At 37.6% G+C, this 57,671-nt stretch carries 45 protein-coding genes, 1 tRNA gene and 2 other annotated features (2 of these 48 cut by a window edge); of the genes, 9 read left to right on the forward strand and 37 right to left on the reverse strand.

What is annotated here, in order from left to right; genetic code table 11:
• From comGA to IGJ20_RS08680, 9 genes are all read right to left on the reverse strand, one after another.
• Positions 1 to 366, reverse strand: the beginning of a protein-coding gene (comGA, locus tag IGJ20_RS08640) for a competence type IV pilus ATPase ComGA (protein ID WP_002364362.1). Its footprint begins 603 nt before the window's first position; only the first 366 of its 969 coding nucleotides appear in the window; the start codon lies at positions 364 to 366; its stop codon lies beyond the left edge, outside the window.
• Between the two features lie 240 nt (positions 367 to 606).
• The gene (locus tag IGJ20_RS08645; RefSeq protein WP_002362058.1) at positions 607 to 1,935 is read right to left on the reverse strand and encodes an APC family permease; all 1,329 of its coding nucleotides are present in this window, start codon (positions 1,933 to 1,935) and stop codon (positions 607 to 609) included.
• Between the two features lie 289 nt (positions 1,936 to 2,224).
• Positions 2,225 to 3,298, reverse strand: a complete 1,074-nt coding sequence (gene rlmN, locus IGJ20_RS08650) for a 23S rRNA (adenine(2503)-C(2))-methyltransferase RlmN (RefSeq protein ID WP_002356987.1) — start codon at positions 3,296 to 3,298, stop codon at positions 2,225 to 2,227.
• A 123-nt stretch (positions 3,299 to 3,421) separates the two neighbouring features.
• A complete protein-coding gene (locus tag IGJ20_RS08655; RefSeq protein WP_002395793.1) occupies positions 3,422 to 5,251 on the reverse strand; it encodes an ABC transporter permease in 1,830 nt (609 codons plus the stop codon).
• Positions 5,241 to 5,990, reverse strand: a complete 750-nt coding sequence (locus IGJ20_RS08660; RefSeq protein WP_202522591.1) for an ABC transporter ATP-binding protein — start codon at positions 5,988 to 5,990, stop codon at positions 5,241 to 5,243. Before IGJ20_RS08660 ends, IGJ20_RS08655 begins: the two co-directional genes overlap by 11 nt.
• A gap of 117 nt (positions 5,991 to 6,107) precedes the next feature.
• A complete protein-coding gene (locus IGJ20_RS08665) occupies positions 6,108 to 6,809 on the reverse strand; it encodes a GntR family transcriptional regulator (protein WP_202250951.1) in 702 nt (233 codons plus the stop codon).
• 130 nt (positions 6,810 to 6,939) lie between these two features.
• On the reverse strand, positions 6,940 to 9,363 hold the full coding sequence (locus IGJ20_RS08670; RefSeq protein WP_202522592.1) for a DNA translocase FtsK: 2,424 nt from the start codon (positions 9,361 to 9,363) through the stop codon (positions 6,940 to 6,942).
• Positions 9,364 to 9,676: 313 nt separating this feature from the next.
• Positions 9,677 to 10,888, reverse strand: coding sequence for an NAD(P)/FAD-dependent oxidoreductase (locus IGJ20_RS08675; protein WP_002360017.1), 1,212 nt, complete (start codon positions 10,886 to 10,888; stop codon positions 9,677 to 9,679).
• 28 nt (positions 10,889 to 10,916) lie between these two features.
• Positions 10,917 to 11,822, reverse strand: coding sequence for a prenyltransferase (locus IGJ20_RS08680; protein ID WP_002360016.1), 906 nt, complete (start codon positions 11,820 to 11,822; stop codon positions 10,917 to 10,919).
• Positions 11,823 to 11,943: 121 nt separating this feature from the next.
• On the opposite strand from IGJ20_RS08680, the gene IGJ20_RS08685 reads away from it, so the two are divergent.
• On the forward strand, positions 11,944 to 12,924 hold the full coding sequence (locus IGJ20_RS08685) for a polyprenyl synthetase family protein (protein WP_002360015.1): 981 nt from the start codon (positions 11,944 to 11,946) through the stop codon (positions 12,922 to 12,924).
• 79 nt (positions 12,925 to 13,003) lie between these two features.
• Here the strand turns inward: IGJ20_RS08685 and cydC are convergent, their stop codons facing one another.
• The 8 genes from cydC to IGJ20_RS08725 form a co-directional block, all read right to left on the reverse strand.
• A complete protein-coding gene (gene cydC / locus IGJ20_RS08690; RefSeq protein WP_016627602.1) occupies positions 13,004 to 14,770 on the reverse strand; it encodes a thiol reductant ABC exporter subunit CydC in 1,767 nt (588 codons plus the stop codon).
• Positions 14,767 to 16,500: a thiol reductant ABC exporter subunit CydD gene (gene cydD, locus IGJ20_RS08695; RefSeq protein WP_202522593.1), complete on the reverse strand. Its 1,734-nt coding sequence runs from the start codon at positions 16,498 to 16,500 to the stop codon at positions 14,767 to 14,769. The genes cydC and cydD overlap by 4 nt, the downstream gene beginning before the upstream one ends.
• A gap of 4 nt (positions 16,501 to 16,504) precedes the next feature.
• A complete protein-coding gene (gene cydB, locus IGJ20_RS08700) occupies positions 16,505 to 17,518 on the reverse strand; it encodes a cytochrome d ubiquinol oxidase subunit II (protein ID WP_002356976.1) in 1,014 nt (337 codons plus the stop codon).
• A complete protein-coding gene (locus IGJ20_RS08705) occupies positions 17,515 to 18,933 on the reverse strand; it encodes a cytochrome ubiquinol oxidase subunit I (RefSeq protein ID WP_033594301.1) in 1,419 nt (472 codons plus the stop codon). The genes cydB and IGJ20_RS08705 overlap by 4 nt, the downstream gene beginning before the upstream one ends.
• Positions 18,934 to 19,665: 732 nt before the next feature.
• Positions 19,666 to 20,529: an AraC family transcriptional regulator gene (locus tag IGJ20_RS08710; RefSeq protein WP_002384334.1), complete on the reverse strand. Its 864-nt coding sequence runs from the start codon at positions 20,527 to 20,529 to the stop codon at positions 19,666 to 19,668.
• Between the two features lie 84 nt (positions 20,530 to 20,613).
• Entirely contained in the window at positions 20,614 to 22,695 is a 2,082-nt protein-coding gene (locus IGJ20_RS08715) for a DNA topoisomerase III (protein ID WP_002378482.1), read from the reverse strand.
• Between the two features lie 130 nt (positions 22,696 to 22,825).
• Positions 22,826 to 23,191 (reverse strand): DUF1033 family protein, encoded by a 366-nt coding sequence (locus tag IGJ20_RS08720; protein WP_002356966.1) that lies wholly within the window; start codon positions 23,189 to 23,191, stop codon positions 22,826 to 22,828.
• 97 nt (positions 23,192 to 23,288) lie between these two features.
• Positions 23,289 to 23,858, reverse strand: a complete 570-nt coding sequence (locus IGJ20_RS08725) for a TetR/AcrR family transcriptional regulator (protein ID WP_033594298.1) — start codon at positions 23,856 to 23,858, stop codon at positions 23,289 to 23,291.
• Positions 23,859 to 23,990: 132 nt separating this feature from the next.
• Between IGJ20_RS08725 and IGJ20_RS08730 the strand changes: the two genes are divergently transcribed.
• Both IGJ20_RS08730 and IGJ20_RS08735 read left to right on the forward strand, forming a co-directional pair.
• Entirely contained in the window at positions 23,991 to 24,506 is a 516-nt protein-coding gene (locus IGJ20_RS08730; protein ID WP_202522594.1) for a YbhB/YbcL family Raf kinase inhibitor-like protein, read from the forward strand.
• Between the two features lie 16 nt (positions 24,507 to 24,522).
• Positions 24,523 to 25,755, forward strand: coding sequence for a multidrug efflux MFS transporter (locus IGJ20_RS08735; protein WP_202522595.1), 1,233 nt, complete (start codon positions 24,523 to 24,525; stop codon positions 25,753 to 25,755).
• A 186-nt stretch (positions 25,756 to 25,941) separates the two neighbouring features.
• Here IGJ20_RS08735 and mnmA read toward each other — a convergent pair whose 3' ends face one another.
• From mnmA to IGJ20_RS08755, 4 genes are all read right to left on the reverse strand, one after another.
• On the reverse strand, positions 25,942 to 27,066 hold the full coding sequence (mnmA, locus tag IGJ20_RS08740; protein WP_002362075.1) for a tRNA 2-thiouridine(34) synthase MnmA: 1,125 nt from the start codon (positions 27,064 to 27,066) through the stop codon (positions 25,942 to 25,944).
• A 225-nt stretch (positions 27,067 to 27,291) separates the two neighbouring features.
• Positions 27,292 to 27,636, reverse strand: a complete 345-nt coding sequence (locus tag IGJ20_RS08745; protein WP_002356959.1) for a DUF1831 domain-containing protein — start codon at positions 27,634 to 27,636, stop codon at positions 27,292 to 27,294.
• Positions 27,637 to 27,703: 67 nt separating this feature from the next.
• Complete coding sequence (locus IGJ20_RS08750; protein WP_033594295.1) at positions 27,704 to 28,849, reverse strand: cysteine desulfurase family protein; 1,146 nt, start codon at positions 28,847 to 28,849, stop codon at positions 27,704 to 27,706.
• A gap of 156 nt (positions 28,850 to 29,005) precedes the next feature.
• Positions 29,006 to 29,980 carry a ribose-phosphate diphosphokinase gene (locus IGJ20_RS08755; protein WP_202522596.1) on the reverse strand — a complete coding sequence of 325 codons (975 nt, stop codon included), beginning with the start codon at positions 29,978 to 29,980 and terminating at the stop codon, positions 29,006 to 29,008.
• Between the two features lie 212 nt (positions 29,981 to 30,192).
• Between IGJ20_RS08755 and IGJ20_RS08760 the strand changes: the two genes are divergently transcribed.
• Genes IGJ20_RS08760 through IGJ20_RS08770 form a run of 3 tightly spaced genes read left to right on the forward strand, consistent with a single transcriptional unit; the run spans position 30,193 to position 32,721 of the window.
• On the forward strand, positions 30,193 to 30,942 hold the full coding sequence (locus IGJ20_RS08760; RefSeq protein ID WP_002360005.1) for a metal ABC transporter ATP-binding protein: 750 nt from the start codon (positions 30,193 to 30,195) through the stop codon (positions 30,940 to 30,942).
• Positions 30,939 to 31,808 (forward strand): metal ABC transporter permease, encoded by an 870-nt coding sequence (locus IGJ20_RS08765; protein WP_002377030.1) that lies wholly within the window; start codon positions 30,939 to 30,941, stop codon positions 31,806 to 31,808. The genes IGJ20_RS08760 and IGJ20_RS08765 overlap by 4 nt, the downstream gene beginning before the upstream one ends.
• Positions 31,795 to 32,721 (forward strand): metal ABC transporter substrate-binding protein, encoded by a 927-nt coding sequence (locus IGJ20_RS08770; protein WP_002356954.1) that lies wholly within the window; start codon positions 31,795 to 31,797, stop codon positions 32,719 to 32,721. Before IGJ20_RS08765 ends, IGJ20_RS08770 begins: the two co-directional genes overlap by 14 nt.
• A gap of 54 nt (positions 32,722 to 32,775) precedes the next feature.
• Here IGJ20_RS08770 and IGJ20_RS08775 read toward each other — a convergent pair whose 3' ends face one another.
• The 5 genes from IGJ20_RS08775 to IGJ20_RS08795 all read right to left on the reverse strand — a co-directional run bounded on the left by IGJ20_RS08775 (position 32,776) and on the right by IGJ20_RS08795 (position 38,514).
• Positions 32,776 to 34,314 carry an ABC-F family ATP-binding cassette domain-containing protein gene (locus IGJ20_RS08775; protein WP_033594293.1) on the reverse strand — a complete coding sequence of 513 codons (1,539 nt, stop codon included), beginning with the start codon at positions 34,312 to 34,314 and terminating at the stop codon, positions 32,776 to 32,778.
• A 369-nt stretch (positions 34,315 to 34,683) separates the two neighbouring features.
• Complete coding sequence (locus IGJ20_RS08780) at positions 34,684 to 35,877, reverse strand: amidohydrolase (protein ID WP_010816628.1); 1,194 nt, start codon at positions 35,875 to 35,877, stop codon at positions 34,684 to 34,686.
• Between the two features lie 14 nt (positions 35,878 to 35,891).
• A complete protein-coding gene (locus IGJ20_RS08785) occupies positions 35,892 to 36,725 on the reverse strand; it encodes a MetQ/NlpA family ABC transporter substrate-binding protein (protein ID WP_202522597.1) in 834 nt (277 codons plus the stop codon).
• A 19-nt stretch (positions 36,726 to 36,744) separates the two neighbouring features.
• Entirely contained in the window at positions 36,745 to 37,425 is a 681-nt protein-coding gene (locus IGJ20_RS08790) for a methionine ABC transporter permease (RefSeq protein ID WP_002359998.1), read from the reverse strand.
• Positions 37,426 to 37,443: 18 nt separating this feature from the next.
• Positions 37,444 to 38,514, reverse strand: coding sequence for a methionine ABC transporter ATP-binding protein (locus tag IGJ20_RS08795; protein ID WP_010777802.1), 1,071 nt, complete (start codon positions 38,512 to 38,514; stop codon positions 37,444 to 37,446).
• An 85-nt stretch (positions 38,515 to 38,599) separates the two neighbouring features.
• Positions 38,600 to 38,850 (reverse strand) — a binding site (T-box leader).
• Between the two features lie 199 nt (positions 38,851 to 39,049).
• Positions 39,050 to 39,295, reverse strand: a binding site (T-box leader).
• A 263-nt stretch (positions 39,296 to 39,558) separates the two neighbouring features.
• Here IGJ20_RS08795 and IGJ20_RS08800 point away from each other — a divergent pair.
• The 3 genes from IGJ20_RS08800 to IGJ20_RS08810 all read left to right on the forward strand — a co-directional run bounded on the left by IGJ20_RS08800 (position 39,559) and on the right by IGJ20_RS08810 (position 41,671).
• Positions 39,559 to 39,631, forward strand: a tRNA-Thr gene (locus tag IGJ20_RS08800).
• 156 nt (positions 39,632 to 39,787) lie between these two features.
• A complete protein-coding gene (locus IGJ20_RS08805) occupies positions 39,788 to 41,278 on the forward strand; it encodes a glucosyltransferase domain-containing protein (protein WP_202522598.1) in 1,491 nt (496 codons plus the stop codon).
• 213 nt (positions 41,279 to 41,491) lie between these two features.
• The gene (locus IGJ20_RS08810; RefSeq protein ID WP_002383739.1) at positions 41,492 to 41,671 is read left to right on the forward strand and encodes a hypothetical protein; all 180 of its coding nucleotides are present in this window, start codon (positions 41,492 to 41,494) and stop codon (positions 41,669 to 41,671) included.
• A gap of 87 nt (positions 41,672 to 41,758) precedes the next feature.
• On the opposite strand, the gene IGJ20_RS08815 is transcribed toward IGJ20_RS08810, so the two are convergent.
• From IGJ20_RS08815 to nifJ, 11 genes are all read right to left on the reverse strand, one after another.
• On the reverse strand, positions 41,759 to 42,724 hold the full coding sequence (locus IGJ20_RS08815; protein ID WP_202522599.1) for a hypothetical protein: 966 nt from the start codon (positions 42,722 to 42,724) through the stop codon (positions 41,759 to 41,761).
• A gap of 175 nt (positions 42,725 to 42,899) precedes the next feature.
• Positions 42,900 to 43,190, reverse strand: a complete 291-nt coding sequence (locus IGJ20_RS08820) for a hypothetical protein (RefSeq protein WP_002359936.1) — start codon at positions 43,188 to 43,190, stop codon at positions 42,900 to 42,902.
• A 48-nt stretch (positions 43,191 to 43,238) separates the two neighbouring features.
• Positions 43,239 to 44,477, reverse strand: a complete 1,239-nt coding sequence (locus IGJ20_RS08825; protein ID WP_002362084.1) for an aminoacyltransferase — start codon at positions 44,475 to 44,477, stop codon at positions 43,239 to 43,241.
• Between the two features lie 310 nt (positions 44,478 to 44,787).
• A complete protein-coding gene (gene glmS / locus IGJ20_RS08830) occupies positions 44,788 to 46,596 on the reverse strand; it encodes a glutamine--fructose-6-phosphate transaminase (isomerizing) (RefSeq protein ID WP_033594288.1) in 1,809 nt (602 codons plus the stop codon).
• 443 nt (positions 46,597 to 47,039) lie between these two features.
• On the reverse strand, positions 47,040 to 47,873 hold the full coding sequence (locus tag IGJ20_RS08835; RefSeq protein ID WP_002356939.1) for an energy-coupling factor transporter transmembrane component T family protein: 834 nt from the start codon (positions 47,871 to 47,873) through the stop codon (positions 47,040 to 47,042).
• A complete protein-coding gene (locus tag IGJ20_RS08840; protein ID WP_202522600.1) occupies positions 47,870 to 49,576 on the reverse strand; it encodes an ABC transporter ATP-binding protein in 1,707 nt (568 codons plus the stop codon). The genes IGJ20_RS08835 and IGJ20_RS08840 overlap by 4 nt, the downstream gene beginning before the upstream one ends.
• Before the next feature lie 100 nt (positions 49,577 to 49,676).
• Positions 49,677 to 50,228, reverse strand: a complete 552-nt coding sequence (locus IGJ20_RS08845) for an ECF-type riboflavin transporter substrate-binding protein (protein WP_002356937.1) — start codon at positions 50,226 to 50,228, stop codon at positions 49,677 to 49,679.
• A 229-nt stretch (positions 50,229 to 50,457) separates the two neighbouring features.
• Positions 50,458 to 51,813, reverse strand: a complete 1,356-nt coding sequence (gene glmM / locus IGJ20_RS08850; RefSeq protein ID WP_002356936.1) for a phosphoglucosamine mutase — start codon at positions 51,811 to 51,813, stop codon at positions 50,458 to 50,460.
• Positions 51,806 to 52,969, reverse strand: a complete 1,164-nt coding sequence (locus IGJ20_RS08855) for a CdaR family protein (protein WP_002374494.1) — start codon at positions 52,967 to 52,969, stop codon at positions 51,806 to 51,808. Before IGJ20_RS08855 ends, glmM begins: the two co-directional genes overlap by 8 nt.
• Positions 52,966 to 53,850, reverse strand: coding sequence for a diadenylate cyclase CdaA (cdaA, locus tag IGJ20_RS08860; RefSeq protein ID WP_002389035.1), 885 nt, complete (start codon positions 53,848 to 53,850; stop codon positions 52,966 to 52,968). The genes IGJ20_RS08855 and cdaA overlap by 4 nt, the downstream gene beginning before the upstream one ends.
• Positions 53,851 to 54,046: 196 nt before the next feature.
• A protein-coding gene (gene nifJ / locus IGJ20_RS08865; protein WP_202522601.1) for a pyruvate:ferredoxin (flavodoxin) oxidoreductase crosses the window boundary here: on the reverse strand, positions 54,047 to 57,671 show its 3' portion. 107 nt of this gene lie beyond the right edge of the window; only the last 3,625 of its 3,732 coding nucleotides appear in the window; the start codon falls outside the window, past its right edge — the gene reads right to left on this strand; the stop codon is at positions 54,047 to 54,049.

Raw genomic sequence — 57,671 nt, forward strand, 5'->3', positions numbered from 1 at the left:
AAAGAAAAAATGTTCAGCTTGTTCACCAAATCGGTGCAAAAAACGAATTACCAAGCTCTCTCGATTCTGAAAATCTCCCACAGATGATAAACGCAAGCGTTGCTTCGTCTCGCCAATTAGATAAGTTGTCGCGCCTAATTGTGCTTTTCGTCTTTCTCCGACATCCATGCCGCCTATAAATTTAAAGTGGAAAATTAACTTTTCGCCTATTTCTGCGGAAACTTGTGTGTAAAGTGTCCGTTGCATCCCTGTCCGAAAAGAGATGGCTATTTCGGTATCATTGGGTAAAAAATAAACGTCTTGCGCCCCATGAAGGACGCCCCATTCAATTAATTGATGAGCCAATTTTTTTACATTTTCAGTCATTCATTTCCTCCTCTCACTAATAAACTACGCATTTATTTTATGATTTCAGCAAAAAAAAGAACCTTCACCATTAAGATGAAGGTTCTTTTTTTGAAGTTTGCGCTGTCCATCTATCTTCCCCAAAATAGTGGAACTCCTAGACACTTAGTATTATACTAAAAAAATCTTGCGTTTAGTTTTCAAAAATTTCTCTGAATCACAAAATTTTTGAGAAAAACTATGATAATCCGATTGGATCGTTTACGTTTTTGGCTTCGTTTTTTGTTTATTAACTAAATAAACTGGAATTCCTAGAAGCGTAATCCCTATACCAATCAATGCTAGAATAGGCTGTGTAATACTCGTTGTAACCAAGATGAAGATACCACCTAGACTTGCGATAATTGGAATAATTGGATAGCCAGGAACTTTATACGGTCGTTTTAATTCAGGTTCTCGTTTTCTTAAAATAAAAACGGCTAAGAAAATTAATAGATTAAACAACCACATAACAAAAACTAACATATCCGTCAATAAATCGAAGGTCCCGAAAAACATCATGATAATGGCTACAGCTAACTGAAAAATTCCAGCAACGTAAGGAACAACAAAGCGTTTAGACAACTTTTGAAACTGACGACTAAAAGGCATCAGATTATCTAAGGCTAAGGCATAAGGAATCCGAATCCCTGTCATTGTGTAGCCGTTTAACGCACCATATACAGAGATTAAAATCCCAATAGTTACGATTTTGCCGCCAATTGGTCCAAAAATAGCCACAGAAGCATCCGAAGCTGCATTCAAATTCCCAGCGATTTGCTCAATTGGTAATGTTTTTAGAAATACAAAATTAATTAAAGCATAAATTAAAGTAATCAATAACAAACCAAAAATAATGGCTTTAGGCAAGTCTCTTTCTGGTCGCTTCATTTCACCAGCCACGTTACCCACACCTAGCCAGCCATCATAAGCAAACATGGTGGCGACTAAGGCGCCACTAAAAGCAACTAAAAAGCCAGTATTCGCTGTTGTTTCAACAGGAAAAAGTGAAACAGCTACCTGTCCTGGAGTAAATAATCCTACTAAAGAAATCAAGGCAATTGGAATCAGTTTTACCACCAATGTCGTTGATTGGACCAAAGAAGCAATTTTTGTTCCTAATAAATTAATTATCGTGATACTGGTTCCCGCAAGAATGGCAATTGGAATCAATAAATTTGCCGATAGATGAAACAAATTGATTAGTTGTGTACTAAAAATAATGGATAACGCCGAAATGTTGGCAGGATAATAAATGATACTTTGTGCCCACCCTAAAAGAAAACCAGCTAATTTACCATATGTATATTCAATATACTTCACTGCGCCACCTGTTTCAGGGATTGCTGTAGCAAGTTCGGCGCTGGTTAATCCTGCACAAATGGTTAAGGCACCACCTAATACCCAAGCAAAGATAGCTAAACTAGCTGACTGTGCGTGTCCAACGACACTCGCAGCTTTAAAGAAAACACCAGCGCCAATCACCGTACCCATTACCGTGGATAACGCACCAAACGTTGTGATCTCTCTTTTTAATTGCTTTTTCTCCATAGACTCCCTCATTTCATTTAAACTAAAAAAGCGTAACAAAATTTCACTTTCTTGAAAAGATAACGAAAATAATAGCTGTTTTCATGAAAAATTCTGTGACGATCTCTTTTCAGTATAGCTATTTCTTTTAGAATTTCAAGTTTGAAAACCACAAAAAGAAAATTTGTCATAAAAGTTTTAGAGCATTCATCTTTTGTTTATAAGCAAGAATGGAAAAACCGACGATTTTTTATTAAATAAACGAAAAATCGAATCAAAAAGAAACCTTTCTGATCCGATTTTAACTACGTTATTGGTTTTTGACTTTTTCTTTTTTCATTTGTTTGCTGCGTAATTGTCCGCAAGCCGCATCAATATCTGTTCCGTGTTCTTTACGAATAACACAATTGATGCCATTCTTTTTGAGTACATCATAAAATTTTAAAACCGCTTCTTTAGAGCTTCTGCTATATTGATCGTGTTCACTCACTGGGTTATACGGAATCAGATTAACATAAGAAAGTTTTTTCTTATTCCGTAGTAAATCTGCTAATTGTTGAGCATGTTCTGGTCGGTCGTTCACTTGACTCAACATAATATATTCAAATGTAACACGTCGGTTGGTTTTTTCAATGTATTCATCAATTGCTGCCATTAATTTTTCAATTGGAAAACTACGATTAATCCGCATAATTGATGTACGAACTTCGTTGTTAGGAGCATGTAATGAGATTGCTAAGTTTACTTGTAGTCCACTGTCTGCAAATTCACGAATTTTTGGCACTAAACCACTTGTTGAAACTGTAATATGACGGGCACCAATAGCCAAGCCTTTATCATCATTAATCGTTCGTAAAAAGTTCATGACATTGGCATAATTATCAAATGGTTCACCAATTCCCATCACAACGACATGGCTAACACGTTCATCCAACCCACGTTCATCGAAATAATGTTGCACCCACATAATTTGGGCAACAATCTCGCCAGCAGTTAAATCTCTTTGTTTTTTTAATAGCCCACTAGCACAAAATGTACACCCAATATTGCAGCCAACTTGAGTGGTCACACAAACAGATAATCCATATTCTTGACGCATCAAGACTGTTTCAATCATATTTTTATCTGGTAATTCAAATAAATATTTTACGGTACCATCTTGTGCTTCTTGCACAATGACTTGTTTTAATGGATTTAATGAAAAATTTTCTTCTAATAAAGTCATCAACGATTTAGAAATGTTCGACATTTCACTAAATGAAGCAACACGTTTTGTATACAACCATTCCCACACTTGTGTTGCGCGAAATTTCTTCTCGCCATGGGCTAAAAACCAGTCCACAAGCTGTTCTCTCGTCAGTCCATAAATGGATTCTTTCTGCATTTCTTTTCCTCATTTCTGCTATTACATTCGCTTCATAACTATAACGTATTCTCACTTTGAATGCAATATCACGAAGAGTCTCAAAAAAATCGTTAAGCGTGCATGCTTAACGATTTTTTATAATTAATCTTTCACTAAGTGATAAACTTTTTTGAAGTAGAACGTTCTGGCAATTAAATAGTAAACGACCTGAATCAATAAGAAAACGCCTAAAACTTCCCAGCCAGCTAATTGCATTGGCTGATCTAAGACAGCATACATTGCTTTCAAAGCAACAGCTCCATGAATAAATGAAACAACAATTGGGGTAAAGAATAAAATACCTACTTGTTGGTAAATCATTTTCTTCAATTCTTTTTTCGTCAAACCAAGTTTGTAAATCATCTTGAATTTTTCAACGTCCGTATTCATATCACTGTATAAACGGAAGTATAAGAAACTACCCGCCGAAACAAAGAACACGATACCGATAAATAGTCCGACAAATAGAACTGGCGTATAATATTGCGTAATGGCTGCCGACATTGCAGCTGTTCCTACTAACATGGGATACTTGTCACCAATAATATTTTCTGCTTTTATCAATTCTTCACGATTGGTTCCTGCTTTGGGCTGCCAAATTGTTTCTGTTTCCGCTTTGATTCCATCTGTTGAGGTACTATCTGGGATAACAACCACACCGCCAAAAGTCGGTAATACATTGGTTTCTTCTGTTTTATCAATGTTTAAAACTTGATCATTTCCCAATTGAACAGATTTGACATCTACTGATGCAGCAGAAGGAGCATCTTTTTGTGATAAATTAACTACTTTCTCACCTGTTAAAGTTGGTTCATCTATAAATTTTGCGAGTTTATTATATTCAGATGTTTTGATTAATTGGATACCGGCACTTGTTTTGTACATTGTGTAATCAATCTGATCAAACTGAATATTTTTTTCTTGGAATGTTTTTGTCGCAAATTGTTTCATTTCTTGATTTTCTGGGTTGGTCGAATCAGACAATGTCAGTTCGTACGGTACAGAACTTATTCCTTTAAAAATCATCTCGTTCACGCCGTATAACGTTCCAATGGCAGCAAAAGCAACCGTTGATATCACCGAAACCAAGAAGAACGAACGTGCATTATCTTTCATGCGGAATGCTAAATCTGATAAAACGACCATATTGGTTTTTTTCCAAAAGATTTTTGGTTTCCGTTTTAAACGTTCAATGACAGAAACACTCAATTGGTCAAATAAGAATTTTGTCCCTAAAATAACTAAGAAAATTACTGGGAACATCACCATTAAAACTAACTGTCCCTTAGCAACTAAAGCAATTCCGTAACCGACAACTAAAAGCAACACGGCTAAGAAAGATTTAACTTTAGAGCTTTTGATTTCACCTTTACCCATTTCCCCTGCTTTTAATAGCTCTTGAAGTGTCGCTTTTGGCAAGCGGAATTGAATAAAGAAAGAAATTACTAAGAACAAGACCGCAAATGAAATGACAGTAATGATAAACGGCATCACTGGCAAATAAAAACCTAAACCTAGATGCATCAATAAATTGCTAATCCATAAAATAAACTGTGAAAATCCAACACCTAAAATGCTACCAAAAATTGTAGCAAAGAAACCAATCACTAAGTTTTCAATAAAAATCATTTTCTTTAACTGTTTTGGACTCATCCCTTGAATCATCAAGGTTCCAAACTCTTTTTTTCGAGATTGGATAAAGACATCCATCGAGTATAAAACAAATAAGAAAGAGAAACCATAGATTATAATTGCCGCAGCCGTCATTCCCATTTGTGCTTTAGGATTTAAACCATTAGCTAAGGCTGGGTGAAAGACAAAACCAGTGAACGTAAAAAAGATCATCACAGAAAACATTGTACTTAGGAAATAAGCCAAGTATAAATGCTTATTTCGAATCGTGTTTCTTATAACAAACTGATTAAAATTCATTATCGACACCTTCAATCTCAGCCAGTTTCACCATGATTAAATCGTAGAACTCTTTTTGGTTGCCGTTTTGGATAATTTCATCAATTAATTCACCATCTTTAATAAAGACAATGCGCTTGCAATAACTTGCGGCTAGCGGATCATGGGTCACCATTAAAATAGTCGCCGCTTCTTCTTCGTTTAATTGTTGTAACAAGCCCATCACATCCTTAGATGATTTCGTATCTAAGTTTCCTGTTGGTTCATCAGCCAATAATAATTGTGGATGATGAATCATTGCCCGAGCAACGGCGACCCGTTGTGCTTGTCCACCAGAAATTTCTGCAATTCGTTTTTTCAACAGATGATTGATACCTAAACGCTCACTTAATTCTGCTAATTGTCGTTTCATTACAGAGACTTTTTCTCCATCAAGTGTCAATGGCAAAATAATATTTTCTTCAACAGTTAATGTTGGCATTAAATTAAAGCTTTGAAAAACAAATCCTAATTCTGTACGACGGAATTTAGCAATTTGTTCTTGATTCAAATTGTTTGGATTTTTTCCATTTAAAAGTATTTCACCGTCTGTTGGACTATCGATTGTTGCCAATAAATTTAAAAGTGTACTTTTCCCACTTCCAGAAGGTCCCATAATACCAATAAATTCACCCTCTTGGACAGTTAAATTAATCCCTTTTAAAGCTTCATATTTAATTTCGTTTCCGTAAACTTTTTTTAAATTTTGTACTTCTAACATATTTTCCACTCCTATTCTTCTCACTCATTTAGTGTATCGAAAACGAAAAAAAACGACAATAGAAAAGAATAACAATGAACTTACATTACTGTAAGTGCACTGTTATTCTTTTAAAAGTTATGCTTCATATTCAATCACATAAGGATGAATCTTCGTATTATAAATAGCTTCTGAATATTCTACGCAACGACCTGTTGGGCTTAACGAACGCCGAATTCTTTTTAAGCCCGTTGTTTCAGTTGTTTGCAACATCTTTTGCTCTTCTTCTGTCAAAGTTGCAACTTCAAAACGGTCTTCAAATTTATAAATTTCAATGGCATGTCGATCCATCAAACGATACAAGGATTCTTCTTTGTATTCAGTCAATGATACGTCTTTCATGGCAGCTGGCAAATAGTAATTAAAATAAATATAGGGTTGTTCATCGATTAGATATAACCGTGAAAGGTGAACCACTTCTTCTCCTAAAAATTGATAAGCCGGCATCTCTTTTGACAACGTCAAGTTTTCAACTTGTAAAACTTTTTTAGTTACTTTCTGACCTGATTCATTCAAAAATTCAGTGAATGTCCCTGCTTTTGATAGTTTATTATAGGGACGATTGCTTAACACAGTTGTGCCTCGGCCACTTTTTTTCTCAACAAATTCTTCCGTTGCTAACATTTCGATTGCCCGCCGAATCGTAATTTTACTAACGTTAAACATCTCTTCCAATTCTGTTTCTGTTGGTAAAAACGTTCCTACTGGATACTTGCCACTCAAAATATCTTCTTTAATCTGATCTGCTACTTCTAAATAAAGCACGCTCTTTCTTCTCATGATACGCTCCCTCCCAACCGCACTATTCCTTTCTATTTTACCAGAAAATGATGATTATAACATGATGCTTTGCTGAAATTATAAAAAAAGAACAAAAATAGATAAATTTATCTATTTTTGTTCTTTTTGTTTATTGTTCTGGCGTCTCGGTTGCTGCCTCTTCTGATTCCGCTTGTAGAAAGACTTTTCTTGGTTTGCTACCTTCTGATGGTCCAATAACTCCGTGTGCTTCCAATTCATCTACTAAGCGAGCCGCACGATTATAGCCAATTCTAAAACGTCTTTGTAGCAATGAAATACTAGCTGTTTGCATTTCAACCACCAAGTTTTTCGCTTCTTCAAACAACTCATCTTGAGGAGCTTCGCCACCGCCTGAAGTGGTCGGTTCATCTGTTGGCATCATGCTTTCTTGATATTCAGCTTCTTGTTGGTCCGTTACAAACGCAACCACTCGTTCGACTTCTTGATCAGAGATAAAGGCCCCTTGGATACGAATTGGTTTATTTTCTCCCATTGGTAAGAAGAGCATATCGCCTCGACCTAATAGTTTCTCCGCCCCGTTGGTATCAATAATGGTACGCGAGTCTGTCCCACTTGAGACCGCAAAAGCCATTCGAGAAGGGACATTTGCTTTGATGATTCCTGTAATGACATCCACACTTGGCCGTTGTGTCGCTAAAATCATATGAATGCCCGCTGCCCGTGCCATTTGGGCTAAGCGGATAATCGCATCTTCTACTTCATTACTTGCCACCATCATTAAATCAGCTAACTCATCAACAATGACAACAATAAATGGCAGAATTGGACGATTTTCGCCATCTTCCGCATTTTTCTGTTGAATTAGTTGATTGTAACCAGTGATATTTCGGACGCCTGTTGCTGCAAATTTTTCATAACGAAATTCCATTTCTTGAACTACTTTTTGCAGGGCTTGTGCCGCTTTTCTCGGATTAGTAACCACTGGCGTTAATAAATGAGGAATCCCGTTATACACATTCAATTCCACCATTTTCGGGTCAATCATCATTAATTTTACTTCATGGGGTTTCGCTTGCATCAAAATACCTGTGATGATGCCATTGATAGCAACCGATTTCCCACTCCCTGTCGATCCCGCAATTAATAAATGCGGCATTTTTGATAGATCCGCAGTTTGAACCATCCCTGAAATATCTCGACCTAAAGGTACTTCTAATAGTTTATCTGGATGACTTGGTTGTGCCTCAACAATATCTCTAAAGGATACTGTACTAATTGCACTATTAGGAACTTCAATCCCGATTAGTGATTTCCCAGGGATTGGGGCCTCCATACGAACGTCTTTGGCCGCAAGCGCTAAAGCAATGTCATCCGTCAAGTTAACAATTTTGCTAACTTTTACCCCAACAGCGGGTTGAACTTCAAATTTTGTGACAGATGGTCCTAAACTAGCTTTGACTACTTTAGCATCAACACCAAAACTCTTGAAGGTTTGTTCTAAGACGCCAATATTTTTTTCGATTTTTTCATATTCACCACTTTGATCCGTTGCTTGAATTGTATCTAACAAATCAGTTGGTGGTAGTTGATAATCACGGTCTTCCGCTTCTTCAGAAATTTCAAATTCGAGAACACCAGCTTCATCTGCCGCCTCTTCTTCTTGCTCTCGTTGCGGTTTTGTTGCTGCGATTGGAGGTACAGGCATCGCCTGATTTTGCTGTTGAAACGAATCAATTTGAACAGGCGTTGGTGCAGCCGGTTCTTCCACCATTGGTTGGTGGGTTTCAACTGGTGTTTTTGTTAAGCGCTCGGCTGCCGCTTGTTCCATACGTTCCCGCTCTTGTAATTTTTGTTGGGCAGCGGCTTCAATTTTTGCTTGGCGTTCTGCAGCCTTAGCTTCTTTCTTCGCTGCTCGCTTTGCCTCTTTTTCTTCTTGTCGCTCCTGTGATTTTGCCGAAACATGACTTAGGCGATCTTGAATACTTTGGAAATGATCAACAATTTGCTGAAAATCCCACATACTCATCAAGAAAATACCCGCTAACAGTAGCAATGTGGCAATTAAATAGCTGCCAAATTGTGCCACCAAAAAGTACGTTCCTTGATAAAGCAGCGCGCCAATCATACCGCCCCCTACGTTTTGCGTCACTTGGTTGGCTTTTAAATCACTTTGCAAAAATTCCCAAGTGTTACCTAAAATATCTGGTTGACTGCCACTAACATTTCGAAACATAAAGGCATGGAAAAATAACAAAACACTAATATAAATCAGAACAGCCCCAAAAATAGGGCGCCCTCTTTTTAACGGAAAATCTTTCCCATAAATCATGACTAATAAGCCATACAGGATTAGTAAAATCGCTGCAAATGGAAAGGTATTACCTACAACTAAGCGTAAACAATTCGCTAATAACGTGCCTAAAAACCCTAAGCGAAAGAGTCCAAAGACACCGAATAAAATAAAAATCAGGCCAAGAAACATATAATTTAAACGTTCTTGTTGTTGCTGTTGTTTTTTAGTCTTTTTCTTTGTCGTACTTTTTTTCTTATTTGTTGCTCTTTTTTGTGCCATTTAACTTCCCTCTTTCCATCACTTCTCATTATACATAAAAATGGAATCGAACAAAAGTGCCCACCTCATTTTACTTGAAAAATCATGGAAATTTTTTAAAAACTTTCATTTAAGAAAAATGAGCGTGGGACAAAAATCACTTTGGATTTTTGCTCCACGCTCAAAAACTGATAAACGGCAGGAACAGAACCAACTCCTTCGGAAATAAGCCGAAATTCTCCAAAAATTAAAGAGCAATTTTCGGAAATTTCTTCTTATTTCTCGGAGCTAAACGGTTCTGTCCCGACCTCATTATTTCTTATTTTGCTGATTCTTAATGGTATAAGTCGAAACGACCTTTAGCCATCATTTCTTTGGTACCACCTGTTTCAAAGAGCGCTTTGTTCATGATAATTTTTTTCATGAATGAAGCTGGGTATCCTTTAATGTCTGTTTTACCAACAATTCCTAAAGCACGTGTATTTCCGACAGAACAAACAGAACCTTGTGATTTAAAGCTGAAAGGTTTAGTTGCTTCCCCTTTCAATTGTGCTTGAATATTTTTAGCAGCATGAGCGCCCATCTTCAAGGCGATTTGTGCTGTTGTTGGGTAAGGTCGATTGGTTTCTGTATCCATAACTGCTGAGCAATCACCAATAATATAGACGTTGCTATGGTTCGCATCTGTTAAATCTGGTTGAACCATGACACGACCACGACGAGCTTCAAAGCCAGAATCGCCTACAACGTGGCTTCCACTAACACCCGTTGTCCAAATAATTGTTTTGGCAGAAAGTTCTGCCAAGTCGCCTGCTTCGTTATCTTGATAAACAACTGCGCCTGGTTTGATTTCTTTAATCGGTTTACCTAATAATAAATGAATAGCTGAATCTTTTAATAATTGCACACCATAGTTCGCAAGTTTTTCGTTAAACATCGGCAATAGGCGAGTAACTGCTTCGACACAATAAATTTGGATTTGATCTGCTGAGACACCTGCGATTTCAGCAAATTTTGGTTTGTTTTCAACAAGAGAACCTAATAATTCAATCCCTGTAAAGCCTGCTCCGCAGACAACAATTTTTAAGAATTCTTCGTTTTGAGTTGCTTTGTATTGACGCATTTGTTCTTGGATATGTTCATACACGTTTAAAGCCGTTTTCACATCTACCATTTGTAGAGCATGTTCTTGCACACCAGGGATACCAAATGATTCTGATTCAAACCCAAGAGAAACAACTAAGTAATCATAATTGATTGTTTGGCCATCTTCTAAAGCAACTGTTTGTGTTGCAGCATCAATTGTTTTAACTGTTCCTTGGATAAAGGTTGTCATTTTTTCATCGACAACATCCATAATATTGTATGTGATTTTTTCAGCTGGTTGTGTTCCAGCAGCAACTTCATGCAAATCCGTTGCTTCGTAGTGATAGTTGTTACGATCCACTAAAGTAATTTCGACGTCTTTGGCGCCTTTTTGTAATTCGCGTAATGTTTTTAAGCCTGCGTAACCAGCACCTAAAATAACAACATGTTTCTTATTCATTTTGATTCCCTTCCACTCTATAAAAAATTTACAGCCACCACAAACCTATGGCAAAAAATAGCACTTGTGCAGTTGCTCCCACAGCTAAGATCTTCACAGCACAAACAAATGTTTTACTCTTCACTTGTTCCTTCAATAAGGCTTGGGTTTGTTTCCGTACAAAAGGTAAAGTTAAAAGCATGAGTAACATTGTTGGCGGGGTTAATCCTAAACCGACAGCTAACAAAATGGCTAACATTGCTATTGTATTTAATCCGACGAATAATTTCAAAGAACTTGCTTTGCCAAGGTAATGAACTAATGTATATCTCTTGTTATTTTCATCTTCCTCTAAGTCACAGATATTATTTGCTAACATTAAGTTAGCAATGTAACAAGTGTTAGGTAAGGCGACTAAGAAAATCCCCCATAAATTAGCTGCTGACCAATTGAAAACTTCAAACGTATTAATGTAGACACAAATAAGGGTAATCATGAACCCCATTGTAAATCCTGAGAAAACTTCCCCTAATGGTAGACTGGACAAAGGTTTCGGTCCCGATGAATAAAAAATACCAATTAAGTAACAATAAAGACCCATAATTAATAGCGGCCAGCCGACAATGAATGACAACCCAATCCCCATCAAAGCAGAAACGAGAATCATCCAAAAAATCATTTTGCGTATTAATGGCAAAGATAAATTTTCTCGACCGATAATATTCGTTTTTTCCTTATAATCATGAACTTCTGTGGCATGATGGTAATCATTATAATTATCTAAAATATCGACCGCCATATTAAAAATAAACATCGCAATGAAAAAAATTAAAACATAACCAACATGGAGCCGCCCATATTGGTACCAACTAAAACAAATTCCTAACAAAAATGGCAAAACACTAGCTGTTTTTGCTTTTAATTCTACTAATTCAAAAAATATTTCTCGATTCAAACTATCCCTCCGCTACTTTTTTACAAACTTTGTTACTTTTAAAACTTAATTACTGTATTTCTGTCGCCAATTCGTATACAATCAAATAGTATTGAACCACTGAAAGGATCGTAGTATATTTATGAACACATTTTGGAAGTCGTTTCCTGACGTTGAACGTTCTTTAACGGAAACATGTGAATTAATTGAACAAACGTTGCATACACGCAACGAAGACATTGAAGAAGCCTTAGTAACTTTGGCTCGTTCTGGCGGCAAATTATTACGCCCCGCTTTTTTCTTTCTTTTTGCTCAACTGGGTGATGAAGAAAAACAAGAGAAACAACAATTATTAAAAATAGCTGCATCTTTGGAAATCCTACATATGGCTACGTTGATTCACGATGACATTATTGACGATTCTCCATTGCGCCGAGGCGCTGTGACTATTCAATCACAATATGGTAAAGACGTTGCTGTTTACACAGGTGATTTACTATTCACTGAATTCTTTACTTTGATTGCAGATGCCATGAATGGCTCTGAATTTATGAAAATCAATGCACAAGGAATGAAACGGTTATTACTTGGTGAACTCGATCAAATGAGTCATCGATTTGACCGCCGCATGTCGATTCCTGCTTATTTAAGAAGTGTCAACGGCAAAACAGCCGAACTTTTTTCACTAAGCTGTCTTGAAGGGGCCTATTTCGGTCATAGTTCAAAAGAAGTCCAACGTTTAGCTAAACGAATTGGCCGTCATATTGGCATTGCTTTTCAAGTCTATGATGATATTTTAGATTATACTGCCGACACGGAAACCTTGAAAAAGCCCGCTTTAGAAGACTTGTCACAAGGTGTTTATACGTTACCTCTTCTCTTCGCTTATCAAGCAGCACCTGACGTATTCAGCCCTTATTTGGATAAAGGACGTGCCATTACCTTAGAAGAGGCAGCTGAAGTTGCGGCACTAGTCAATGACTATCATGGCGTTACAGAAGCACAAGCTTTTGCTAAAAAAGTAACCAACAAAGCAATCACTGATATTCAACAATTGCCTGATGGCACAGCAAAAGAAACCTTACTTTCCTTAACTGAGCTCTTATTACATCGTTCATTTTAAACGTTTTATGGAAGAATTGCCATTAATTGAAATAGAAAAACGACTGATTGTTTGCTTTAATCAACAACCAGTCGTTTTTTTATTCCTCGAAAGAACTAATGCCACGATCAATTCGGTAAAGTTTCTGATAATGCGCATTGGTTGCAAGTAATTCTTCTGGCGTACCACTCATCTCTAATTGGCCATCTTCAATAAAGATCACTTGATCCATCAAAGTTACGCCTTGCAAATGGTGGGTAATCCAGATGACGGTTTTATCTTTTAATGCCTCAAAAAAGGTTTCCAGCAATTGCTGTTCTGTAATTGGATCTAAACCAGTAGTTGGTTCGTCTAATAACACAATCGGTGTATCTTGCAAAAGAATCCGCGCTAGTGCCAAGCGATGTCGTTCGCCACCAGAAAAACGCAAACCTGCTTCATCCACCATTGTTTGTAAACCTTCTGGTAATTGGGTAACCATTTCTTTTAAGCCAACTTTTTCTAAAACTGCCCAAACTTCTGCTTCGCTTGCTTCTTCTCTACCAATCCGAATATTATTTAAAATGGTTGTTCGAAATAGGTACGGTGCTTGGTGCATAACCCCAATATATTCAGTCATCGTCTCACCAAATGCCTCAGTTGGGATATTTCCTAAAAGGATTTCTCCCGAAGTAGGCCGTAAATCACCACGAATGAGCGAAGCCAACGTACTCTTTCCGGAACCACTGCGCCCTAAAATCGCTAATTTTTGTTTTTCAGGAATTGTTAACGATAAGTCATTTAATACCTTTTTCTCTTGATTTTCATATGCAAAAGACAAATGTTCTATCGATAAACTGGTGCCATTTGGCTGAACAGGCGCTTCTGTTGAGTCATCTTCCCCTTCAGGAAGCTCATTAAAACGACGAATGGAATCCTTATAAATCGTTGTTTCCTGTGCTGCAGCAGGTAGCGGAGCAAAAGCATCAATTAACGGAAAAACGGTTAAAACAAAGGCACCAATCCAATTGGCTGCGCCCCCATGATTACCTGGAAACCGCACACTAGTCCAAGCTAAGACAGCAATCGCAATCACGCCAAACAGAAGTTGTAAAACAAAGTCTCGGCCACGGTTAAATTGCTTCATTTTTTCATCTAATGCACGAACATTCGCTTCATCTGTTTCATAACGAGCAACGAATTCAGAGCCACGTTGACTAAATACCCAATCAGACACACCTAGAATATTGTCGGTTAGTGTTTGATATAACTCATTTTTGGCATATTTATGTTTTTCTTGACGCGCACCATTCACTAGAACTGAAACAAGTGGTAATAGAAAAACAACCACTCCTAACATCAGTAACATGCATAAAGCAAACCACCAAGAAAAGAAACCTAATGCAATCACTAAAAAGATATACAAAATCCAAGCAATAACGGTTGGGAAAATCGTTCGTAAATACAAGTTTTGGATATGATTAATATCCTCCGAAAGCAAACCTAAGATATCCCCAGTGCGATATTTTGTCTTAAAGAAAATCGCATCTTTTTCTAGCACATTATAAAGTTTCAAGCGCAGGTCAGAGGTCATTTTTAACACCCAGTTATGACTCGTTAGACGTTCCACATAACGAAAAACAGGACGGCCAATCCCAAATGCTCTTGTTAAAACAATGGGAATATAAATTAATAAAATATTCTCTGGTAAGGAAGCCGCACGACTGATTAAGTAACCAGACGTAAACATTAATGCCCCTGCACTAAAGAACGTCAAGAAGCCTAAAAGTAAGGCAAAATACAAGGTTTTTTTATAGCGTTTTAAGAAAGGACGAACCCATTGATCGTTTTTCCAAACGTCTTTCGTTGTCGGCTGTTTTTCCATCATTGGCGTCCTCCTCTCATTTGCTTCATTAATTGAACATAGTAGCCATCTTTTTCAATCAACTCTGCTAGCGTTCCTTGTTCCACTAATTGACCTTTTTCCATCACTAAAATGTAATCCATTTCTTCCATCCAATGAAGACGATGTGTCGCAAAGAAGACGAGATGATTGTTCATTAATGGCAACATGCGCTCTTTCATTTCAACTTCTGTTTCAATATCCAAATGCGCTGTCGGCTCATCAAACAGCAAGACGTGGCGTTTTTGATCAACAAAGGCGCGGGCCAACGCTACTCGTTGCGCTTGTCCCCCACTTAACATTCGACCACTTTCCCCAATTAAGGTATGAATTCCTTCGGGAAGGTCTTTAACTAGCTCGTCTAAGCCAACTAACTGAATCGCTTGCTGAATTGCCTCATCTGTCGCTTCAGGTGTATAAAAGCGAATATTGTTTGCCAAAGTATCTTGGAAAATATATGGTGCTTGCGGAATATAAAGGATTTGTTTTTGCCAGTCTTTTTGTAAAAAATGTGGAATCGTTTGGCCATTTATCGCCAATTGACTCGTTTCTTCTGTTGGCAATAAAAAGCCACTTAATAAATTAATTAACGTTGACTTACCAGAACCACTCGCCCCAATAATTCCAATCTTTTTGCGACCATCAACAGAGAATTGCAACGATTGAATTGCTTCTTGCGTTGCATCTTCATAGGAAAAATTTAACGCTGTGACTGACAACTGACTTTCTTGATGCCAATCATCTAACGTGAGCACATCGGTCTGTTCTGCTTCTGGCAATGCTAATACCGCTTGGATCGCTTGAAAAGAGTTTTTTCCATCTAAGGTTGCATGATAATCACTTGAAAAATCACGAATCGGTAAAAAGAACTCAGGTGCTAAAATTAAAGTAACCAAGGCAGGAAATAATAAAATCGTGCCGTTTAATAAACTTAATCCAAGGAAAACTGCCACAACAGCTACCGATAATGTCGTAAAAAAGTCTAACGCAAAGGTTGATAAAATAGCAATTTTCAATGTACTCATGGTCGCTTTTCTGAATCGTTCACTTGTATGATAAATACTCCCAGCATATTTTTTGCTCAACCCAAACAGTTTCAGCGTGTCAATTCCTCGCAAGGAATCAATAAAATGATTGGAAAGCATTTGAAACGCCGCATATTGCTTGTCCGCTTTACTTTGTGCTGCATAACCTAACACAATCATAAAAATAATAATAATCGGAAAAACAATCAGCAATGTTACACCTGAACGAATATCTTGTGTAAAAACAAAGGCCAAAATAATCCAAGGAATAATCATCATATTCATCATTTTTGTCAAAATCAATTGTAAATAATTTTCGGTTTGACTGATGCCTTCTAAAGCCATGGTAACCATATTTCCAGTTCCATTTTTTTGAACAACATTTGGCCCCAAACGGAAAACTTTAGTTAATAATTGTTCGCGTAATTCTTTCGAGCGTTCATAACTAAATGTATCGAGCATTCTCTCACGAAAATACGTAATAACATGTCGACCAAGATAAAAAATAAAAAAGAGTAAAATACTCTGTAGTTGTTGGTTAAGATGCCCGCCACTCCAAAGGCCGACAATGGCTTTTGAAAGAAAAAAAGCTTGCCCAATTATAAAGACTGCTTGCAGGAAAGAAAAACCTGCAAGCAAGACAAGAATTTTTTTGATTTTAGGCATCTGTAAGATGTCTTTATCAATCATAGATTTAATACCCCTCTGGTACGGCTGTCTGTGAAATACGTTTTCTGAAAATATAATAGGACCAAGCAGTATAAGCTAACACGAATGGTAAAATGCTTAAAGAAATCCACGTCATAATTTTTAGTGTATATGGTGTGCTTGTTGCATCTTTAATCAACAAATCAAAACCTTCACTACCAATCATAACACGTGGGAACAAGCCACTGAACAAGAGAGCAACTAGTACAACTAATGTTAAACCACTCGCTAGAAAAGCTAACATCTCTTTGCGTTTAAACACCCCAACATTAGCAATGACCGTTAAGACCACAATTGCTAACGTTAAAATTAAAGTGACCGCAAAGTTCTTTTCATAAAAGTCCGTTTTGAAGTACATCAACACTGCAAAAACAACTAAACCGACATATAAAACGCCGTATAAGATTTCTGCATAATTTCGAGCACGTTCGCGAATTGGGCCTTCTGTTTTTAAAGCAATATAGTTCATGCCGTGTAAGTAGCAAAGTAATGTTAAGGCTACTCCACCAACAATTGAAAACAGATTAAAATAATCCGTAAATTGCGCATGCATATTACCGTTTGCATCTAAAGGCATCCCTTGGACTAAGCTAATAAACAAAATACCAAAGAAGAACGGTACAAGGAAACTACCAATTGATAGCGTCCAGTTCCACATCCGACGACGTTTACCTTCCGGCATGTTGTGGCGGAATTCAAAGGAAACTCCGCGAATAATTAAGCCAAATAAAATCGTAAATAGAATTAAATAGTAGCCACTAAATAATGAAGCATACCAATATGGGAAAGAGGCAAACATTGCGCCGCCTGCTGTTAATAGCCAAACTTCGTTTCCGTCCCAAACAGGTCCAATTGTTGCAACGACTTGATCTTTTTCGTCGTCATTGTGTGCCAACGTTTGAACGGCCATTCCAACACCAAAGTCAAATCCTTCTAAGAAGAAGAAACCTGAGAACAAGACGCCGATAAGGACAAACCATAATAATTGTAGTGTACTCATTCGCCAAATACCCCCTTATCAAATGGATCCAACGCTGGTTCATTTTCTTTCGCTAATTTTTTCGCTTCATAGTCTGGTCCTTTACGTAATTCTAAAATAACCAAGTAAACCATGACACTACCTAAACCAGCAAATAATAAGAAATAAATGACATTTGACGTAATTAATGAAGCAACCGATACATTTGGTGAAACACTTTGTTCAATCGTAAATAGTCCATAGACAGTCCACGGATAACGACCTAATTCAGTGACTAACCAACCTGTTGTATTCGCAAGGAATGGCGCGAACGTACATAAAGCAACAATCCACAGCATCCATTTCTTCTCGTACAGCGATGGTTTTTTCTTCCTTGTAAAGAATAGTCCTAAGGCAGCAACCAATAACATTAAGGCACCAAAACCAGCCATGATACGGAAGCTCCAGAATAAAGTGTTAACTGGTGGATAATAATTTTTATCATCCCCATATTTTTCTACCAAACGCTTGTTGACTGTATCCATTCCATCAACCGAACCTGATAATTTGTTATACGATAAAATACTTAGCATATATGGAATATCGATACCAAAAACTTGTTTATGTTCTCGTTCATCTGCCCAAGCAATCAATGTCCAAGCAGCAGGATCATCAGAGTCTTCATAGGCCCCCTCCATCGCCGCAAATTTCATTGGTTGTCCTTCAATTAGAGCTTTCATTTGCAAGTCGCCAGCTAATAAAACGCCGATTGAACCGAACAAAGTAACCCATAAGCCAATGCGCATAGATGCTTTGTGGAATGAAATATCCCGTTTTTTCAACAATTGGAAAGCAGCCATACCAGCTACTGCCATGCCGCCCAATGTAAAGGCGCCCATGATAACGTGTGAAAATTCATACCAAACTTTTGGATTGCTGATGACAGCTACAAAGTCCACCATTTCAGCACGGCCATTATTGATGACATAACCTACTGGATGTTGCATAAAACTATTGGCAACTAAAATCCAGAAAGCAGACATCATTGAACCGAATACGACTAACCAGATAAAGGTTACGTGAATTTTTGGATTCATTTTATCCCAAGTAAAGATCCACAAACCTAAGAATGTTGACTCTAAGAAGAAAGCTAAGAGCGCTTCTACCGCCAACGGTGCCCCAAAAATATCTCCGACGAATCGAGAATAATCAGACCAGTTCATCCCAAACTGAAATTCTTGAATAATCCCGGTTACAACCCCAACAGCGAAGCTTAATAGGAATATATTTCCCCAAAACTTGGCCATTTTACGATAACGTTCCTCTTTTTTCACAACGTACATTGTTTCCATAATTGCTACAACAAGTGCTAATCCTATTGAAAACGGTACGAAGAAAAAGTGGAAAACTGTTGTCATCGCAAATTGGATTCTCGCCAATGTTACAATATCAAACATATTATTTCCTCCCTGATTTGCCTCCACACAAAGAAACAAGCTTACCTGAATTGTTCATTTCCATTAGCGATGACTCCTTTTATCTACGAAACTAAAAGAAAATTCAAGTGAACTTTTCCAAAAAGTGTGAAAATGCATGTAATATAGAATAATTCCAATCTAAGTATACAACTTTCTGAGGCAGAAACCAAACAATACAGAAGCATTTCTCACAATTTTTTTAGGTGCTCCCAAGATTTCTTCCCTTTCTTCTATCAATAAAAAAAGCCCTTCCTAAAAAAAGGAAGAACTAATCTCAATCTATCAACATTTTGACTTATCACTTGATTAGTTTTCGAAAATTGAAGCAGCTCGTCTTTGATGATAAAAATTCTAATCTTGTGATGAAAATTACGGATTGCTTGTGGTGATAGTTTGTTTTTTAACAACATGGCTATAAAACTCATCATAGTATCGTAAAACTCTTTCTGGTGTTTTGGTACCATTCTAAACAACATGACTCTAAAACATTCGTTGACGTATTCAACTTCATTATTAAGTTTTGGTACCATTCTAAACAACATGACTCTAAAACCTCGGAGAATTATTTTTTTCTCCATGATTCCGTATTCGCATCACTTATCCATAGCTAGATTTCAGTTTAGAAGGTCTGAATTTTTTCTTCACGTTTATTATACCAAACTTTCTCCTTCTTGGCGGAAAAACCCACCATTATTCAATGGTGGGTTTTCTTTATTTAGTAGCTGTAACAGCGAGCCAGATTTCACTATACTTAGCTTCTGCTGGTCCTTGATATTGCGTAAACGAAATTTCTGGTGCTGCAACGACTTGGTAACCAGATGAAGGCAACCATTCAGAGAATATCCTTGCCCAGGTTTCTTGTAAAGTTTGTGGGAAAGGACCTTCATTTGGAAAAACCGCCCATGTATGAGCAGGTACGCTTAGTTGCTCCAAATCTTCATAGGTATTTTCTTGCGAAGTGGCAAAGCCAATCATGTGTGTCATTTCTCCACCTTCTGTTGTTCGTCCCTCTTGAAAGTCAAAAGAAGCATTTACTACTTGATGAGGATATACATCATCAAATGTATGCATTTCCGCTCGTTGTTGTGGTGTAATGCGCTGTGCTAATTCCATGATTGCTTGATTTTCCCCTTGATACTGCAAGGGAACCTTCTGACTAACTCCGACTATTTGAAACGCTGGTTTTTCAATCAATTTAACATCCATTGATTGTCCTCCTTTAATATCAATATAGAAAGAGAATTTAGGGAACGTTTTTTGGATTTGTGTTTTCATTACTTCAGAAGGGGCTTGTCCTGACCAATCGCGAAAGGCTCTTGAGAATCCTTCAATACTTTGATAACCATATTTAAAAGCTACATCTGTCACTTTTTCACCAGCAAGTAATGCTAAATTTGCTTCCGCCAAACGTCTCTTTTTAATATACTCAGCCAGACTCATCCCCGCAACAAACGAAAAAGTTCGTTTAAAATGGTAAACAGAAATCCCTGTCTTTTTTGCCAATTCATCGAAGGATACTTCTTCCGTTAAATGTTCTTCAATATAATCCATTGCTTGATTTAAATTTGCGAGCATCCGTGTCCCTCTCTTTCTATTTGAAAGTTTACTAAAGACCAACATGGATGACTTGATTATCTAGAGCCAACATTCGTCAAGTCGCTACTCTTGATTCATAGCGGCTTTTAAGGCCTGCGCTAAAGCACTTTCTTCTGGTTCGTCTGGTTGTGAATATTTTTTCATCAAACGACGTTCTTCATGTTTAGTCATTTTTTGTTTTCGTTCTTTTTTATCGGGAATTTTTTCAGTAATCGAACAGAATTTACATTTGAAAGAACGACCATTTTTTCCTTCTATGATGACCATTTTTTTATGGCATTGTGGGCAACGGTGATTGGATACTTTAGGATCTTTTCGCCGACGATAAGAACATTCTTGGTTTGTACAAACGTAAATCTTCCCATCTTTCGTATTTTTTTCCCGTAAGTTTGAGCCACAATCTGGACATTTTTTTTGCGTAATGGAAAAATCTTGATATTTTTTCTCGCTTTGTTTAATTTCACGGACTAATTTTTTCGTATCCTCTTCAATATCCTTTAAGAAAAGTTGACTCTTTTGTTGACCCGAAGCGATTGCTTCGAGCGACTTTTCCCATTTTTCCGTTAGTTCAGGTGTCACAAGTGATGGATTCACCAAGTCTAATAGTTGCTTTCCTTTGGCAGACACACTTAAACCGCTATTGGTTCGTTCCATCAATTCTGATTTAATCAGTTTTTCAATGATTTCAGCTCGCGTTGCCGGTGTGCCTAAACTGTGTTTCTCCATTTTTCCTAACAACGTTCCTTCGGTTAATGGTTTTGGCGGCGACGTTAATTCTTTGTTAATGGTAAAGTTTGGCGCAACGGTCATTCCTTTTTGCCATTGGACAGTTGATAGCGGCTGTTCGGCTGTTGTTTTCCAGCCAGCAACAACTACTTTATTTTGATGAAAGACAAATATTTCTTTTCCAAAAGCGACTGTAACTTTTGTTTGTTTGGTTTGGTTTGGCTCAGCAAACAAACCTAAGAATCGTTGAACAATCATTTGATAGATTTTTTGTTCATCATTACTTAGCTTTTCATAACGAGGACGTTGTTCAGTTGGAATCAACCCATGGTGATCCGTGACTTTTGCATTTTGGAAAACTTTTTGTTGTTTAACAACAGCCCCATTTTTAAGGTAGCCTTTCACTTCAGGTGAAAAATCAGCAATGGCTTGAAGTCGTTCTTTCATCGTTCCTTTCATATCCGTTGTTAGATATTTGCTGTCAGTTCGAGGATAGGAAACAATTTTATGGGTTTCGTATAAACTTTGTACAAGAGACAACGTTTTCTTTGCAGAAAATTGGAATCGCTGGTTGGCTTCACGCTGGATTTCGGTTAAATCATATGGTAACGGCGCATTTTCTGTTTTAACTTTTTCTTGAATATCGGTAACTAAGCCCTTTTGTTTTGAGAGTTCTTTGACTAATTGTTCTGCTTCCTGCCGTTCTTTTAAAGCGTATGGATTTTTTTGGGTCATCTTTGCTTTTTCTGATTCAACAGTTAACGAGATAGTAAAATAAGTTTGAGGCTTAAATTGTTCAATCGTTTTTTCTTGTTGGCGCACCATTGCTAAAGTTGGTGTTTGAACACGACCTGCGGATAAGTTATCTTGATATTTCACTGTCAAGGCCCTTGTGACGTTTAGACCCACTAACCAGTCAGCTTTTGCGCGCGCCAAGGCAGAGTAATACAAATTATCGTAGTCTTTCGCTGGGCGAATTTTCTTAAACCCGTCTTTAATGGCTTTGTCTGTTTGAGATGAAATCCATAAGCGTTTGACTGGTTTGTTAAAACGGACATATTCTAAAATCCAGCGGGCTACTAATTCACCTTCACGACCAGCATCGGTGGCAATCACGGCTTCAGAAACATCTTTACGATTGGCTAATTGTTTAATCGCTTTTAATTGATGTCCCGTTTTCGGTAACGGTTTAATCCCTAAATTCTTAGGAATCATCGGTAAAGTTTCCATTTGCCACGTTTGCCATTCTTTGTTTAAATCTTCTGGCATTTTTAGTCCTAAGAGATGGCCTAAAGCCCAGGTAACAATCACGTTGGGTCCTTCATAATAATTCTTATTTTTTTGATTTGCTCCTAAAACGCGGCTTAAATCTTTTGCTACGCTAGGTTTTTCAGCAATAATTAATTGTTTTGCAACCACTAGTTTCGCTCCTTTTTGAGTGCTATCTTTTCGTATTATACCAAATATTAGCTCGATTTTCTCTAAATTCCGAGAATAGAAAAAGAGTTTAAAGAAAATTCCCTGAGGTTTTTCTTTAAACTCATGCGTTTCAAATAACTTTCCGTTTGCAGAATTTTGTTTTGCCAAAATGATTGGATATTGTGGTAAACTCAGCTTTATTTTCAAAAGTAACCGCATGATGATTTTCTAGTAATGCTAAACCGAAGTATTGTTGTAAATCTTCATCGCATTCTTCACACCAGCGTTCTTCCCCATCATTCCAGAAAGCCGTTAAATAGTTAGGCTTTGTGTTGACGTATGTATAATTCTGAGAAAGTTTTTGCCAAACTTCCACATAATATGTCTCTGCATCGGTCAAGTTATCGAAGGTTTTTTCTTGAACAATGTCCTCTTGCCAATCATCAAAAAACCACCAAGGTTCATTGTCGCCATACATTGTAATTACTTGATACATTGAACCGCTCCTTTTTTTGCTACTGTAGGTATCATAGTCACTTTCTGAAAAAGTTGCAAGGATTTGGTTTCGGACTGAGAAATTTTTGAAATTTATTTTATCCTGCCACTTCTAAAGAAACAATAAAATCTTCAATCATGCGACGATAACTTTCTTCCGGCGTGGCTTCTTCGCGTTGAAAATAACCTAAAAAACGTAAGGTAATATAACCATGGATTAAGCTACGTAATTCTCGACTTTTATGCAGTCGTTCTTCATTATTAAATGGATAAAAAGCTAAAAGTTGTAAAATAATTTGATTAGTTTCATGGATGCCTTCAATTAATTGTTGGTTTTGCGTTTTCGGCACACTGATAAGTAATTCATAGACTGCAGAATTTTCAAAAGCAAATTGTTGGTACGTTTCAGCATATATCCGAATTGCTTCTGCGCCACTCTTACCCACTAAGGCTCTTCGCAATGTATCATTTAATTCTTGAATTAACAAGTCCACTAGAGCATTTTTTACTTCAGCAATATTTTTAAAGTGATTATAGAGTGAAGGATACTTGATGCCTAAATCAACGGCTAAATTTTGAAAGGTTAATTGTTGAACGCCCAATTCTTCCGCTAGGTTGCGGGCACTTTCAAGGATTTTGGCTTTCGTTAAATTCCGTTTTTTTGCCATCTTTCTGACGCCTCCAATTCTTAAATTTTGGACAATTATTAGTTTATCATATCTATTGACTCTTTTTAAACTATAAATTATAGTTTATAATAATAATTTGTAAACATCATTTTTGAAAGAAGGCTGTTTGGCATGCATGTTACCAACCGTTCTCATTTGGCCAATCGTTATGGCAAACGAACCAGTGCAGAATTTTTATTACACGAACGTCCTATTTTATCTTTTCCTATTTCTTTAGCGGCCATTCCTAAAGAAGCCCGTTATTTATCCTGGGAATTAATTGATTATGACACGATTCCTCTAATCGGTTTCCCTTTTATTCATTGGTTAGCTGCCAATGTTCCTGTAACCAATGAGATTCCTGAAGACTTTAGTCGAACAGCACTCAAGCCTACCATTCAAGGAAAAAATAGTCTTGCTTCTCCTTTGGGGAAACAGATGATTCCTGCGCTTGCCACTGAAACGTTACCTGAGTTAACCGAACGTTATCTGGGGTTAAGCCCTCGCTCTGGTGTGCACACCTATACGTTATATGTATACGCTACAAAAAATCCACTAAATTTAAAAGAAGGCTTTTTTGCGAATAAATTGCATCAAGCATTGAATGATCAACGACTCGCCAAAGCCAAATTTGAATTTCTTTACTAGAAAGTGAGGAAATAGAATGTATGAATTAATTAAAAGTAAAATTTTCCGTCCAAAACAACCTTGGGAAAAAAATCTGCTCGTTTTATGGTTTGGCACATTTATGGCTGGTATTGGCTTTAGCTTAGTGATGCCATTTATGCCTCTTTATATCAACACATTAGGTACTTTTACCCACCAACAATTGAATTTTTGGAGCGGAATCACGTTCTCTTCCACTTTTTTAGTCACAACCATTGTTTCACCTTGGTGGGGCCGTTTAGCCGACCGAAAAGGACGCAAGTTAATGTTATTACGCGCTTCATTAGGGATGGCTATCGTCATTAGTTTAATGGGCGCAGTCACAAGTGTTTATCAATTGATTGGCTTACGCTTATTACAAGGTGTTTTTTCTGGTTATATCAGTAATGCGACTGCGTTAGTTGCTACAGGCACACCTAAGGAAAAAAGCGGTCAAGTGCTTGGTACTTTAGCCACTGGTTCTGTTACCGGCACGTTGCTTGGTCCTCTTTTGGGCGGTGTCACTGCGTCTATTTTCGGTTATCGGCCAACCTTTTTCATTACTGGTACGATTTTATTACTCGTTTTTGTTTTGAGTCTCGTCTTTGTCCATGAAGAGTTTGTGCCAATTGAAAAAAATCAAGCCGCATCTGGGAAACAAATTTTAAAAAAACTAGAACATCCCCACGTGATTCTTGGAATGTTTATTACGACATTAATCATTCAAGCTTCCAATAATTCAATTAGTCCCATCATCAGTTTATATATTCAACAATTGTTGGGTGGTCACGGAAATGTCACCTTAATTAGCGGAGTCATTGCTTCTATTCCAGGGATTGCAACGTTAATAGCCGCCCCTCGTTTCGGCCGGTTAGGCGATCGTATTGGCAGTGAACGCATCTTGACAATTGGCTTAATTTTAGCCATTTTCGTTTACCTACCAATGGCCTTTGTTCAAAATGTCTGGCAACTTGCTATGCTTCGTTTCTTAGTTGGGATTTCCGATGCCTGTTTACTACCAGCTGTTCAAACGTTGATCACTCGTTATTCCCCAAGTGACGCTGCAGGTCGCATTTTCAGTTACAATCAATCTTTCCAAGCGACAGGAAATGTGATTGGTCCTATGATTGGTTCAAGCGTATCTGCCGCTTTCGGTTATCGTGGGGTCTTTATTTCCACTTCTTGTCTGGTTCTCATTAACCTTCTATGGGTTCGTCGAAGCACCGCCGAATTAAAAAAAAGAGAAAAATGATGACTAAGTTATAAACAGAAAAGTTATCCACAATTTGAATTTTTAATTTTTCTCTTTTTCTTATTTTAAAAAAAATAGGCATATAAAATAAAAAAGAAAAGCGGATATTTACTGGTTTTATGACCAGCATATCCGCTTTTCTTTTGGTTAACTTCATCCTTTTTGTTTCACAACTCGTGAAACTTTTTAGACGTATTGTAGTTCTTTTTCATCTTGGTAGGCGCGATCAATTAAGCCGCCACCTAAGCATTCCATTCCATCATAAAAAACAACAGCTTGGCCTGGAGTAACTGCGCGCGCTGGTTCCTTAAACGTAACGGTTGCTTTTGTGCCATCTTCAGATAAGGAAACATGCACTGGGATATCTGCTTGACGATAACGGAATTTAGCCGTACAGTCAAACTCTTTTGGCATTGGTGTATCAACAGTAAAATGAACCTCACTAGCTTCTAAATGTGTTGCATATAGTTTTTCATGGTGAAATCCTTGTCCCACATATAATGTATTGGTGGTTAAATCTTTCCCAATCACAAACCATGGTTCTTGTGTTTTACCGCCGCCACCAATTCCTAAGCCTTGGCGTTGACCGATAGTATAATACATCAGACCATCATGTTGTCCTTTGATTTCGCCATCTTCTGTCACCATGTTGCCTTTTTTAGCTGGTAAATAATTACTCAAAAATTCTTTGAAATTCTTTTCACCAATAAAACAAACGCCCGTTGAGTCTTTTTTCTTGGCTGTGGCTAATCCAGCACGTTCAGCAATTGCACGAACTTCTGATTTTTCCATGCCACCCAATGGAAACATTGTTTTTGCCAATTGGGCTTGTGATAATTGGCTTAAAAAATAGGTTTGGTCTTTATTATTGTCAATTCCACGTAACATATGCACTACGCCATTTTCATCCGTTTCTACTTGCGCATAGTGGCCAGTTGCAACATAGTCAGCGCCTAGTTGCATAGCATAATCTAGGAATGCTTTAAATTTAATTTCTTTATTACACATGACATCTGGATTTGGTGTCCGTCCTAACCGATATTCTGCTAAAAAATATTCAAACACACGGTCCCAATATTCTTTTTCAAAATTGACCGAATAATACGGAATCCCAATTTGATCCGCTACTTTTGCGACATCTTTATAATCCTCAGTTGCGGTACAGACACCATTTTCGTCTGTATCGTCCCAATTTTTCATAAAGATCCCAATTACATCATAGCCTTGCTCTTTTAAAAGCAACGCTGTGACAGATGAATCGACACCGCCACTCATGCCTACCACGACACGCGTTTTGCTGTTATCTGCCATTTTATCACCATCATTTCAATTAGATTCTGAAATCATCCACGATTTGAAGGTCGTAACTTTTCAGTGCTTTTCATTATACTATTTTTTTGAAATAAGTAAAGCAAGCCGGGCGTATAATGAGAAAATACTTGGAACAAAGACACAGCGAACAAGCTATTGCTTTCAAATAAACAGAAAACCTGAAGGAACAAGCTACTTTCACTTGTTTCTTCAGGTTTCTCTAAATTATTCTACTTTCTCTAATACACCACGGCTAATTAAGCCATCCATTAAGAAAAAGTATTTTTCTTTACTCATTTCATGTTGTTCATTCTTGAAAATATTCATTGGTTTTAAACCATTTGCCGTTGTAATGGACATTTTCAACTCTTTTAGATCAGCAGTGATCGTAATTTTCAATTTGAAGCCTTCATTTCTCTGAGGCGTTGGATCTAAGGAACGAATCAATTGAAAGTTCCCTGATTTTGTTTCAGTAAAGCCGTTATCTTTTAATGTATAGCGTTTTGCACTAGGATGTACTTTGTAAAAAACTGTTGAGCCTTCAACAGCAGCCGTTGTTGTAAATGCCATGGGTTCCACCTCGTTATTTTCATTGTTATCTTCATTATAGCGAAAACCTGTAGCTGCCGCAATCAGATTATTTTTTCAATTGTTGAATCACTGCAACTAGTACTTTAGAAAAAGTCGCAATTTCTTCTGGTGTGTTCCCGTAGCCAAAACTAATCCTGATTGATTCTTTAATAGCCGAGGAATTTTCTCCATACATCGCTGTCAACACGTGCGAAGGATCCACAGTTCCCGCTGTACAAGCCGAGCCAGTTGAAATCGCAATACCTCTTAAGTCCAAATGCATTAAGAGCAAATCACTAGGAATTCCTTTTAAATGAAGATTTAAGACATGCGCTAAACGATTCGTTGGTTCACCATTAATTGAAAAATCAATATTGGCTTCTTCTAACGCTTTTAAAATAATCGTTTGAAAACTTTGATAGGCTGTTTTTCTTGCTTGCTTTTCTGCAGAAGTTAGTAATGAAACGGCAGTACCCATGCCAATAATTCCAGCTAAGTTTTCCGTGCCCGCACGTCGTTTTTCTTCTTGTTCCCCACCATGTAAAAGAGGTGGTAATTGGATTGCATCGCTTTTAAATAAAAAACCTACGCCTTTTGGACCATTGATTTTATGAGCGGAAATACTTAATAAGTCGATCCCTAATTCATGAGGTAAAATGACTTCACTTCCATAAGCTTGGACGGCATCTGTATGAAAAATCGCCGAATGATTTTTAAGAATTGCACCAACTTCAGCAATTGGTAATCGATTTCCAATTTCATTATTGCCATACATCATTGAAACCAAGATCGTTTCTTCGCGTAAAGACTTTTTGAATTGATCCATTGAAATCTGACCATTTTCATTCACAGGCAAGTAAGTCACTTCAAAGCCTAACGTTTCTAAGTATTCCATCGTTCGTAACACAGCGGGATGTTCAATTGCCGTAGTAATAATATGTTTTCCTTCCTTTTGACGAGAAAAAGCAACTGCCAAGATGGCTGTGTTATCCCCTTCTGTGCCACCACTATTAAAAATAATTTCGTGGGGTTTGGCTTGTAAGCTCTCGGCAATCGTTTGACGCACTTCTTCCAGAAGACCGTGTGCCTTTCGTCCAAACTGATGAATACTTGATGGATTGCCAAAAGTCGTTTGCATATTTTCAGTCATCGCTTGAATGACCGTTGGATGAAGCGGTGTTGTTGCCGCATGATCTAAATAAATGGGTTCCAAATGACTCGTCCCTTTCCTTATGTTCTGGCGTTATTCTAGCATAAAAAGCTTAAAACACAAAATCAGAATACTTTCTCTTCTATTTATAAAAGAGATAAGAAAAATAGGCCCAACACTATTAAAGTTGTTAGACCTATTTCTAGTTTAAGGAATCACTTATTCTCCTATTGGTTCTAAACGGAATAATGGACTCATTGGTTTATTTTCATGGATACGAAGTAACGCTTCCCCCATTAACTCAGCGCAAGAAATAATATTCAAGGTTGCTGGTTGGCGGTCTGCTGTCGTATAAACAGAGTCAGTAATACTAATTTCCTTAATTGGCGCATTTTCTAAGGTTGCTTTTGCGCCTTCTGATAACAAACCATGCGAGGCGCAAGCATACACTTCTTGCGCACCATTTTTCATTAAAACTTCCGCCGCTGTGGCTAACGTTTGACCAGTATTCAAAATGTCATCAACAAGAATACATTTTTTCCCAGCGACATTCCCAATAACGTAACCTTCTTGGCGCACCCCATCGATCTCTTCATGGTCGACAATTGCTAAGGTCGCATCTAAGTACTCCGATAAACTACGTGCGCGTTGAACGCCACTGTTTTTAGGCGAAACAATCACAATTTCTTCCCCTACTAATGCTTGTTGACGATAATAATGAGCAAACAAAGGCATTGTAAATAAATTATCTACTGGGATATCAAAAAATCCTTGGACTTGAACAGTATGCAAGTCTAATGTCAACAAACGTGTTGCGCCTGCCTCTACCAACATATTAGCAACTAATTTCGCAGTAATGGGTTCTCTTGGTTTCGCTGTGCGGTCTTGGCGAGCATAACCATAGTAAGGCAAAATAACATTAATTGTTTTTGCGCTAGCACGTTTTAATGCATCAATTAAAATAAGCAATTCCATCAAATGATCATTTACAGGGGCATTCGTTGCTTGGATGATGTAGACATGATCGCCACGAATACTTTCTTCAATATTAATTTGAATTTCGCCATCACTAAATTGGCGCACGGTGCTTTTTCCTAATTCTGTTCCTACTGATGCTGCGATTTTTTCAGCAAGTGGTCGATTTGCATTTAAACTGAAGATGCGTAAGGTGTCATCTTGATAGTTTTCGGTCATGATATCCTCCGTCAATATAAAATAATAGTCGTTTTCATTCATATTCTACCATTTTTTGTCATAAAAATCATGGGATCCTCCTTAATTTATTGAAAGAAACGGTTTTCTTTGTGAAAAAAGCGCTTGTATTTAGGTGCGCCTAAAAATTATTTGCATTTTCTTAAACTATCCCTTATACTGATTTTAAGGCAAACCTAAAAAGGAGGAATTTCATGAGAAAAAGCTTTAACTTAGCTGTTCAAGCGTTAACCGTTCAATATCAAGGACGGACCGCTTTAAATAATATCCACGTTACTATTCCCTCCGGTAAAATTACTGGAATTATCGGACCAAATGGTGCTGGAAAGTCAACATTTATTAAAGGGTTATTAGGCTTGATTAAAACAAAGGAACGTGATGTTTTGTTAAATAATCAAGCGATTGACCAACAAAAAACAACCATTGCCTATGTAGAACAACGTAGCGCCTTGGATCTTAGTTTCCCCATTAGCGTTTTTGAAACGGTCTTGCTAGGAACCTATCCAAACTTGGGACTATTAAAACGCCCAGGAAAGAAAGAAAAGCAAGCAGCCATGGCTGCATTAAAAATGGTGCAATTAGAAGACTATGCGCAACGCCAGATTGGCGAACTTTCTGGTGGCCAATTACAACGTGTGTTTATCGCCCGTGTTTTGGCCCAAGGTGCTGAGGTGATTTTTTTAGATGAACCTTTCGTCGGCATTGATATGTCTAGTGAAAAAGTGATTATGGATATTCTCAAATCATTAAAAAATCAAGGTAAAATGATTATCATTGTTCACCATGATTTGCACAAAGTGTCCCACTATTTTGATGAATTAATCGTTTTGAAAAACCGGCTAATTGCTGCGGGTCCTGTTGAACAAACGTTTACTGCAGAAACGCTCCAAGAAGCATACGGTGATTTGTTAGGTGATTTATTAATACAGGGGGTTGCAAAATGATTGCTGCATTTATTGATGGTTTATTCCGTTATCAATTTTTACAAAATGCCCTTTTGACGTCTGTAATTGTCGGACTCATTTCAGGGGTAATTGGTTCATTCATTATTTTACGTGGGATGTCTTTGATGGGTGATGCGATTTCCCATGCCGTTTTACCAGGGGTCGCTGTTTCTTATATGTTTGGTTTCAATTATATTTTTGGCGCTTCTATTTTTGGCTTACTAGCTGCATTATCGATCGGCTTTATTACCCAAAAAAGTCCACTAAAAAATGATACTGCCATTGGTGTTGTCTTTAGTTCTTTTTTTGCTTTAGGGATTATTTTTATCTCTTTTGCAAAAAGTTCCACCGATTTATATCATATTCTGTTTGGAAATGTATTAGCGGTCGCAGATACCGATATTTTAATTACTTGTGTCGTCGGCGTGATTGTTTTGATTTTTGTGGCATTGTTTTATAAAGAGTTGCAACTCACTTCTTTTGATCCCACAATGGCTCAGGCTTATGGTTTAAATATTCAATTTTTCCACTATGCATTGATGTTTTTACTAACATTAGTCGCTGTTTCTTCTTTGCAAACCGTCGGAACTATTTTAGTCATTGCCATGCTGATTACACCAGCGGCAACAGCTTATCTATTAACAAATCACTTACCGACAATGATTGGCTTAGCCTCTACTTTTGGGATTTTAAGTTCAGTGATTGGCCTATTCTTTAGTTATTCTTATAACTTAGCTTCTGGTGCGACGATTGTTTTAACCGCCGCCTTATTCTTTTTATTGGCTTTCTTTTTCTCACCAAAGAAAGGCCTAGTATTTGTAAACCGTCAGAAAGAAATGGAGGAATCAACGAATGAAAAAATTTAGTTTATTTTTTTTAACACTTTTAGCAGGGTTAACGTTAGCTGCTTGCGGGAATCAAGCCGCTGAAAAGAAAGAAAAATTAGCAATTGTGACAACGAACTCGATCCTATCTGATTTAGTGAAAAATGTTGGACAAGACAAAATTGAGCTGCATAGTATTGTGCCAATTGGGACAGACCCTCACGAATATGAACCGTTACCAGAAGACATTGCGAAAGCTTCTGAAGCGGACATTTTATTCTTTAACGGCTTGAACTTAGAAACAGGCGGAAATGGCTGGTTTAACAAATTAATGAAAACGGCCAAAAAAGTTGAGAATAAAGATTACTTTTCTACAAGCAAAAATGTTACGCCACAATATTTAACAAGTGCCGGTCAAGAACAAACAGAAGATCCACATGCTTGGTTAGACATTGAAAATGGCATTAAATATGTAGAAAACATTCGTGACGTGTTAGTAGAAAAAGATCCAAAAAATAAAGATTTCTATACAGAAAACGCGAAAAATTATACCGAAAAACTTAGCAAACTACATGAGGAAGCCAAAGCTAAATTTGCTGATATTCCTGATGATAAAAAATTATTAGTTACAAGTGAAGGTGCCTTTAAATATTTCTCCAAAGCTTATGATTTAAATGCCGCTTATATTTGGGAAATTAACACAGAAAGTCAAGGAACACCTGAACAAATGACCACGATTATTGATACCATTAAGAAATCAAAAGCACCTGTGTTATTTGTTGAAACCAGTGTCGATAAACGTAGTATGGAACGGGTCTCAAAAGAAGTGAAACGACCAATTTACGATACACTTTTCACAGACTCTCTTGCCAAAGAAGGAACAGAAGGCGATACGTACTACAGCATGATGAACTGGAATTTAACAAAAATCCATGATGGCTTAATGAGTAAATAAATAATAAAGAAGAAAGAACCAAGTTGACTCCCCCTCAACTTGGTTCTTTCTTCTTTATTTAACTAATTCCTCAATATCAATTACTCGATCCACAATTTCTTCATAAAAATCTGCTTCATGGGAAACCAGAAAAACCGTTCCTGGGTAAACGTGAATTGCTTCTTGTAAACTTTTTTTGGCCGCTTCATCAATATGATTGGTTGGCTCATCTAAAAATAACAAATTACTAGTTTGCATCATTAGTTCCGCTAGTTTTACTTTTGTTTGCTCACCACCACTTAACAGGGCTAGTGACTGCATTGCTAACTTATCTGGTAAACCTGCTCTAGCCAAATGACTTCTTCGCTCTTTAATCGTTGTATCTGGAAAACGATCTGATAAATAGTCTAGCGGCGTTAACTGCTCATTAGGCCACGCCAAGTCTTGGGTAAAATAAGCAATTTTGGTATTCAGCGGATAATGAAATTCTCCATCTAATGAAGAAATCACTTTCGTCAACGTTTTAATTAATGTTGATTTGCCAATCCCATTAAAGCCTTTCAATGCGACTTTTTCACCGACATGAACCATTAAATCTAACGGTTCTAACAAAGGTTCCCGATAGCCGACAACTAACTTCTGGGTCGTTAGTGCTTGCGTTGCAACTAACCCTTGATAAGGAAATTCAATCGCTGGCTTAGTCAAGGAACCTGGCGGAGTCAATCGTTCCAACCGGTCCAATTGTTTTTGTCGACTTTTAGCCATCGTTGCTCGATTTCCAGCTTTGTATTTACGAATATAGGCTTCCATTTTTTCAATTTTTTCTTGTTGGGCCTGATACTGTTTCAAATAGGTTTGTTTATTCTGCTCTTTTTGTGCAAAAGATTTTTCTACATTTCCAGTATATTTGGTTAACTTGCCAAACTCAATGTCTGCGATGCAATTCGTCACTTCATTTAAAAATTGATAATCATGGGAGACTAATAGAAAGCTTCCTTCAAAATTATTCAGATAGCGAACAAGCCATTGAATATGTGTATCATCTAAATAGTTGGTGGGTTCATCTAAAAGTAACACATCAGGGGCCTCTAACAATAATTTTGCTAAAATCACTTTTGAACGTTGACCACCGCTTAGCTCCCCTAACTTTTTATCCAAACCAATTGCTTGTAGTCCTAACCCATTGGCTAAATCCTGAATAATCGTGTCGATTTGGTAAAAATTACTTTCATCTAAATCTGTTTGTAACTTGCCTGCTTGTTCTAAAAGTTTTTCCGAAGCCGTTTGACTGTATTCTTCATAAAGTTTTGTCAGTTTCGCTTCTTTATCAAAAAGTTCTTGAAAGGCTTGTTTCAAAAAATCAACCATCGTTAGTGATTGTTCTACAGAAACGTGCTGATCCAAGTACCCAATCTTGCAATTTTTTTGCCACTGAATCGTTCCTTCGTCTGGCAATACTTCCCCCGTTAAAATTTTAATTAAGGTGGATTTGCCGACACCATTTTGGCCAGTTAAGCCTAAATGATCCCCTTTATTCACTTGCAATGAAGCCTCTTCATACAAAACCTTTTCGCCAAATCGATGCGTTAAATGTTCAATAGTTAAAATACTCATTTTCGTCACTTCTTTCTTGTTAACTGATTATTTTGGGACAACAAAAAAAGAACCACGTCTGCACGTCGTCCATCCTGACAGAAATCCCGACAACCGCTTGTACGTACACTCAAATAAGACTAGCTTTTCTAGTCAAAAAATGTCCTATCAAGCGATGAAGAAATTAATTGCTCGGCTCCACAACAGTGCTTCATCTGTTCTTAAACTATCGGGAGCTACTTTTCTTGTTAATTTATCAGTTAAAACAAAAAACATGTGAATCACCTTTCTTATGCTTGTATTCTACCATAGAATGACAAGAAAGCAAGCCACGTTGGTTTATAACGAAAGGAGCCCACAAACCATCATTTTGTCGGCTCCCTATCCCTATTATTCTGATAAATAATTTAATGCATAGCGTACGTGGTACTCTGCTGCTAAAAGTAAGGCACGTTCATCAATATCAAATTGTTCATGATGGTGTCCAAAATGAGTAGCAGGATTTTCAGGGTTTCGTGAACCGACCCGTCCATAGATACCAGGAATTACCGCTAAGTAATCAGCAAAATCATCCGCCCCTAAACTTTTAGGATGATCGGTCACAACATTTTCAAAACCAACAATTTCACTGGCTACCTGCTGTGCACGGTTGGTTGCTTGTTCTTCATTAATTAATGGATTCGCTGCCGCATAAACAGAAAAATCAGCAATTTCTGTGCGATGAGACTGGGCAATTTCATGGGCAATTTCTTCGACTCGTTGTAAAACAAATTGGCGCGTTTCCTGACTAAATGTTCGAACAGTACCTTCAATGGTTGCATGGTTTGCTACAATATTATAGCGTGTTCCTGCTTGTAAAACGCCAATTCCTACTACGACAGAATCTAAAGGATCAATCTCGCGAGCTACAATTTTTTGTAATTCCACAACGATACTGGCCGCTGCTAAAACAGCATCTCGGCCATTCTGTGGTTGGGCGACGTGACTACTTTGACCACTGACTTCAATTTTAAAAATATCACAAGAGGCGTTGGTGGCGCCTTTGGTAGCGACTAATTTCCCGACTGGCACACTGGAATCTAAATGAATCCCAAACACTTGGTCGATTGCTTCTAAATAATTTCCTTCCACAAATTGTCGAGCGCCTGCACCAATTTCTTCAGCTGGCTGGAAGGCCAGTTTAACCGTTCCTGAAAAGGTATCCTGATGTTTTTTGAGCACTTTAGCTGCACCTAGCAATGCTGCAGCATGACCATCGTGTCCACAAGCATGATTGAGTCCTGGATTTTTAGAAGCATAGGCAGCGCCTGTTGCATCTGGTAATTCCAACGCATCAATATCTGCACGTAACAAAATCGTTTTGCCAGCGCCAAGACCTCCTTCAATGGTTGCTAAAACACCCGTTTCCCCTACTTCTACAAAAGGAATAGCTAAGGCTAGTAGTTCTTCTTTAATTCTCTTAATCGTTTCATATTCTTTTAAACTTGCTTCAGGATATTGATGAAAATGACGTCTTAAATGGATTATCCATTCCTTTTCTGTAGCAATAGCTTCTTGGATTGTTTGAATCGTTGTTGTACTCATTATAAATGCCTCCTTTATTTTTTACCAAATGTTTCCCAGGCTGGAACATTGGCGCCTTTTGATGTTTCTGCAATGACCTTTTTCGTTTGTTCTTGTTGATATTCTTCTACAACTTTTTGATAAAGTTTATTCTCTTGATCTTCTTCTCGGGCCACGACAATGTTCACATAAGGTTTCGCTTTTTCGTTTACAGGTTCTAAGAAAATAGCATCTTTATCTGGTGTATACCCAGCATCGACAGCCATGCCGCTATTAATCACTGAAGCATCGACATCTTGTAAAGCGCGCGCTGTTTGCGTAGCATCTAATTCAGTTATTTTCAATTGGCGTTTATTTTCAGTAATATCACTGACAGTCGGTAGTTGCTGTTTCGCAGGATCTACTTTTATCAGTCCTGCAGTTTGTAATAAAATTAATGCCCGCCCGCCATTCGTTGGGTCATTAGGAATAGCAATTTCTCCGCCGTCTTTAATTTTCGTGATATCTTTCAATTTATTAGCGTAAATCCCCAATGGTGCATTGACTGTATTGCCAATTGATACTAATTTCGTCCCATGTTCTTTATTGTAATTGTCTAAAAAGATTTGATGCTGAAAGGCATTTAAATCAATTTCTTTTTCTGCTAATGCTGCATTTGGTTGCGTATAGTCTGTAAATTCTACCAATTGTAGATCAATATTTTTCTTTTTCAAACGGTCTTTGACCGATTCCCATTCATCATTTTTTGTTCCTACAACCCCTAGTTTAACGGTTTCTGTCTTAGTATCCTTCGCAGACCCCGATGCACAACCTGCAATCGTAAAAGCTAATACCCCAATAAGTCCAATTAATTTACTAAATTTTTTCATTTGTCATTTCTCCTTTTTTCTAATGTGATGTTTTTTTGATTAATTGATTACTAATGGCTTGACTGATAAATACCATAATTAAAATAATTAACGTGGCCATAAATGTCACATCGGTTTGAAACCGATTGTATCCTCGAGTAATCGCTAAGTTGCCCAGACCACCGGCTCCAATCGCTCCTGCCATGGCTGTTAATCCAATCAAATTAATAATTGTCACCGCTGAAACACGAATAATACTTGGTAACCCTTCAATTAGATAAACCCGAAAAATAATCCCTAAGGGACTCGTCCCCATGGCTTCTGCCGCTTCAATAACGCCAGGATCCACTTCTAATAACGCATTTTCAATTTGGCGCGCGAAGAACGGGATTACGCCAATAACTAATGGGACTAACGCTGCGGTTGTACCAATTGTCGTTCCTGCCAAAATTCGTGTTAATGGTTGAATCAGTGCGAGCATAATAATGAAAGGAATAGAGCGGCAAACATTAATAATTTTTTCTAAGACACTGTACAGGGGTGGATTTTTCAAAACACCACTGGGGCCAGTACTAACAAGCACGACACCCAACAAGACTCCTAACACACCAGCAATTAAGGCTGTCCAAAAAACCATGTATAATGTTTCCCATGTACTTTGAAGAAACTCTTGTTTTAATTGAACGACATTCGGAAAATATTTCTCAAATAATTGATACATTCTCAGTTCACTCCTTTTTTAAATCACCTGTAAATTCTGCTTTTGCTTCGTTTGCTGATAGGTTTTCAAAACATTGGTTCGCACGCCTTGTTTCGCTAAATAAGTAAGGGCTTGTTGACGCTGGGCCTCATCACCAGAAAGCACCACAATTAAATGGCCAATAGGAACGTTTTGAACAATTTCGACATTGCCATAAAGGATATTTGTATATACCTGATATTGGCTATACAATTGTGCAATTAATGGCTCGTTCGTTTGATCTCCCACATAAGAAAATTCAATTAATTCTTGATTTTTATCTAAATCAGCTAATTTAGGATGTTCAAGAATCGTGGTTAATGCTTGGTCAATATGAGTTGCTGTCCGAATAAAATCTTTGGTTAAAGGTTGTTGGGGTTGACTAAAAATCGAAACAATATCGTTTGATTCGACAACGCAGCCATTTTCCATCACCGCGACTTTATTACAAATTTCTTTAACCACTTGCATTTCATGGGTGATTAAGACAATCGTCAAGTTCAGTTCTTGATTTAACTTTTTTAACAAGGCTAAAATCTGTCCCGTTGTTTTTGGATCTAACGCACTCGTCGCTTCATCACAAAGTAAAATTTCAGGATCATTTGCTAAAGCGCGGGCAATCGCAACTCGCTGTTTTTGCCCTCCTGATAGTTGACTAGGGTACGCGTCCCGTTTTTCACTTAGTCCAACTAGCTCTAATAAATGGCTGATTTTTTGACGCCGCTCAGTTTTACTTAGCCCAGAATATTTTAATGAAAAATCGATATTACTAAATATGGTCCGCTCTTTCATCAAATTAAAATGTTGAAAAATCATTCCAATCTTTTTTCGTTGTTGTCGTAATTCCTTTTTAGAAAAAGTTAAAATATTTTCTTTGTTAATAATAACGGTGCCCGCTGTTGGTCGTTGCAATAAATTAATTACCCGTACTAGCGTACTTTTTCCAGCACCGGAATAACCAACAATTCCGTAGATATCCCCTTTATCAATTGTCAAAGAAACATCTTGGACAGCCTGAATTTCTTGTTTTTTTTGTTGAAATGTCACACTGATATTTTTTAGTTCAATCATTCTTTATCCCCCTTCATTCTTACCAACCTGCATTTTTTCATAAAAAAGAAAAAAGCATCCTCAACGACACAACTCAAGTTGTATCGTTGAGGACGCTTTTTTGCGTGTTACCACCTCATGTTCAGAATTTGCTCACACAAATTCCCTTTTCAAGTACGGAACAACATGTTCGATACCCTAGCTCGATAACGGGAGCCCCCGTCGCCGCCTTGTGTTTAACACTCGGAGCGCTTGCTCAATAGCCATTTTCCAAAACGTCTTTGTCACCTATTCTCAGCTACCTAGGCTCTCTGTTAGACAAATCAAGTCTTGTACTTACTATATCACTGCTTTTTTATTTCTATTCATTTTAAACTGATTTTCGTTTATTTTCAAAATCAAACAGACTAGAGTTAATGTTCTCTTCGAACAGCTTGTACTGTTCATCACTTACAAAGGCCATCCTGCGTCGAGTAACCGCAGACAGCATCTACTCTGTCGCTTCGCGCCAGTCGTAGTGATTCACAGCAAAAAGCCCTTCACTAGCGTTTTGCTAGTAAAGGGCGAATGATTCGCGGTACCACCTTTTTTCGAAATATAACTGATTCTTTATATCTCATCTCTTATCCAAGTCTTTATTAACTTGGTGCACATGGTAACGGGTGCTTAGCCGAAATTGCTTACTTATCAGCAATTTATTCTCAGAGGCCATCTTCAACTTTTCTGAACCTTGTCCCTTTTCACCAATCAGGACTCTCTTTTGAAGGTCATCAAAATTTACTCTTCTCTTCAACGAATGAATAGTTATCTGTGATGTTGATTTACACTTTACTAGAGAAAAAAGAGATTGTCAACAGTTTTTCTTAGAAAAAAATCATTTTTCTTTTTTTACGAAAGAGCAATTGACAAACTTTCGTCTATACGTTATTCTATTTCTTGTGCACGAGATTTGTACGATTTTTCAAAAGGAACTTTGACGATTACTCGTCGCAGTGTAGCCTTTGAAAATGAACTCTATGGGTTTCACTTCGTTGCAATCCTCGAGTTAGTTTAGCCTTTGAAAGTGCCGCCTTAGCTCAGTTGGTAGAGCACCACCATGGTAAGGTGGGGGTCGCCGGTTCAAGCCCGGCAGGTGGCTTTTTGGTAAAATCCCAACTCTTTAATAAAGAGTTGGGATTTTTTGTTTTGCCTACACTTAGTGTTCTGTCAAGATGAGAAAATAACAAAAGCAATTTCTTCATTCCACTCGTTATGGTATATTTTAATTGTTAAATAATTATTGGAGTGGAGTACAATGATGAAACAATTACCTACAGAATCAAAAAAATTTGATTTAAAGAATTGGTGTATTGAAAATAAAGCCTATCTTCTATTGATCATTTTAATTTATCAAGTGGCAGTTTTATCCATCGGCATTATCAATTTCCCTTACTTAGATGATAATGCTCGCCAAGTCGCTGGAATGACAGATTTTGGTACGACTTACGCACGTTGGGGCAGTGAATTTCTCTCATGGTTTGTTCAAGGAAGTCGTCATTTGACAGATCTGGGCTTGACCACACCGATTCTAACAGGTCTTATCTTATCTCTCACAAGCATACTGGCAATTTATATCATCAATGACCAAAAAATTAGCTGGGGTTCCTCTTTAGTAGCTACTTTAATTGGCCTCAATCCTTGGTTCCTCCAATGTCTTAGTTTCAGGTTTGATAGTCCCTATATGGCATTGAGTATTTTTTGTTCGTTTCTTCCTTTTTATTGGTGGCAGCGTAATTCTTTTACGTTTTTCTTGGTTTCTGCCTTTTCACTGTTTGTTATGTTTAATACTTACCAAGCCTCGTCAGGAATTTATATAGTTATCGTCTTATTCCTTACTTTCAAGCAGTTACTTGCTGGAGAAAATTTCATTGCTCTTTGTAAAAAAGTCGCACTTGCTGCTATCGCTTATCTACTTTCTATAGTCAGCTACCTTATCGAGTTAAAATTTGTACCTTCCGCAACAAACAACATTGGGGGCAGTCAGGCCTTACCAAGTTTGCACGATATTCCCAGTGTGGCTTATCAAAATAGTTACCATTATTTTTCAGAGCTATTGAACCAGAGTAATCGTTTATGGCTTTTATTACTGCTCCTACTGCTTGTTTTATTTTTTATTAGTCATCTATCAAATAGCAAAATCAACTTATGCTTAAGTTTCCTTTATTGTATCTTGTATTTAGGACTTGCTTCTCTCTTAAGTTTTGGTATTTTTATTGTCTATTCAAGGAATATCGCAGGTGATGCGCCTCGCTATATTTACGGATTTGCTGTTTTTGTTACAATCAGCATGTTAAGTTTATTTAACAATCGACAAGTGAAAGCAATTTATCTAACTTCGTTACTTGTGGCCAGCTTGTTATCTTATTATATTTTATCGTTTGTTTTGGTGTATTCTTCCACATTAAACTATCAAAAAGAAGCATTCAATCGCCAAGCAGCTGTTTTAACAGATGATTTAAAAAATGTTGTAACAAACGAACGAAAAAAAGTTTATTTAAATACGTTTTTCAAAAATTCAACTGTTTATGCTAATACAAGTCGAAACTACCCAATTCTTTCAAAAATTGTGCCACCAAATGACGGTCTATATTTCCCTAATTACGTTTGGTTCAATACTTCATCGAATTTAGGAGTAGAGATGGCACCACTGAAAGATACGGATATGTCTAAAAATCAAAAAGTAGTAAGTAATCACTTTTATGACATTTATACAAACAACAAAGAAATATTTGTGTTTATGAAATAATTTGTTCCATCCAAAAACACTTCTTTTGCAATAAACGTGACTGTATGGTTTGATTAAGATGGATTAAGTATTCTTTCCAGGTAAAGCTAGTACTTCCTGAAACTTGTTTATTTCCCATTTTTCTTATGAAGTAACAAAATTTTTGAGAAAAAACAGCTCGTTTTCTATGTTATGATAGAGAAGTGAAAATCACCAGAAAGGTTGTTGCGGACTATGAGAACTCGTCAGAAAAAATTATTTTTATTTTCAATGATTTTGTGGTTAGTTGAATTTTTAATTACACGGATTTCTGATTCTTTTCCAGGAGCAACGCCATTGTTCGTTGTGATTTGCTTGATTCAAGGAATTCTTTTTACTTATTTCTGTCTTGCTTTTTTCTATTATCCGCAATAATCAGTCAAGAAAAGCAATTAGAGCAGATTCAGCAAATTTCTGAAACCGAAAAAATGGCACGTCCTCGTTTTTAGGACGTGCCATTTTTTAAAGCATTATTTGTGTAAAAGCCGTTCGTATCGCCTGTTGAACTTTTTGAACAGCAGCGATTTGATGGCCTTTTGCTTCAGTCAATTCTTTTTCAATATATTCAGGATAGTAGGTTGCCAAATAACCCAAGACCCAGATAGTTGGATCTGAAATAACCGTCTCTGCTAATGGATACAAATAGGTAAGATGCAATCGAATTTCTTCTTCCAAATGCTGCAGCATAATTGGATCATCATTTTCTAAGCGATTCCTAAGTTCAGTATAAATTTCGGAATAGATTGGCGTATTTAACGGTCCAGTTTTTCCTTCTAGTAAGACTGTCTGAGGCTGATTGTCATACCAAAGAAAGGTCAGTGGTTCTGAAAATTGCAACAGTGCTAATTCTTCAATGAACCATTCCCGAGCAAAATAACTAAGTGCTTGGTTCATAACTAAATCTTTTGCGACTTCCACAAATACTGGTTTAGGCAAATATAAACTGGTTTTAATGTTCGCTAATTGTTGATAAACGGGCAATTGATCGCTTACTAACAAGTTCCTTTTAATTGCTTGAATTTGCTGCGTTTCTAATTGTTGATACGCCTCTTCCACTTGCATTAATTGCTGTTCTAACGTTTTTTGTTGTGCTAGCGTTATTTTTTTAGTTTGAAGTAATTGCTTCAATAAAATATACCCTTCAATAAAGCGACGACTTTGACTATAAATTTGCATATAAATTGCCGCTGTTTCAAGGTTCTCAAAATAAGTCTCTTGGAACGCTTCTGCCAATGCTAGTGCTTCGTCAGCTTCACCCATTTCCAACAATAATTGGACAATTTTTTGGTTTACTGGCGGCGTTTGTTGTAGCTGATAGGCTTGTTGAAAATTTTCTAAAGCGGCGATCTGATTATGTTCTACAAGTGCTTCTTCTCCTTGTGCAATAAAACGTTCATAGTTTTTTGGAAATTCATGAATGGTACTCATATCTAACCTCCTTTATTTCTTATTTAAAGCAGATGAGCCTGGGACAAAAATCACTTTGGATTTTTGCTCCAGGCTCAAAACCTGATAACCGGCGGGAACAGAACCAACACTACGCGTTGCTCGGAGCTAAACGGTTCTGTCCCGACCTCGATTTTAACTATTCAAACGGACTTTTTTAGTAAAGATTACGAATAATAATTGCCGTTTCTAGGTCGCCCTCAGCGTTCATCTTCTCCGCCTTTTCTTCTAAACTATACCCAGCAAAACTTTCGTTTGTTAAAACATCTGCTACTGTAAATTTAGCAACTTTTTCAATACTGACCGCATCTGGGGCTACTTCTTGCACGCTATCCCAGCCTGTATCAATAAAGACTTTTGTATCTTCTGTAATCGCTTCGTTTGCTTCTAACGCCTGCATAATTTCTTTTAACTGTGCATACGTCATAACCTCGACTTGATTTTCCATTTAAACGCCTCACTTTGTCCATTCCTTTTTAAGGATTAGGTTTTAATTTTAGACTTTTTCTTTAATTGTTTTTAATGCGTGGTATAAGGCATATTTCATTGGTTTGGCTTTCCATTGGAAATTGCCCATTAATTCTTCGACATGACCGCCAAAGGATTGTTTGAATTTAAGAACCCCATCACTTCCATCAAAGACACCGTCAACGCCATAAAAATTATATTTGGGAATGTTATTTTCTACTGTGTAAGTTAACATTTTATGTTGAATTAAATACGGTGCATAGTATTGTTTATATTTTTCATACGTACCACTAAACAAGTAAACAACTTCTTGTGGATGAACAATGAATAAGGCGCCCGCTAAAATTTCAGGTTCATCTGATGTTTTCATTTCTTTAGCTTCGTCAATCCGTTTGCGCACGGTACGAACTTCATCTTCAAATTCACGTTTCTGGTTATTTTTTTTACGGCTTTTAGGATTGGCAATTAACGCTTCATTGACTTCGTTGAGCGTCTCTTGTAATTTGCGTAATTTCTCATGAAGATTTTCTAAATAAGTAGCAAAGTTTAGTTCCGCCACCATAAATTTCGCTCGTTCGCCAAACTCTTCATAAACAGCTTGGTAATAAGCTAAATCCTTATCTTCAAAATTACGTCGTGCACTTGTTTCTTCCGTTAATTTCTTAAAGAGAGGTAGCTCTTCGTAACGAAGTTCTCGGGTTGTTACTCCATATTCCCATGTTTTCTTGATGTCATATTTAGCATCTTTTCCATAAGATTTCCAGAGCTCTTCTTCTGTTAATCCAGCCATATCTTTGACAAACAGCCAACGTGGCGCGCCATCAAAATTGTGCACATCAAACCCTTGGTGTTCAAAACCAATTGATGTGAAATAGTCAAATGTTTCTTGATTGACCTTTTCAACTTCACCGCCATTAAAATCACGTAAACAAATTTGTTTATTGGGAGTAAAGGTTAAATAAAGGCCATCATTTTTTTTCACATATTTTTTTAAGCCTGTGAAAAAGGCTTCTACACATTTTTTATCTGTATAATCCATCAAAATTCCGCCGTCAATGTCGAAAGCATAACCAATTTTGACTTTTTTCTTGCTTAGGATACACGCAGCAATTAGTTGGCCTTCTCGTTTGACGCCAACGTATTCACAATGCCAGCCACGTCGTTCCAATAAATGTTTCATTTCGGGTGTTTCTAAAAAGTTACCTGCAGGATGTGTCATTGCAAAGGTAGTAAATTCTTGTTCAGTTAATGTACTAAACTGATCCATATCAAACAACTCACAATCTTTTTTTGTTAAATAAATTAGCACTTTTCAGCTTAACCTACTTTTTGCTTTCTTTCAAACAAAGTTACCTCACTGGCTAATTCTTATTTTTCGGTTCTTATTAATTATATCTAATTTTGCTAAAATGCAAACAGTTTTCAACGGAAAAAAAGAATTTCTTTGGAATCTTTCATTTTTGACTAAATATCTTTCTTTTATAAAAAATATCTGAGACAAAAATCTAAAGTGATTTTTGTCTCAGATATTAAAACTCATGAAAACCCGTTGAACATCTTTCTCTCAGGTTCTTGATTTACTCAACAGTTACACTTTTGGCTAAGTTCCTTGGTTTATCAACATCGTAGCCTCTTTGTAAGGTTGCATAGTACGCTAATAATTGGCCTGGAACAATGCTAACTAAGGCAGAAAGTAACGGATGAACATCTGGAATAATCAGTTGGTCCTGTGGTTTTGCCAAGGATTCCAAGGCAATCACAATATTTCTTGCTCCACGACTTTCGACTTCCTTTAAATTGCCTCTTGTATGGGCTGCGACTTTGGCATCTGTCACAATCCCAATCACAGGTGTTCCTTCTTCAATTAAGGCAATCGTTCCATGCTTCAATTCACCTGCCGCAAAGCCTTCTGCTTGAATGTAGGAAATTTCTTTCAACTTCAAGGCCGCTTCCATCGACACATAATAGTCGACTCCTCGCCCGATATAGAAGGCATTTCGAGTATACGTCAGATAATCTTCCACCAAGGCTTTCATTTGTTGTTTTTCATCAATCAAGGTTTCCATGACAGCTGCTACCACGCTCAATTCGTGAGCCACATCAAATGAGACGGCTGCTAATGTTTGGCGTTCTTCGCCAATTGCTTTTGCTAAAATAGCTAAGATAGCGATTTGAGCAGTATAAGCTTTGGTGGAAGCGACAGCAATTTCTGGTCCTGCGTGTAATAACAAGGTATCGTCCGCTTCACGTGATAATGTTGAGCCAGCAACATTTGTTAATGTAAGTGATGGATGCCCTAATTCATTAACCTGTACCAGTACTTGGCGACTATCTGCCGTTTCACCACTTTGACTTAAGAAAATGAAGAACGGTTTTTCAGATAAAATAGGCATGTTGTAGCCAAATTCGCTTGATAAATGAACTTCCACAGGAATACTGGCAATCGTTTCAATTAAAGATTTTCCGACCCAACCTGCATTATAACTTGTCCCACAAGCAATAATGTAAATTCGGTCACATTGATTAATTTTTTCAAGTAACGCCTCATCTAAAGTCACTTTTTCACCTTGAGTATACGCTTGAACAATTTTACGCATCACTGCAGGTTGTTCATCAATTTCTTTGAGCATATAAAACGGATATGTTCCTTTTTCAATGTCATTTAAATCTAATTGCGCTTCAAAAGGTTCTCGGTTGATTACTTGTCCTTCTGGCGTTTCGATTACTACTTTGTCCGCTGTAACAGTTACAATTTCACCATCAACAATCTCAACAAATTGATTGGTTTCTTTAATCATCGCCATCGCGTCACTACAAATAACATTAAAGCCTTCACCTAGACCGATAAGTAACGGGCTTTTATTTTTCGCTACGTAGATAGTATTGGGGTCCATTTTATCCATTAATGCAAAAGCGTATGAACCTTTAATTTCGGCTAAAGCCGCTTTAAAAGCATCTTTTGTTGAAAAACCATTTTCAGCAAAATGAGCAATTAATTGAACGACGATTTCAGTATCTGTATCACCAATTAAGTGAGCACCACTTAAAAATTGTTCTTTTAATTCTTCAAAGTTTTCAATGACACCATTATGCACTAATGCAAAGCGTTGATCGCTTGAAACATGGGGATGTGCATTGGCGACAGTTGGTTCGCCATGAGTAGCCCAACGAGTATGACCAATACCAACTGTTCCATCGATTTCTGGCGTTAATTTTGCTGCTAAATCGGCAATGCCCCCAACTGCCTTAACTACATGGGGCTGTTGGCTTTGATCATTCACACAAATCCCAGCAGAATCATAACCTCTATATTCCAATTTTGTTAATCCTTGAATCAAACTTTCCGTGACATTTTCTTTTCCAATCATTCCGACAATTCCACACATAATGCTAATTCCTACTTTCCAATTGAAATTCTGTATTTACTAGGTCCTGTTTAACTAGCAAATCCCATTATATGTTTCTACCTGCGTGATAACCGCTTTGTTCTAACTTCACAATTAGTTTTTCTTTGTTATCTGTAGAGTGCAGTCCCTAGAGCCACCCGCCGAATCTTCGATAAGCTCTCTCCTCGTCACCTGAACGTTCAGGTCTGGCGCTATCCTATATTGGTCTATATACCTCCTTTGTAAATATATTCCGTAGAAACATAAACAATCATACAATTAAAAGCAGGTACTTGTCAACAAAAATCTAAAAAAACGAAAATTGGTCTAGTTCTTTAAAGTTGTAAAAAAAGAATCTAGTACACTCATAGTAAGAGAAAGTACTAGATTCTTAATAATAAAAAAATATCCGTTCTATTTATAGAACCTTATCAATTTGTTATTTATTGGAATGGATTATAAAACCGGCCACCATTCACATGGAACAACCAGAAACTGATTCCTAATAAGCATAAGGCAAGTATCATTACCGAAAAATCACGCAGATGAAAAGGTTGTTGCGCATACCACGTTCGATTTTTCTTTTGACCAAAACGCCTTAATTCCATAGCGGTACTCACAGTTTCAATTCGATCTAAACTAGATAGGATTAAGGGTAAAACGATTTGTGCTACGCCTTTGATTCGTTGGCCTAACCGTCCCTTTTTAGACATCTCATAGCCTCGCGCTTGTTGTGCTAAAGAAATATTAAAAAAATCTTCTTGGATATCGGGAATATAACGAATAGCCAGCGCTACTGCATAACTAATCCGATAACTCACACCAATTCGATTCAGGCTGGAGGCAAATTCACTAGGATTTGTTGTTAATAAAAAGATTAATGCCAACGGAATCGTACAGAAATATTTTAAAACTAAATTAAATTCATAAAATAATTCTTCTTGTGTCAAAGTAAACCGTCCGATTCCTTCCCAAATCACGGTACGTGATTGATATAAATCAACCCCATATTCAGGTGCAAAAAGGTAAACCGTTAAGATATTTAACAAAGAAAAAATAGCAATAAATTTAATAACAAAAGATATTTGATGCCATTTAATATTTGATAATTTTAACAAAACAAGCGAAACCACAGACATTCCTAACAGATAACGAGTATCATACGTGGTCATACAAGCCACAGAGACAACGATTAAAAAGACTAATTTGCTTGTGCCGTTTAAGCGATGAATCCAGGTTGAATCAGGATGATAGCCTAACATTTGTCGTTCACTCATCCAAAACGCACCTCACGATCGTAAGCAACAAATTTTTCCGTAAATAGCAAGGGATTTTCCAAGCCTAACGCTTTAGCAAAGGTAAACAAGCTCGTTTCTTTTAAAGAAGCTGCTTGAATTAATTTTTCATCTGTTAAAACAGCAACTGGAGTCGCATCTGCTAGTAAACGTCCATCACAAACTACTAACGCACGTGTTGTATATTCCAACATTAAGTGCATATCGTGAGTGATCATTAAAATAGTCACACCTAAGCGGTTCAATTCTTCTAAAAATGTCATCATTTCTGTATAATGTTTAAAATCTTGTCCAGCTGTTGGTTCATCTAAAATTAATAATTCAGGTTCTAAAACTAAGATTGATGCAATAGTTACCCGTTTTTTCTGCCCAAAACTCAACGCAGAAATCGGCCAGTTCCGGAAGGGATACAGCCCACAAATATGTAAAATATTCGTCACACGTTCCTCAATTTCTGCTTGTGGCACATCTCGTAAAACTAATCCTAAAGCTACTTCTTCAAAAATCATTTTTTTAGAAATCATTTGATTGGGATTTTGCATCACATAACCAATTTTATCTGCACGTTCTTTGATTGAATAATTGGAAAAATCCTGTCCTTCCCATAAAATCTTGCCCGATTGAGGCGTGATGAACCCGCAAATTATTTTAGAAAGTGTAGACTTCCCGGCACCATTTTTTCCTACAATGCTGATCATTTCTCCATGATGAATAGTTACTGAGAAGTCATCTAACACTTTTTCACCGTGACGATCATATTGATAGGACACTTGTTCCAAACGTAATAGTTCAGCTCCTTTGACCGCACTAACTGAACTAGGTTGGACAGACCACTGTGTCATTTTAGGCAAAACCGTTTCGCCTGATACTTCGGCTAATTTGTCTAAATGACTAACTTTTGTTAAATCAATCCCAGCATATTTCATGGCTGTAACGTACAAAGGTTCACGAATCCCTTGTTGGGTCAACGTATCTTGACGTAACAATTCATCTGGTGTTGTATCAGAAATAATTGCGCCCTCATTCATGACAATAATTCGATCAACTGATTCGCAAAGAACGTCCTCTAAGCGATGTTCTATTATTAAAACGGTCGCTTTTGTTTCTTGTTGAATGGTCTCAATCAAAGTCATTGTTTCTTGTCCCGCTCGTGGGTCAAGATTAGCCAAAGGTTCATCAAAAAGTAAAATTTTTGATTGGTTAATTAGAACGCCCGCCATAGATACACGTTGTTTTTGACCACCTGACAAATCTTGTGGACGGTGTTGCAATAACTGATTCAGCTCAACAATCTCGGACCATTTGTGGACCGCTTTTTTCATTTCTGCTTGTTCAACTGCATCGTTTTCTAAAGCAAAAGCAATATCCTCAGCAACCGTTAAACCGATAAACTGCCCATCGGTATCTTGCAAAACAGTTCCTACATCAAAAGACAAATCAAATAGACTTGTTTCTTGGATATTTTTACCAGCAACCGTAGCTGTTCCTTGAATCTCACCTTCATAAATATTGGGAATTAACCCGTTGATACATTGCGCCAATGTTGATTTACCACTACCACTAGGCCCAACGATTAAAACCTTTTCTCCTTCATAGATGGTTAATTGAATCCCCTTTAATGTCGGTTCAGATTGGCTATGATATTGAAAGGAAAAATTATTAAAAGTAATGATTGGTTTTTTCATTCGGCCTCACCTCAGTTTCTCCATAAAAGAAAGGGTCTGAGCATTAGCAAAGTAATTACTAGGGCAGACCCTTAACCATTTAAATTATTTCGACAGTTTCTTAATCTTTTGATAAACTGCCTTTCTTTGTTCTTGTTGATGCATAAGCTTTCATCAACAATGTTCCAATAATCCCCACAGCGACAATATTTGAAACAGTCGCGAATACGCCTTGTGTAAATACTTTACTTGCGGGTTCACTATAAATCAAAATATCCAAACTAGGCGCGATTAAGCCCCAAACGACGATATTGCCAAAGGCTTGGAAGATATTGAAACGCACCATGTCATTTGTTGTAAATTCACCATGTTGAAGATCCATTTTACGACCAGCGAAGCCAAAAATAATACCAATAATTCCTGAACAAATAATCCAGCTCCACCAAGCGCTACCATACGTGGTAAAATCTTTTAACGTGTGACCGATCAAACCAATTAGCCCTCCAGCTACTGGTCCAAAAACAACTGACATTAAAGCAAGAAATGGATACGACGTTTCTAAGTTCGTATTAGGAATCCCAGTTGGAATTACAACGAATCGACCTAAAATAACAAAAACTGCAGAGCCAATTCCAATTGCTACAATTGTCTTGACAGACATTTTTTCTTTCATTTCGCTCCTCCATTCTATAACTCCATTGATTTACAGCCGCTCCCTTCTTGATTTTATCAAATAAAAAAAGAAGATACGCGGTGCATCTTACTTCTAAAATAGTACCCTTTTAACCGCTCTATGTCAATGATAGACGGAGCTTATTAGCTATTTTCTTTTTTTGATTTCCAACAAAGAAACCAGACACTTAACGCAAGCTAGCATTAAGTGTCTGGTTTCTAATTTGTTCTTATTCAACGCCGATTTCTGCACGTACTACTTCAGCAATTTTATCAACGTAATAATCAACTTTTTCTTGTGTTGGCGCTTCGGCCATCACACGTAACAATGGTTCTGTTCCAGAAGGACGAACTAAAATACGACCTTCGCCATTCATTTCTGCTTCTGCTTGTTCGACAACTGCTTTGATTGCCGGAACTTCCATTGCACCATTTTTATCTGTGACACGAATATTGACTAATTTTTGTGGATAAATCGTCACTTCATCCGCTAATTCAGATAATTTTTTGCCCGTTTGCTTCATAACATTCAACAATTGAATCCCTGAAAGCATGCCATCACCTGTTGTGTTGTAATCTAAAAAGATCATGTGACCAGATTGTTCGCCACCAAAATTGTAATCATTTTTACGCATTTCTTCTACAACATAGCGATCACCCACTTGCGTTACCACATCTTTTAAGCCAATTTCTTCTACAGCTTTATGGAAGCCTAGATTACTCATCACCGTTGTAACGATTGTATCTTTTTTCAAACGTTTTTTCTCAGCTAAATATTTGGCACAAATATACATGATTTTATCACCATCGATAATTCGTCCTAATTCATCGACTGCAATAATTCTATCACCGTCGCCATCGAAAGCCAAACCAGCATCTGCGCCTTTTTCAACAACCATTTCTGCCAAAGCTTCAGGATGAGTGGAACCCACACCATCATTGATATTCAATCCATTAGGACTTGTTCCCATTGTATAGAAATCTGTCTCTAAATCCGCGAAGACACGATTGACTGCTGTTGCAGTTGCTCCGTTGGCAGCATCTAAACAAACAGTCATATCTGCTAAATCGCCAGGAATACTTTGAACTAAAAATTGCGAATATTTTAGTAAGCCTTCTGGAAATTCATCTAATGAGCCTAAGCCTTCTGCAGAAGGTCTTGGTAAGGTGTCTTCTTCTGCGTCTAACAATGCTTCAATTTCTGCTTCCTGATCGTCTACTAATTTGAAGCCATCTGCCCCAAAAAACTTAATCCCATTGTCTTCCGCAGGATTATGTGAAGCTGAAATCATTACGCCAGCGGATGCTTTTTGTAAACGAGTAAGATATGCTACACCAGGTGTTGAAATCACCCCTAATTGGAAAACTTCAATTCCGACTGATAATAATCCAGCAATCAATGCTTGTTCCAACATCTCACCTGAAATACGTGTATCGCGGCCTACGAGAACACGAGGTTTTCTTGAACTATCTTCATGTTGACTCAACACATAACCACCGTAACGTCCTAATTTAAAAGCTAATTCAGGTGTTAACTCCTTATTTGCAATTCCTCTTACACCATCTGTTCCAAAATATTTACCCATTTTGATTCTCCTTAGTCACTTGATTCTCTGTATTTTCAGTTGAACCAGCAGTTGTACTTTCTACTGTTGATCCCTCACTTGTTGTTTCAGAAGTATTTGATTCTACTTGACTGGATGTACTTGGTTGTACTGCTTGGCTACCTGAGCCAACCGTTGTTGAACTTGCAGGTTCCCCTGAAGTTTCATTTGTATTTGACGACTGTTGTTGATTGTACACGGGGCTCAAAGAAACGTCAACCTCATCTGGTGTAACTACGTATTCTCCATTAACAGGAATAGTCACTGATTGTTTTGTTTCTTTGCGAATATCAGAAATATCTACCGGTACTTCAATTGATTCTAGCGTATCTAAAATTGATTGCGGGCCACTGACCCTAACTTGGTACGTTGATAAACTATAATTGTAATGAGCGATCCCAGCAGGTGGCGTACCTGTCATACTAACATTCAGTGGTACATCTTTCGTTGGCGCGGTTAAGCCTACTGTTACTTTGACTTGTGGTGCTGGATTTTCGATACTTAGGACTTGACCTTTGGCATCTAGCGCTTGGACATTTACCGTTTGTTTAATCGTATCAATTGTTTGTTTGGCACTTGAGACTGGCGCAATCACTTTGTCAATTGCTTTCGCTGTTTCTTCTCCAGTTGTTACTTCTACGGTTTTTGGATCTACAGAAATATTTTTTACTTTGTAGCCTTCTTTTTCAATGTTATCAGAAAGTTGTGCTTCTACATCGAATTTTTTTGTTACTCTCTTTTCAATCGTTACAGTCACTGTTTTCGGTTCAATTTCAGCTGTAACAGCTGAACTTAGTCCCCGAACTGTCAAAGGCACTTCCGAAGTCCCTAATGGCAATTTGGTTAAGTCTGCGACCACTTGGAAATTTCGTGTGTCAGCATTTGATTCCATGTTTAATTGAATGCGGTTCGCACTACGTAAATGAACATTTACACTCTCTTCAAATCCAGAGACATAATATTTGTCTTTATCGTATTGGACTTGGACAGGAATATTATTCAGTGTTTCACTATACGTTTGGCTTGAACCTGAATTGGAGGGATTATTGCCTGTTGCATTGGCATTAAAAAATAACAACAATGCAAACAGCAATGAAAGCAAACCATTAAACCAGCTTTTTTGGGAGGCTTTTCTCATTTGCGTTTAACCCCCTTTGTTACATCATCGATAAAATGCTGCAAAGCACTTTTTTTATCTTCCGATGATTCCGAAATTAACTCCTTACGCAAAATTGTTAAATACTCTTCTTGCGTTAGTCCAGGAATTAATTCATTGTTCAACGTCAAACTAACGTCACCAGTTTCTTCAGAAACAACAATCGTAATGGCGTCACTGACTTCACTGATACCGACTGCGGCTCTATGGCGCGTTCCAAATTCTTTTGGAATTAAATTGCTTTCTGATAGCGGTAAATACGCACTAGCAACAGCAATTTTTTCATTTTTGATAATCACCGCACCATCATGTAGTGGTGTATTTGGAATGAAAATATTAATCAGTAATTCACCAGTAATATCGGCATCCAAATCAATACCTGTCTCAATGTATTCATCTAAACCGGTATTGCGTTCAATGGTTATCAAAGCACCAATTTTCCGTTTTGACATGTACTGAATGGCTTTGTCAAAGGCCTGAATAATACGCTCATCTTCTTGTTGCGCACCTTTATTCGGGCGGAAAAACGAACTTCTCCCTAGATGTTCCAGCCCTCTTCGCACTTCTGGTTGAAAAATAACAACCGCGGCGATTACACCATACATGATGACTTGATTCATTAACCAAGATAATGTATGTAGACCAATTATCTCACTTAGAATGCGGATAATGATAAAAACAGCGACACCTTTTAATAGTTGAACTGCTTTTGTTCCACGAACAAGCATGATTAATTTGTAAACGAGGTACCATACGACTAGGATATCTATGATATTGATAACAAAATCCTTAGATAAGAAATCCGTTGAGATGACTTGCTGCCAATAATTCAAATCTAATAATTGATTCAATTGAAACGACATCATACCCCTCACTTCTCTCTCAAGATTTCCTAACAAGTATACCACATTATTTTCTTTCATCACAGAACGCAAGCGGAAACATCAAAAAAATTTAGGAACTTTTTCAAATAACCTGAAATTTTTCATCAAAAAATCGCATTTCTAACTAAAAAACGTGTCTAAGCAAAAAGCTCAGACACGTTTTTTTGACTTCTATTTAATCTTGCTCACGTTGTTTTCTCTTGGCTGCTCGTTCTGCGCGGCGGGCAGCCCTTCTTGCTTCCGCTTCCGGATCAACTACGCGTTCTTTTTTCACTCGTGGCTTCTCGTTCTCTGGCGTATTTATTTCTGGTTCACTTTGTTTTTCAAGTTTTGCTCGAATTTTTTCTTCTTGACCAGCTAAACGAGCATAATTATAGAACCGTCTCTTAGCATCGTTAATTGTTTTATTAAATAACAACTCCGCTGTATCTGGTTGACTAGATTCTAAGGACGCAAAGCGAACTTGTTGGCGCATAAACTCTTTCATTAATGAAAAATCTGGTTTTTTGAAATCCAATGTCATTGGTTCTTTGCCTTTTTCTCGCAATAATGGATTATAGCGATATAAAGACCAGTAACCTGAATGAACCGCGTCTTTCGCTTCTTTCAACGTTTGACTCATCCCACCTGCTAAACCATGTGTAATACATGGTGTATAAGCAATAATAATCGATGGTCCAGGGAATTTTTCTGCTTCTTCAAAAGCTTTAATCGTCTGCATTTGGTTTGCACCTGAGGCAATTTGAGCGACATAGACATTTTCATAAGTCATTGCCATCATCCCTAAATCTTTTTTAGAGGCATACTTCCCACTGGCAGCAAATTTCGCAATCGCTGATGCAGGAGTTGCTTTGGAAGTTTGGCCACCTGTATTGGAATAGACTTCATTATCTAGAACTAACATATTCACATCAGCGCCACTGGCTAACACGTGGTCAATACCGCCATAGCCAATATCGTAAGCCCAGCCGTCCCCACCAATCATCCACTGACTTGGTTTAACAAAAAGATCTTGATCGTCATAAATTGCTTCCAATAAAGGTTGATTCGTTTTTTCTTCAAGCAAAGCTGCACGTAATTTAGCTGCACGTTGTTGCGTACCTTCACTTTCGGACAGATGTGCTATCCAATCTTCCATCAATAAACGTAAAGAATCACTGGCTACAGAAAAAGCTTTGGTCACTTTACTAGCCAAACGTTCGCGACGCGCTTGCGTTGCTAACAACATGCCATAACCAAACTCGGCATTATCCTCTAAAAGAGAATTTGACCAAGCTGGACCTTGTCCTTGTTCATTAGTGGTGTATGGTGTCACACCCGCTGCAGCACCCCAAATCGATGAGCAACCTGTGGCATTAGCAATCAGCATTCGGTCACCAAACATTTGCGTCAATAATTTAACATAAGGCGTTTCGCCGCAACCAGAACAAGCACCAGAAAACTCTAATAAAGGTTTATTAAATTGCGAACCTAAAACAGTATTCGGTTTTGCTGGGTTTTCCTTTTGACGTAACGTCATAGCAAACGCCCAGTTCATAGCCTGCTCTTTTTCTTCTTCATAAGGTTTCATTACTAAAGCTTTCCCTTTAGCTGGACAGGCTTCAACACAAAGACCACAGCCAGTACAATCTTTGACTGAGACTTGGATACGATACTTCAAGCCGTCGGCACCACGTAGATCACGCACAATGAATCCTTCTGGAGCTTCAGTCATTTCTTCTTCATCGGCTAAGAATGGTCGTATCGCCGCATGGGGACATACAAAGGCACACTCATTACACATGGTACATCGATCGCTAATCCACTCAGGTACTTCTAATGCAACCCCACGTTTTTCAACTGCCGCAGTTCCCAAAGGCATCCGCCCATCTGTCATCCCATTTTTCGCTAGTGTCGCAACAGATAACGCATTGCCTTCTTGACGATTAATCGGTTCAACAATTTCATGAACAAAATCACTAACATTTTCTGAACGTTTTCGCGGTTGAACTTCAAGCGTTCTCCACTCTGCTGGAACAGGTACCTGATGCAACAATTCAACGGTCTTATCGATTGCTTGAATATTTTTTTCGACAACTTTCATGGACTTATGACCATAACTTTTCAGTGCTTCTTCTTTTAAAATTGGCAACACTTGCTCAAAAGGCATAATTTCCGCTAATTTGAAGAAAGCTGTTTCCATTGCGGTATTAATTCGCCCGCCTAGTCCGACTTCACTAGCTAATTTTACTGCATTGATTGTATAAAACTGAATCTCATTTTCAGCTAGATACCGTTTTAATTGATTTGGTAAAAATCGTGCTAGTTGTTCATCATTCCAAATGGTATTTAAGAGGAAAGTCCCGCCCTTTTTTAACCCTTTTACTAAATCATAGGTATGCAAATAAGCGGCTGTATGACAAGCCACAAAATCAGAATGTTCAATGAGGTACGTTGAACGAATAGGCGTCTCGCCAAAACGTAAATGAGAAACGGTCAACCCGCCTGATTTTTTTGAATCATAATAGAAAAAGCCTTGCGCATACTTGTCTGTATGATCACCGATAATCTTAATTGCTGACTTGTTCGCCCCTACTGTGCCATCAGAACCAAAGCCCCAAAATTTAGCTTGATAGGTTTTCGGATTCGTCAAATCAAGTGGTTTGCCAACTTCTAATGAAGTATAAGTTAAATCATCATCAATCCCAATTGTAAAACGCTTCTTCATGGCAGAACGTTCTTTTATTAATTCATCAAAAACCGCAACAATTTGATTTGGCAGTACATCTTTAGAACCTAAACCATAGCGTCCACCAATAATTGTTGGGCGAATGTCCGCTTCATACATCGCACTTTGGACATCCAATAATAACGGTTCGCCACCAGCACCGGGCTCTTTCGTCCGATCCAAAACAGCAATTGCTTTAACTGATTGTGGTATTTTTTCGAGAAATGTTTCAACTGGAAATGGTCGATAAAGATGGACATTAAGGAAGCCAACTTTTCTTCCTTGTTCTTGTAAATAATTAACAGTCTGTTCAATTGTTTGCGCAACTGAACCCATTGTAACGATCACTTCTTCTGCATCTTCCGCGCCATAATACGTCACCAAATCATAATTGGTTCCCCGTAACCGGTTAATTTCTGTCATATATTTTTGAACAATACCAGGTAATTTTTCATAATAAGGATTAATTGTTTCTCGTTGTTGAAAGTGAATATCTGGATTTTGGTTCATTCCACTAACGGAAGGGTGATTCGGGTTCATGCTCCGACGACGAAATTCGGCTAATTTCTCTTGGTTTACTAAGGGTGCTAATTCTTCATAGTCAAGAACTGCCACTTTTTGAATTTCATGACTTGTTCTAAAGCCATCAAAAAAGTTCATAAATGGAACACTCGCTTCAATCGAAGCCAAGTGAGCCACTGGTGCCAAATCCATCACTTCTTGCACACTGCTTTCTGACAACATAGCAAAGCCTGTTTGGCGTGCGGCCATTACGTCTCCTTGATCACCAAAAATATTTAAAGCATTCGTGGTTAAAGCTCGGCTCGCCACATGAAAAACAGATGGTAATAGTTCTCCAGCTATTTTGTACATATTAGGAATCATTAAAAGTAACCCTTGTGAAGCCGTATAGGTCGTGGTAAGCGCGCCTGTTTTTAAAGAGCCATGGACCACGCCGGCAGCACCAGCTTCCGATTGCATTTCGACTACTTTCACAGGTTGACCAAAGATATTTTTCTTACCTTCGGCCGACCACTGATCAACAAGTTCAGCCATCGTTGAACTTGGTGTTATTGGATAAATGGCTGCTAAT

The organism is Enterococcus sp. DIV0294, from assembly GCF_050558155.1.
GTDB lineage: Bacteria > Bacillota > Bacilli > Lactobacillales > Enterococcaceae > Enterococcus > Enterococcus faecalis.

Bases quoted from the DNA above. Each gene is read 5' to 3' on its own strand.
- IGJ20_RS08655 (WP_002395793.1), bottom strand. From the start codon at position 5,251: ATGAATTTTAATCAGTTTGTTATAAGAAACACGATTCGAAATAAGCAT.
- IGJ20_RS08815 (WP_202522599.1), bottom strand. From the start codon at position 42,724: ATGAGTACCATTCATGAATTTCCAAAAAACTATGAACGTTTTATTGCA.
- IGJ20_RS08685 (WP_002360015.1), top strand. From the start codon at position 11,944: ATGAACACATTTTGGAAGTCGTTTCCTGACGTTGAACGTTCTTTAACG.
- IGJ20_RS08760 (WP_002360005.1), top strand. From the start codon at position 30,193: ATGAGAAAAAGCTTTAACTTAGCTGTTCAAGCGTTAACCGTTCAATAT.
- IGJ20_RS08785 (WP_202522597.1), bottom strand. From the start codon at position 36,725: ATGAAAAAATTTAGTAAATTAATTGGACTTATTGGGGTATTAGCTTTT.
- IGJ20_RS08765 (WP_002377030.1), top strand. From the start codon at position 30,939: ATGATTGCTGCATTTATTGATGGTTTATTCCGTTATCAATTTTTACAA.
- IGJ20_RS08855 (WP_002374494.1), bottom strand. From the start codon at position 52,969: ATGAGAAAAGCCTCCCAAAAAAGCTGGTTTAATGGTTTGCTTTCATTG.
- IGJ20_RS08835 (WP_002356939.1), bottom strand. From the start codon at position 47,873: ATGAGTGAACGACAAATGTTAGGCTATCATCCTGATTCAACCTGGATT.
- cdaA (WP_002389035.1), bottom strand. From the start codon at position 53,850: ATGTCGTTTCAATTGAATCAATTATTAGATTTGAATTATTGGCAGCAA.
- IGJ20_RS08845 (WP_002356937.1), bottom strand. From the start codon at position 50,228: ATGAAAGAAAAAATGTCTGTCAAGACAATTGTAGCAATTGGAATTGGC.
- IGJ20_RS08720 (WP_002356966.1), bottom strand. From the start codon at position 23,191: ATGTATCAAGTAATTACAATGTATGGCGACAATGAACCTTGGTGGTTT.
- rlmN (WP_002356987.1), bottom strand. From the start codon at position 3,298: ATGCAGAAAGAATCCATTTATGGACTGACGAGAGAACAGCTTGTGGAC.
- IGJ20_RS08825 (WP_002362084.1), bottom strand. From the start codon at position 44,477: ATGGATCAGTTTAGTACATTAACTGAACAAGAATTTACTACCTTTGCA.
- IGJ20_RS08725 (WP_033594298.1), bottom strand. From the start codon at position 23,858: ATGGCAAAAAAACGGAATTTAACGAAAGCCAAAATCCTTGAAAGTGCC.
- IGJ20_RS08820 (WP_002359936.1), bottom strand. From the start codon at position 43,190: ATGGAAAATCAAGTCGAGGTTATGACGTATGCACAGTTAAAAGAAATT.
- IGJ20_RS08735 (WP_202522595.1), top strand. From the start codon at position 24,523: ATGTATGAATTAATTAAAAGTAAAATTTTCCGTCCAAAACAACCTTGG.
- IGJ20_RS08645 (WP_002362058.1), bottom strand. From the start codon at position 1,935: ATGGAGAAAAAGCAATTAAAAAGAGAGATCACAACGTTTGGTGCGTTA.
- IGJ20_RS08665 (WP_202250951.1), bottom strand. From the start codon at position 6,809: ATGAGAAGAAAGAGCGTGCTTTATTTAGAAGTAGCAGATCAGATTAAA.
- IGJ20_RS08670 (WP_202522592.1), bottom strand. From the start codon at position 9,363: ATGGCACAAAAAAGAGCAACAAATAAGAAAAAAAGTACGACAAAGAAA.
- IGJ20_RS08675 (WP_002360017.1), bottom strand. From the start codon at position 10,888: ATGAATAAGAAACATGTTGTTATTTTAGGTGCTGGTTACGCAGGCTTA.
- glmS (WP_033594288.1), bottom strand. From the start codon at position 46,596: ATGTGTGGAATTGTCGGAATGATTGGAAAAGAAAATGTCACGGAAAGT.
- IGJ20_RS08755 (WP_202522596.1), bottom strand. From the start codon at position 29,980: ATGACCGAAAACTATCAAGATGACACCTTACGCATCTTCAGTTTAAAT.
- IGJ20_RS08775 (WP_033594293.1), bottom strand. From the start codon at position 34,314: ATGAGTATTTTAACTATTGAACATTTAACGCATCGATTTGGCGAAAAG.
- IGJ20_RS08810 (WP_002383739.1), top strand. From the start codon at position 41,492: ATGAGAACTCGTCAGAAAAAATTATTTTTATTTTCAATGATTTTGTGG.
- IGJ20_RS08780 (WP_010816628.1), bottom strand. From the start codon at position 35,877: ATGAGTACAACAACGATTCAAACAATCCAAGAAGCTATTGCTACAGAA.
- glmM (WP_002356936.1), bottom strand. From the start codon at position 51,813: ATGGGTAAATATTTTGGAACAGATGGTGTAAGAGGAATTGCAAATAAG.
- IGJ20_RS08710 (WP_002384334.1), bottom strand. From the start codon at position 20,529: ATGCTCGCAAATTTAAATCAAGCAATGGATTATATTGAAGAACATTTA.
- cydB (WP_002356976.1), bottom strand. From the start codon at position 17,518: ATGAGTACACTACAATTATTATGGTTTGTCCTTATCGGCGTCTTGTTC.
- mnmA (WP_002362075.1), bottom strand. From the start codon at position 27,066: ATGGCAGATAACAGCAAAACGCGTGTCGTGGTAGGCATGAGTGGCGGT.
- IGJ20_RS08770 (WP_002356954.1), top strand. From the start codon at position 31,795: ATGAAAAAATTTAGTTTATTTTTTTTAACACTTTTAGCAGGGTTAACG.
- IGJ20_RS08795 (WP_010777802.1), bottom strand. From the start codon at position 38,514: ATGATTGAACTAAAAAATATCAGTGTGACATTTCAACAAAAAAAACAA.
- IGJ20_RS08745 (WP_002356959.1), bottom strand. From the start codon at position 27,636: ATGGCATTTACAACAACGGCTGCTGTTGAAGGCTCAACAGTTTTTTAC.
- cydC (WP_016627602.1), bottom strand. From the start codon at position 14,770: ATGATGGAAAAACAGCCGACAACGAAAGACGTTTGGAAAAACGATCAA.
- IGJ20_RS08805 (WP_202522598.1), top strand. From the start codon at position 39,788: ATGATGAAACAATTACCTACAGAATCAAAAAAATTTGATTTAAAGAAT.
- cydD (WP_202522593.1), bottom strand. From the start codon at position 16,500: ATGATTGATAAAGACATCTTACAGATGCCTAAAATCAAAAAAATTCTT.
- IGJ20_RS08660 (WP_202522591.1), bottom strand. From the start codon at position 5,990: ATGTTAGAAGTACAAAATTTAAAAAAAGTTTACGGAAACGAAATTAAA.
- IGJ20_RS08790 (WP_002359998.1), bottom strand. From the start codon at position 37,425: ATGTATCAATTATTTGAGAAATATTTTCCGAATGTCGTTCAATTAAAA.
- IGJ20_RS08730 (WP_202522594.1), top strand. From the start codon at position 23,991: ATGCATGTTACCAACCGTTCTCATTTGGCCAATCGTTATGGCAAACGA.
- IGJ20_RS08705 (WP_033594301.1), bottom strand. From the start codon at position 18,933: ATGTTTGATATTGTAACATTGGCGAGAATCCAATTTGCGATGACAACA.
- IGJ20_RS08840 (WP_202522600.1), bottom strand. From the start codon at position 49,576: ATGAAAAAACCAATCATTACTTTTAATAATTTTTCCTTTCAATATCAT.